Origin of the sequence: Mycobacterium sp. IS-1556 (genome assembly GCF_001499985.1) — a bacterium.
Taxonomy (GTDB): domain Bacteria; phylum Actinomycetota; class Actinomycetes; order Mycobacteriales; family Mycobacteriaceae; genus Mycobacterium.
Genome location: NZ_LQIM01000005.1, coordinates 1 through 57,671, shown reverse-complemented (window position 1 = coordinate 57,671; position 57,671 = coordinate 1). Strand labels below are relative to the sequence as shown.

The 57,671-nt window shown below is 66.1% G+C and carries 41 protein-coding genes, 2 pseudogenes and 1 riboswitch (1 of these 44 running past the window's edge); of the genes and pseudogenes, 21 read left to right on the top strand and 22 right to left on the bottom strand.

Annotation, left to right across the window (positions count from 1 at the left end):
* The 9 genes and pseudogenes from AU187_RS05925 to AU187_RS05895 form a co-directional block, all read right to left on the bottom strand.
* Positions 1-14,453, bottom strand: the 5' portion of a protein-coding gene (locus AU187_RS05925; protein ID WP_502687739.1) for an amino acid adenylation domain-containing protein. It extends 643 nt beyond the left edge of the window; the window shows 14,453 of its 15,096 coding nt (coding positions 1-14,453); the start codon lies at positions 14,451-14,453; its stop codon lies beyond the left edge, outside the window.
* Positions 14,427-17,639: pseudogene (locus AU187_RS26190) on the bottom strand (amino acid adenylation domain-containing protein); the annotation flags it as partial. The pseudogene AU187_RS26190 and the gene AU187_RS05925, both read right to left, overlap by 27 nt.
* 3 nt (positions 17,640-17,642) lie before the next feature.
* Positions 17,643-18,893 (bottom strand): annotated as a pseudogene (locus tag AU187_RS26185) (condensation domain-containing protein); the annotation flags it as partial.
* A gap of 48 nt (positions 18,894-18,941) precedes the next feature.
* Positions 18,942-19,166, bottom strand: a complete 225-nt coding sequence (locus tag AU187_RS05920) for an MbtH family protein (protein ID WP_059098234.1) — start codon at positions 19,164-19,166, stop codon at positions 18,942-18,944.
* 663 nt (positions 19,167-19,829) lie between these two features.
* Complete coding sequence (locus tag AU187_RS05915; RefSeq protein WP_172800172.1) at positions 19,830-20,168, bottom strand: hemophore-related protein; 339 nt, start codon at positions 20,166-20,168, stop codon at positions 19,830-19,832.
* Positions 20,169-20,306: 138 nt separating this feature from the next.
* On the bottom strand, positions 20,307-23,189 hold the full coding sequence (locus tag AU187_RS05910) for an MMPL/RND family transporter (RefSeq protein ID WP_059098235.1): 2,883 nt from the start codon (positions 23,187-23,189) through the stop codon (positions 20,307-20,309).
* 87 nt (positions 23,190-23,276) lie between these two features.
* Positions 23,277-26,156 (bottom strand): MMPL/RND family transporter, encoded by a 2,880-nt coding sequence (locus AU187_RS05905; RefSeq protein WP_059098236.1) that lies wholly within the window; start codon positions 26,154-26,156, stop codon positions 23,277-23,279.
* Positions 26,153-26,581, bottom strand: coding sequence for an MmpS family transport accessory protein (locus AU187_RS05900; protein WP_059098237.1), 429 nt, complete (start codon positions 26,579-26,581; stop codon positions 26,153-26,155). The genes AU187_RS05905 and AU187_RS05900 overlap by 4 nt, the downstream gene beginning before the upstream one ends.
* A 464-nt stretch (positions 26,582-27,045) precedes the next feature.
* Positions 27,046-27,843, bottom strand: coding sequence for an alpha/beta fold hydrolase (locus tag AU187_RS05895; RefSeq protein ID WP_059098456.1), 798 nt, complete (start codon positions 27,841-27,843; stop codon positions 27,046-27,048).
* A 120-nt stretch (positions 27,844-27,963) separates the two neighbouring features.
* Between AU187_RS05895 and AU187_RS05890 the strand changes: the two genes are divergently transcribed.
* From AU187_RS05890 to AU187_RS05865, 6 genes are all read left to right on the top strand, one after another.
* Positions 27,964-29,283, top strand: a complete 1,320-nt coding sequence (locus AU187_RS05890) for a sensor histidine kinase (RefSeq protein ID WP_059098238.1) — start codon at positions 27,964-27,966, stop codon at positions 29,281-29,283.
* Positions 29,271-29,915: a response regulator transcription factor gene (locus AU187_RS05885; RefSeq protein ID WP_059098239.1), complete on the top strand. Its 645-nt coding sequence runs from the start codon at positions 29,271-29,273 to the stop codon at positions 29,913-29,915. Before AU187_RS05890 ends, AU187_RS05885 begins: the two co-directional genes overlap by 13 nt.
* Before the next feature lie 22 nt (positions 29,916-29,937).
* A complete protein-coding gene (locus tag AU187_RS05880) occupies positions 29,938-30,405 on the top strand; it encodes a DUF6197 family protein (RefSeq protein ID WP_059098240.1) in 468 nt (155 codons plus the stop codon).
* An 88-nt stretch (positions 30,406-30,493) separates the two neighbouring features.
* Positions 30,494-31,309, top strand: coding sequence for a DUF4097 family beta strand repeat-containing protein (locus tag AU187_RS05875; RefSeq protein ID WP_082691755.1), 816 nt, complete (start codon positions 30,494-30,496; stop codon positions 31,307-31,309).
* 117 nt (positions 31,310-31,426) lie between these two features.
* On the top strand, positions 31,427-32,137 hold the full coding sequence (prrA, locus tag AU187_RS05870) for a two-component system response regulator PrrA (RefSeq protein WP_172799383.1): 711 nt from the start codon (positions 31,427-31,429) through the stop codon (positions 32,135-32,137).
* A 65-nt stretch (positions 32,138-32,202) separates the two neighbouring features.
* The gene (locus tag AU187_RS05865) at positions 32,203-33,546 is read left to right on the top strand and encodes a sensor histidine kinase (RefSeq protein ID WP_059098242.1); all 1,344 of its coding nucleotides are present in this window, start codon (positions 32,203-32,205) and stop codon (positions 33,544-33,546) included.
* Positions 33,547-33,602: 56 nt separating this feature from the next.
* Here AU187_RS05865 and AU187_RS05860 read toward each other — a convergent pair whose 3' ends face one another.
* Entirely contained in the window at positions 33,603-33,986 is a 384-nt protein-coding gene (locus AU187_RS05860) for an FKBP-type peptidyl-prolyl cis-trans isomerase (protein WP_172799364.1), read from the bottom strand.
* A 22-nt stretch (positions 33,987-34,008) separates the two neighbouring features.
* Here AU187_RS05860 and AU187_RS05855 point away from each other — a divergent pair, with 22 nt between their 5' ends.
* Together AU187_RS05855 and AU187_RS05850 are read left to right on the top strand one after the other, a co-directional pair.
* Positions 34,009-34,269 carry a DUF2630 family protein gene (locus tag AU187_RS05855; protein ID WP_059098243.1) on the top strand — a complete coding sequence of 87 codons (261 nt, stop codon included), beginning with the start codon at positions 34,009-34,011 and terminating at the stop codon, positions 34,267-34,269.
* A 47-nt stretch (positions 34,270-34,316) separates the two neighbouring features.
* Entirely contained in the window at positions 34,317-35,816 is a 1,500-nt protein-coding gene (locus AU187_RS05850) for a phytoene desaturase family protein (protein ID WP_502687737.1), read from the top strand.
* Here AU187_RS05850 and AU187_RS05845 read toward each other — a convergent pair.
* The 4 genes from AU187_RS05845 to pdxH all read right to left on the bottom strand — a co-directional run bounded on the left by AU187_RS05845 (position 35,809) and on the right by pdxH (position 40,134).
* Positions 35,809-37,221 (bottom strand): MFS transporter, encoded by a 1,413-nt coding sequence (locus AU187_RS05845; RefSeq protein ID WP_059166378.1) that lies wholly within the window; start codon positions 37,219-37,221, stop codon positions 35,809-35,811. The two genes, AU187_RS05850 and AU187_RS05845, sit on opposite strands and share 8 nt — an antisense overlap.
* A 106-nt stretch (positions 37,222-37,327) precedes the next feature.
* Positions 37,328-38,635: a citrate synthase gene (locus AU187_RS05840; protein WP_082684017.1), complete on the bottom strand. Its 1,308-nt coding sequence runs from the start codon at positions 38,633-38,635 to the stop codon at positions 37,328-37,330.
* A 96-nt stretch (positions 38,636-38,731) separates the two neighbouring features.
* Positions 38,732-39,382: a TetR/AcrR family transcriptional regulator gene (locus tag AU187_RS05835; protein ID WP_059166362.1), complete on the bottom strand. Its 651-nt coding sequence runs from the start codon at positions 39,380-39,382 to the stop codon at positions 38,732-38,734.
* 122 nt (positions 39,383-39,504) lie between these two features.
* On the bottom strand, positions 39,505-40,134 hold the full coding sequence (gene pdxH / locus AU187_RS05830) for a pyridoxamine 5'-phosphate oxidase (RefSeq protein WP_059166361.1): 630 nt from the start codon (positions 40,132-40,134) through the stop codon (positions 39,505-39,507).
* Positions 40,135-40,248: 114 nt separating this feature from the next.
* Here pdxH and AU187_RS05825 point away from each other — a divergent pair, with 114 nt between their 5' ends.
* The 3 genes from AU187_RS05825 to AU187_RS05815 all read left to right on the top strand — a co-directional run bounded on the left by AU187_RS05825 (position 40,249) and on the right by AU187_RS05815 (position 42,560).
* Positions 40,249-41,367, top strand: coding sequence for a citrate synthase 2 (locus AU187_RS05825; RefSeq protein ID WP_059166360.1), 1,119 nt, complete (start codon positions 40,249-40,251; stop codon positions 41,365-41,367).
* A complete protein-coding gene (locus AU187_RS05820) occupies positions 41,364-41,972 on the top strand; it encodes a maleylpyruvate isomerase family mycothiol-dependent enzyme (protein ID WP_286131865.1) in 609 nt (202 codons plus the stop codon). Before AU187_RS05825 ends, AU187_RS05820 begins: the two co-directional genes overlap by 4 nt.
* A gap of 132 nt (positions 41,973-42,104) precedes the next feature.
* Positions 42,105-42,560 carry a VOC family protein gene (locus tag AU187_RS05815; RefSeq protein WP_059098247.1) on the top strand — a complete coding sequence of 152 codons (456 nt, stop codon included), beginning with the start codon at positions 42,105-42,107 and terminating at the stop codon, positions 42,558-42,560.
* A 6-nt stretch (positions 42,561-42,566) separates the two neighbouring features.
* On the opposite strand, the gene AU187_RS05810 is transcribed toward AU187_RS05815, so the two are convergent.
* From AU187_RS05810 to AU187_RS05800, 3 genes are all read right to left on the bottom strand, one after another.
* Positions 42,567-44,255 (bottom strand): FAD-dependent oxidoreductase, encoded by a 1,689-nt coding sequence (locus AU187_RS05810; RefSeq protein WP_059166358.1) that lies wholly within the window; start codon positions 44,253-44,255, stop codon positions 42,567-42,569.
* A gap of 8 nt (positions 44,256-44,263) precedes the next feature.
* Positions 44,264-45,286 (bottom strand): AurF N-oxygenase family protein, encoded by a 1,023-nt coding sequence (locus tag AU187_RS05805; RefSeq protein WP_059098249.1) that lies wholly within the window; start codon positions 45,284-45,286, stop codon positions 44,264-44,266.
* A 186-nt stretch (positions 45,287-45,472) separates the two neighbouring features.
* On the bottom strand, positions 45,473-45,952 hold the full coding sequence (locus AU187_RS05800) for a CAP domain-containing protein (RefSeq protein ID WP_059098250.1): 480 nt from the start codon (positions 45,950-45,952) through the stop codon (positions 45,473-45,475).
* Between the two features lie 153 nt (positions 45,953-46,105).
* Here AU187_RS05800 and serC point away from each other — a divergent pair, with 153 nt between their 5' ends.
* Together serC and sepH are read left to right on the top strand one after the other, a co-directional pair.
* Positions 46,106-47,218, top strand: a complete 1,113-nt coding sequence (gene serC, locus AU187_RS05795; protein ID WP_059166357.1) for a phosphoserine transaminase — start codon at positions 46,106-46,108, stop codon at positions 47,216-47,218.
* Between the two features lie 115 nt (positions 47,219-47,333).
* Complete coding sequence (gene sepH, locus AU187_RS05790; RefSeq protein WP_059166356.1) at positions 47,334-48,149, top strand: septation protein SepH; 816 nt, start codon at positions 47,334-47,336, stop codon at positions 48,147-48,149.
* A gap of 73 nt (positions 48,150-48,222) precedes the next feature.
* Here sepH and AU187_RS05785 read toward each other — a convergent pair whose 3' ends face one another.
* A complete protein-coding gene (locus AU187_RS05785) occupies positions 48,223-48,495 on the bottom strand; it encodes a DUF2537 domain-containing protein (RefSeq protein WP_059166355.1) in 273 nt (90 codons plus the stop codon).
* On the bottom strand, positions 48,492-49,322 hold the full coding sequence (locus tag AU187_RS05780; protein ID WP_286131864.1) for a TrmH family RNA methyltransferase: 831 nt from the start codon (positions 49,320-49,322) through the stop codon (positions 48,492-48,494). Before AU187_RS05780 ends, AU187_RS05785 begins: the two co-directional genes overlap by 4 nt.
* Positions 49,323-49,373: 51 nt before the next feature.
* Between AU187_RS05780 and AU187_RS05775 the strand changes: the two genes are divergently transcribed.
* Both AU187_RS05775 and AU187_RS05770 read left to right on the top strand, forming a co-directional pair.
* Complete coding sequence (locus tag AU187_RS05775) at positions 49,374-49,613, top strand: DUF2530 domain-containing protein (protein WP_059098258.1); 240 nt, start codon at positions 49,374-49,376, stop codon at positions 49,611-49,613.
* A 20-nt stretch (positions 49,614-49,633) separates the two neighbouring features.
* A complete protein-coding gene (locus tag AU187_RS05770) occupies positions 49,634-50,086 on the top strand; it encodes an SRPBCC family protein (protein WP_059098259.1) in 453 nt (150 codons plus the stop codon).
* Between the two features lie 57 nt (positions 50,087-50,143).
* Here the strand turns inward: AU187_RS05770 and AU187_RS05765 are convergent, their stop codons facing one another.
* Entirely contained in the window at positions 50,144-50,941 is a 798-nt protein-coding gene (locus tag AU187_RS05765; RefSeq protein ID WP_059098260.1) for a DUF3027 domain-containing protein, read from the bottom strand.
* Positions 50,942-51,125: 184 nt separating this feature from the next.
* On the opposite strand from AU187_RS05765, the gene AU187_RS05760 reads away from it, so the two are divergent.
* Together AU187_RS05760 and AU187_RS05755 are read left to right on the top strand one after the other, a co-directional pair.
* Positions 51,126-52,709 carry an MFS transporter gene (locus tag AU187_RS05760; protein ID WP_172800175.1) on the top strand — a complete coding sequence of 528 codons (1,584 nt, stop codon included), beginning with the start codon at positions 51,126-51,128 and terminating at the stop codon, positions 52,707-52,709.
* Positions 52,706-53,185: a DUF2771 domain-containing protein gene (locus AU187_RS05755; protein WP_059166353.1), complete on the top strand. Its 480-nt coding sequence runs from the start codon at positions 52,706-52,708 to the stop codon at positions 53,183-53,185. Before AU187_RS05760 ends, AU187_RS05755 begins: the two co-directional genes overlap by 4 nt.
* 181 nt (positions 53,186-53,366) lie before the next feature.
* Here the strand turns inward: AU187_RS05755 and AU187_RS05750 are convergent, their stop codons facing one another.
* Both AU187_RS05750 and AU187_RS05745 read right to left on the bottom strand, forming a co-directional pair.
* Positions 53,367-54,383 carry a glutathione S-transferase family protein gene (locus AU187_RS05750; RefSeq protein ID WP_059166352.1) on the bottom strand — a complete coding sequence of 339 codons (1,017 nt, stop codon included), beginning with the start codon at positions 54,381-54,383 and terminating at the stop codon, positions 53,367-53,369.
* Positions 54,384-54,468: 85 nt separating this feature from the next.
* The gene (locus tag AU187_RS05745) at positions 54,469-54,879 is read right to left on the bottom strand and encodes a cold-shock protein (RefSeq protein ID WP_059098264.1); all 411 of its coding nucleotides are present in this window, start codon (positions 54,877-54,879) and stop codon (positions 54,469-54,471) included.
* A 166-nt stretch (positions 54,880-55,045) separates the two neighbouring features.
* Here AU187_RS05745 and AU187_RS05740 point away from each other — a divergent pair, with 166 nt between their 5' ends.
* The 4 genes from AU187_RS05740 to AU187_RS05725 all read left to right on the top strand — a co-directional run.
* Positions 55,046-55,450, top strand: coding sequence for a YccF domain-containing protein (locus AU187_RS05740; RefSeq protein WP_059098265.1), 405 nt, complete (start codon positions 55,046-55,048; stop codon positions 55,448-55,450).
* Positions 55,447-56,493, top strand: a complete 1,047-nt coding sequence (moaA, locus tag AU187_RS05735; protein WP_059166351.1) for a GTP 3',8-cyclase MoaA — start codon at positions 55,447-55,449, stop codon at positions 56,491-56,493. Before AU187_RS05740 ends, moaA begins: the two co-directional genes overlap by 4 nt.
* Before the next feature lie 12 nt (positions 56,494-56,505).
* Positions 56,506-56,772: a MoaD/ThiS family protein gene (locus AU187_RS05730; protein WP_059166377.1), complete on the top strand. Its 267-nt coding sequence runs from the start codon at positions 56,506-56,508 to the stop codon at positions 56,770-56,772.
* Positions 56,773-57,022: 250 nt separating this feature from the next.
* Positions 57,023-57,202: riboswitch (cyclic di-AMP (ydaO/yuaA leader) on the top strand.
* A gap of 9 nt (positions 57,203-57,211) precedes the next feature.
* Positions 57,212-57,671, top strand: a 460-nt coding sequence (locus AU187_RS05725) for a transglycosylase family protein (protein ID WP_172800171.1), incomplete at its 3' end; no start/stop codon positions are given.

Here is a 57,671-nt window from a genome sequence, read left to right as displayed (position 1 = left end):
GGCCAGTCCACCTCCACGCTGGCGCCGCGGTAATCGGCCACCGGCGGATAAGGCCGATCAGTGGGCAGCTGCAAGAGCTCGGGCAGCCCGGCCAGGGCGTCCTCCCAGTAGGCGAGCTGCGCGGCAATCGGACTGTCGTCGTCGTGGAGGTCGCCGAGGTGCTCGCGCTGCCACAACGTGTAGTCGACATACTGCACCGGCAATGGCGACCAGTCGGGAGTCCTGCCCGCACACCGATTGGCGTACGCCACCCCGAGATCGCTCACCAGCGGACGGACCGACCAGCCGTCGGCGGCGATATGGTGCACCACCGCCACCAGCACGTGCTGTTCGTCGGCAACACGGAAAAGCTTGGCGCGCAACGGGATCTCGTGCCGCAGGTCGAAACTGTGACGCGCCACCTCGACAACGGCTTCCTCCAGCTGCGATGCCGACCAACCTTCGGCATCGACGATGTCCCAACCGAAGTCCGCGTTCTCCACCGGCACCACGAGTTGATGGGGCAGTCCGTCGACCGACGGGAACAGCGTGCGCAGGCTCTCTTGGCGGGTCACCACATCGGCCAGCGCCGCACCCAATGCCGAGGCGTCCAGCGGTCCGCTCATCCGCAATGCGACCGGCATGTTGTACACCGGAGACGGCCCCTGCAGCTGTTCGAAGAACCACAACCGCTGCTGGGCATATGACAACGGCACTCGCTCCGGGCGTGGCATCGATTGCAGCGCCGGACGGCCGGCACCGCCACCGTGTCGGTGCAGATAGGCGGCCAGACCGCGGACGGTCGCCGCATCGAACAGGCACCGCACTGGAACTTCCCGGCCGAGGGTCAACTGAAGCCGCGCAGTTACCCGGGTAGCAACCAACGAATCCCCGCCGAGCGCGAAAAAGTCATCATCAAGGCCTACTCGGTCCACACCCAACACCTCAGCGAAGGTGTCGGCGACGATCTTTTCGGTCTGGGTCTGCGGGGCGCGGAAGGCCGTGGCCGCGAATACTGGTTCGGGTAGGGCTTTACGGTCGACCTTGCCCGAGCGAGTCAGCGGCAATTCCTCGAGGACCAGAATCTGGCTCGGCACCATGTACTCGGGTAACCGCGCGCTCATCCACTGACGCACCGCGCTGATCTTCGTGTTGGTGTCGGGATCATTCGCATAGATGCTGCGCTGATCGGCTGCGGCCGGGGCTTGATACAGATCGGTCAACGCGGGGCCGCGGGCACCGTTGCTGACAGCGATGAAGACCGCATCGAGGGTGCCGGGTACCGCGCCCCAGGTGACCACAGCGCGGTATCCCGTGTTTTCGCCGAGGCGGTACAACTGTTCGGGAACAACAGCTTGCGAGGGCGCCACGGCCTTCGTGCGCGCCTTGGCGGCGGTAAGCCCGGCGGCCAGAGCTTGTTCGACCTGCACGTCGCTGATCACGCCGGCACGCGGAATGGCGCTGACTCGCACCGCATCCATACGCTTCGCCGTCAACTGGGCTTTCAGCCCCTCTAGCCCGCCGCTTGCGTTCCACTCCCAGGTCGGCACCTCGGCCAGCGACCTGACTTCTGTCGGGTTCTTGTGGACGATCACGTCGTAGCGGTACCGGCTCAGCTCGTTGTCGGCCACGCCGCGTTTGACTTCGATGTCGAGGCCGGCCACCGACGAGCGCCCCCCAGCCCATGTCGTGAAAAACTCCGGCGCGAGCAACAATTCAGGCTCGCCAAGCAGCGCGCGCTCAACCCTCTGGCGGATCTCAGCGGCATCGTCGGTGCTGGTTCGTGCAAATGCAACCGCGGTTTGAAAGGCCCGCTGCAAGCTGTGGTTGCGCACATCCCCAATGAACAGGGCACCGCCGGGGGCCAACAAATCCAGCGCGGCGTCAATGACATCGGCCAGATACCCGGCGTTGGGGAAATACTGGATGACCGAGTTGAAGATGATGGTGTCGAAGAAACCACTCGGCAGGCGGTCGGTCACATGCGCTGGTTGAGTCAGTAACTGAACGCGATCACGCCACGGAATCTGCAACCGCTCCAGCGAGCGCGCAAGGTTGTCGACAGCCGCCGCCGACATATCGGTGCCGACGTAGCGTTCACAGTTCGGAGCGACCTGCGACAGAATCAGTCCCGAGCCCGCGCCGATCTCCAACACCCGCCGCGGCCGAAGCGCCAAGATCCGATCCACGGTGGCGCTCCGCCACTCCTGCATCTCCGCGAGGGGAATCGGATCACCGGTGTAACTGCTGTTCCAGCCGCGGAAATCCATTCCGAAGTCCGGCAACTCGACCTCAGCGCCGTACCACTCGTCATACATGTGTTGCCACTGATCGACGATCTCGACGTCATGATCGACGCTGCTGGCATGCTCCAGGGCGACGTAGGCGATCAGATGATCCGCTCCGGTGTCGCTGTGATGCACGGTGGCCGCCGCCTGGGTGACCTGCGGGCAGCCCAGCAGAGTGTTTTCGATCTCGCCCAACTCGATGCGCTGCCCGCGCAGTTTGATCTGTGCGTCGGCACGCCCGAGATACTGCAACGTGCCAGCCGGGGTCCAGCGCACGAGATCCCCGGTGCGATACATCCGTTCCCCGGCTCCCCCATATGGGTTGGCCAAGAACCGCTCCGCAGTCAATGCCAGCCGACCCACGTAGCCGCGTGCCAGCGCCGTCCCGGTCAGGTACAGCTCCCCGACCACTCCGACCGGGGCTGGGTTCAATCGCGAATCCAAGACCAGCGCACAGACGCCGGGGATCGGCGCGCCGATGTCGACGGGCTGCCCAGCCGACAGCGGTGCGGTGCCGGTCGCCCAGATCGTGTTCTCGGTGGGGCCGTAAGCGTTGAACATCTGCCGGCTAGGCGCCCAAGCGGCCACCAATTCCTCCGGGCAAGCCTCTCCGGCAGTGACCAGCGTGGCGAGCCCATCGAGCCGGCTTCGATCCAGCGATGCCAACACTGACGGCGTCAGGACGGCCGCGCTGACTTGCTGACCGTGCAGGACCGCGGTCAACGCCTCCCCGGCATAGGCCTGCGGCGAGGCCACCACCAACGCCGCTTGCGCGCCGGCCGCCCACAACATCTCGAAGACCGACGCATCGAACGTCGGCGCAGCCACCATCAACACCCGCGACCCGGTGGTCAACCCGTACGCCTCGTGTTCCGCCGCGACGAGCCCCAGCAGACCGGCGTGGCTGACGGCCACCCCTTTGGGAACGCCGGTGGATCCCGACGTGAAGATCACATAGGCGGCGTTCTCCACCGTCAGTGCAGCCAGCCGATCAGCGTCGGTGATCGCCTCGGCGCTGCGCCCCGACAGGTCCAGATCGTCGATCCGCAGCACTGAGCGTGATCCCGCCCCCGCCGGCATGTCGTCGCCACATGTCAACACGCACACCGCATCGACGGCGTCCAGCACAGTGGCGATGCGCTCTACCGGATGAGCGCGATCCACCGGCACATACACGCCGCCGGCCTTGGCGATCGCCCACCACGCCACCACCAATTCCGCGCAGCGGTCCATCGCCACGCCCACCGCGCGTTCGGGGCCGACCCCCGCCTCGATCAGCACCCGCGCCAGCCGCGTCGACCATTCATCGAGATCGCGATACGAGAGCTGCCGCTCACCATCGATCACGGCCGCCGTCTCCGGTCCGGCGGCCACAGCCGCTGCCAGCACCTGCGAGGTCAACCCAACCGGCGCGGCCACCCCGGCACCCGACCACTGCGACACCAGCAGGTCGCGCTCGCTGCGATCCAACAACGCCACGTCGCCGATCACCACCGAGGCATCGGCCACCACCGCTTCGACGATCCGGTCAAACCAACCCACCAACCGCTCGATCGAGGACCGGTCGAACAAATCCGTCGCATAAGTCACCACCCCGGTCGCCATCGGCGCCGCAGGGTCCTCGGTCGCAAGCTCCCTCAGATCGAAATCGAGGTCGAATTTGGCGGTGCGGGTAACCACCTCGACCGGTGCGACGTCGACTCCATCGAGCGCCACATCGGGCCGCACATTGTTCTGAAAGGCCAACGCTACCTGGAATAGTGGGTGATGCGACGTGGAGCGAACCGGGTTGAGTTGCTCGACCAGCCGCTCGAACGGCACATCCTGATTACTGTAGGCATCCAATGCCTTTTGCCGTACCTGCCCGAGCACGTCGCTGAACCGCTGCCCGGATTCCACGCCCACCCGCAGCACCCAGCTGTTGACGAAGAATCCGACCAATTCGTTCAACGCCTGATCTGACCGTCCGGCGATCGGGGCGCCCAGCGCGATGTCTTCGCCCATCCCGGCCCGGTGCAACACGACGGCCAGGACGGCCTGCATGACCATCGAGGCCGTGGCGTTGTGGGCCGCTGCCACCGCCTTGATCCCCGCCCACAGCTGCGGGTCGATGCGCAGTTCCACTCCGTCACCACGGTAACTAGGCACCGGCGGCCGGGGCCGATCCGTAACCAGCGAAACCACCTCGGGCAGATCGGCCAACTCCTTCTGCCAGTACGCCAACTGCCCAGCGATCACGCTGTGGGGATCGGTCTCGACTCCGAGCCACTCCTGTTGCCACAGTGTGTAATCCACGTATTGCACCGGTAGCGGCGCCCAACTCGGGGCCATGCCTTGGCGCCGCGCCCGGTACGCCTCCCCGACATCGCGGACCATCGGCGCCATCGACCAGCCGTCGAAAGCGATGTGGTGCAACACAATTCCCACCACATATTGCTCCTGCCCGACCGCATAGATCTGCGCACGAATCGGAATCTCGCCGGCCAGGTCGAACCGGTATCCGGCAAGTGTCGCCAACTCCGTGACCACGTCCTGCTCGGACACCGACTCCACCGCCGCGCCTCCGCGCCGCCACATTCCGGCTTCCGCGGGCAGCACCTGCTGCGACGGCACCCCGCTGACGTCCGGAAAGACCGTGCGCAGCGATTCATGGCGGGCAAGCACGTCATCGAGGGCCGCCTCGAGCGCCTCGACGTCGAGCGGACCGTTGATCCGGAAGGCGATCGGCATGTTGTAGGTCGCCACCCCGCCCTCGAACCGGTTGAGGAACCACAACCGGCTCTGGGCATACGACAACGGCACCACGGCCGGCCGGTTCATCGGAACCAACGGCTGGCGGCGACCCGAACCCTCGCCGATATGCGGGGCCAACTTGGACACCGTCGGAGCGTCGAACAAGGTGCGCACTCCGAGGTCGACGTCAAGGCCCGTGTTGATCGCGGCGACCAGTCGCATCGCCGACACCGAATCCCCACCCAGATCGAAGAAGGAGTCATCGACGCCGACCCGCTCCAAGCCGAGCACTTGTGCGTAGATGCCGGCCAGGATCTCCTCGACCGCGGTGTTGGGGGCGCGGTAGCCGTCTACCTCGCAGTAGTCGGGCGCCGGCAGCGCGCGCTTGTCGAGTTTTCCGTTGACGGTGACCGGCAGCACGTCGATGACCACCACCGCGGCCGGCACCATGTAGCCCGGCAGCCGCTCGGCCAGCGCCGCGCGCGCCTCGGCCGGATCGGCGGTGCCGGTGATGTAACCGACCAGGCGCTTGTCGCCGGGGCGGTCCTCGCGGGCGATGACGACGGCCTGCTCCACTCCGTCCAAAGCGCTTAGCGCGGCTTGGATTTCGCCGAGCTCGATGCGGTAGCCCCGGATCTTGACTTGCTCGTCGGCGCGGCCGAAGTACTGCAGCTGGCCGTCAGGACCCCAGCACACCAGGTCGCCGGTGCGGTACATGCGCGCGCCCGGCGTCTCGAACGGGCACGCCACAAACCGCGACGCGGTCAGCCCGGCCCGGCGCCAATAGCCAACCCCGACGCCACGGCCAGCCAGGTACAGCTCGCCGATCACGCCGGCCGGAACCGGACGCATCCACTTGTCCATCACGAAGAAGGCAGCACCGGTCACCGGCGAGCCGATGGGCGGCGCCCCCGACCCCGGCGCCAGCGGCGCACTCTTGGACGCCCACATCGTGGTTTCGGTCGGGCCGTAAACGTTGACCATCACCCGGCCGGGCGCCCACCGGTCCACCAGCTCAGCCGGACACGGCTCGGCGCCGATCACCAACGCCGCCGAATTCAGACCTTCCGGTGAGAGGAGGCCCACCGCAGACGGGGTCTGGGTGAGCACGCTGACCTTTTCGGTGACCAACAGAGCGTGGAAGTCCTCGGGGGATCGCGCCACCGAATCGGGGACCACGACCAGCCGGCCGCCGTGCAGCAGCGCACCCCAGATCTCCCACACCGAGAAGTCGAAGGCATAGGAATGGAACTGCGTCCACACCTGCCCCGGCGCCAATTCGAAACCGACGTCGAGCGCATCGAACAGCTGGGTGACGTTGTGTTGAGTGACCGCCACCCCCTTCGGTGTGCCGGTGGTACCCGAGGTGTAGATGATGTGAGCGACGTCGTCGGTGGCCGGCGCCGGCAACGGCGTGCACGGGTACTCCTCGATGCACGGATCGTCCACGTCGATCACCACCACGTCGAATCCGTCGAGCCGCTCGGCGAATTCAGCGGTGGTGACGGCGGCCCTCGGCGCGGCGTCGGAGACCATGAACTCGATTCGGGCCGCCGGCACCGCCGGATCGATCGGCAGATAGGCCGCCCCGGTCTTGAGCACACCCAGGATCGCCACGATTGCCTCGGCCGAGCGGGGGAACATGAGCGCCACCGACTCGCCGGATCCCACGCCCTGCTCGGCCAGCAGATGCGCCAGCCGGTTCGACGACTCGTCGAGAGCGCGATAGGTCCACGAGCCGTCTCCGCACACCAGCGCCACCACCTCGGGCGCGCGCGCCACTTGTGCGGCGAACAACTCCGCAATCGACACCGGCGTCGCAGGCTGCGCCAACACCGCACGGTTGCCCCACCGGTCCAGCTGCGCCCGCTCGTCGGCGTCCAGCACGTCGACCGAAGACAACGGGCGTGCGGGGTCGGCGGTCATCGCCGCTAACACCCGGCGCAGCCGGCCGACCAGTGTCTCGATGCTGGCGGTGTCGAACACATCGGTGCGGAACTCCACCGTGCCGCTGATCCCGGCGGGCTCGCCGGCCTCGGTCCAGCATTCGGCCAGCGAGAACGCCAAATCCACTCGGGCCGTGCGGGTGTCGACCGGAACCGGAGCGACCTGTACGTCACCCAAGGCGAGATCGGCCACGGGATCACCGGCGAAGTTCTGCCACGCCAACATCACCTGCACCAGCGGGTGATGGTTGAGGCTGCGGGTGGGGTTGAGCCGCTCGACGAGCACCTCGAAGGGCACGTCCTGGTGCTCGTAGGCGCCCAGGGCGCGCTGTTGCACCTGTGCCAAGAGCTCGGAGACGGTGGGGTCCCCGGCCAAGTCGACCCGCAACACCAGGGTGTTGACGAAGAAACCCACCAGCGGGTCGAGTGCCGGGTCGCGCCGTCCGGCGATCGGGAAGCCCACGGCCACATCGGAACTCGCGCTGATCTCGGCCAGCAGCACCGCCAGGGCGGCCTGCACCACCATGAAGCTGGTCGCGTTGTGCTCGCGGGCCACGCGAGCCACCTGCTGCTGCACGTCGGCCGGCCAGTCCACGGCCACGGTGGCTCCGCGGAAATCGGCCACCGGCGGATAAGGCCGGTCGGTGGGTAGCTCCAGCCGCTCGGGCAGCCCCGCCAGCGCCTGTTCCCAATACGCGAGCTGCACGGCGATGGGGCTCTCGGCATCCTCGAGATCACCCAGATGCTGGCGCTGCCACAGCGTGTAATCGACGTACTGCACCGCCAACGGCGCCCAATCCGGGCGTTGCCCGGCACACCGGCTGGCGTACGCGACCCCCAGATCAGCCACCAGCGGGCTGATCGACGAGCCGTCGGCGGCGACGTGATGCACCACCGCCGCCAGCACATGCTCTTCGGCGGCGACGCGGAAAAGCGTTGCCCGTAGCGGAATTTCGGTGGTCAGGTCGAACGCGTAGAACGCCACCTCATCGATGGCCTGATTCAGCCTGTCCGCCGACCAGTCTCGCGCATCAACGACGTCCCAACCGAAGTCCGCCCGTTCGGGAGGCACCAACAACTGCTGAGGCACACCGTCGACCACCGCGAACACCGTGCGCAGCGTCTCCTGGCGTTCCACCACATCGGCCAGCGCAGCGCCCAGCGCGTCGGCGTCAAGCTGTCCGGCCAGCCGCAACGCCACAGGCATGTTGTAAACCGTTGAGGGCCCCTGCAACTGCTCGAGGAACCACAAGCGCTGCTGAGCGAACGACAATGGCACGGTGGCCGGCCGCTCGACGGCGAACAGGGGCGGAAGCCCGGCTGAACCTTCCTCGATACGCGGCGCCAGATGAGCCACGGTGGGCGCGTCGAACAGAGTGCGCACGGCAACGTCGACGTCCAGCGCGGTGTTGATCGCGGCGATGACCCGCATCGCTGACAGTGAGTCCCCGCCGAGGTCGAAGAACGAATCGTCGACACCGACGCGCTCGAGCCCGAGCACCTGGGCGTAGATGCCGGTCAGTATTTCCTCGACTGCAGTGGCCGGGGCACGGAAGCCATCGACATCGCTGTAGTCGGGTGCCGGCAGCGCGCGCTTGTCGAGTTTGCCGTTGACGGTCAGCGGCAGCGTCTCGATCACCATCACCGTCGCCGGCACCATGTAGGCCGGGAGCCGCTCGGAGAGCTCGGTGCGGAGAAGCGCGGGGTCGGCGGTGCCCGTCACGTAGCCGACCAAGCGCTTGTCGCCCGGACGGTCTTCGCGGGCAATGACGACGGCCTGTTCTACCCCGCTCAGCCCGGCCAAGACGGCCTGGATTTCACCGAGCTCGATGCGGTAGCCGCGGATCTTGACCTGTTCGTCGGCGCGGCCCAGATAGCGCAGCTGTCCGTCGGCGCCCCATCGCACCAGGTCCCCGGTGCGATACATCCTTTGCCCTGGGGCGCCCGCGCCTCCGAACGGGCACGCCACGAACCGCGACGCGGTCAACCCGGCCCGGCGCACGTACCCGACACCCACGCCGCGACCGGCCACATACAACTCGCCGACCACCCCGGCCGGCACTGGCCGCAATCTGGCGTCGAGCACGAACAACGCCGCGCCGGGCACCGGGAGACCGATCGGCACGTCGCCCGACCCCGCGACCATCGGAGCGCTGATCGTGGCATACACCGTGGTCTCGGTGGGGCCGTAGCCGTTGATCATCACCCGGCCGGGCGCCCAACGATCCACCACCTCAGCCGGGCACGGTTCGGCGGCGATCATCAATGCCGCCGAATCCAGTCCCTGCGGGGACAACATTCCGACCGCCGAGGGCGTTTGACTCAGCACGGTCACCTGTTCGGCGACCAGCACTGCATGCAGATCCTGCGGCGAGCGGGTCACCTCCTCTGGTATCACGACCAGCCGCCCGCCGTGCAGCAGCGCACCCCAGATCTCCCACACCGAGTAGTCGAAAGCATAGGAGTGACACTGGGTCCAGACCTGCTTTGGGCCCATGTCGACACCGACATTGAGCCCGTCGAACAGCCGGGTCACGTTGTGGTGGGTGACCGCCACCCCCTTCGGCGTGCCGGTGGTACCCGAGGTGTAGATGACGTGAGCGACGTCCTCGGCAGCCGGCGCAGGCAGACCCGTCGACGGATAGCTGTCGATGCGGGGATCCTCGACATCGACCACCGTCAGACCAAAACCCTCCAGGCGCTGGGCCAAGCCCGTGGAGGTGACCGCGGCCACCGGCGCCGCATCGCCGAGCATGAAACGCATCCGCGCGTCCGGCACAGCCGGATCGATCGGCTGATACGCCGCCCCGGTTTTCAGCACACCCAGAATCGCCACGATCGCCGCCGCCGAGCGGTGAAACAGCACCGCCACACACTCACCCGGGCCGGCCCCCTCACCAACGAGCAAATGCGCCAACCGATTCGACGCCTCGTCAAGATCGCGATACGTCAGTGACACCTGGCCACAGCGCAGCGCCACCGCCTCCGGGGCGCGGGCCACCTGCTCAGCGAACAACACCGGAATCGACACTTCGGTCGCCGGCCGGGCCAACACCGCCCGGTGACCGATCTCGTCCAACAACGCGTGCTCTGCGGCATCGAGCACATCCACCGACGACAACGACCGGTTCGGGTCGGCGGTGATCGCCGCCAGCACCCGCTCCAATCGGTCGACGAGCTCCTCAATGCTGTCGGTGTCGAACACGTCGGTGCGGAACTCCACCATCCCCGAGATCCCGGCGGGCTCACCAGCCTCGGTCCAACGTTCGGCCAACGAAAACACCAAATCCATACGAGCGGTATGCGTGTCCACCGGCAGCGGGAACGCCTGCACATCACCCAAACTGAGATCGGCCGCGGAACCGCTTGTGTTCCAGGGAAGGTTCTGCCAGGTCAACATCACTTGCACCAACGGGTGATGGGTCAAGCTGCGGGCGGGATTGAGCCGATCCACCAGCACCTCGAACGGCACATCCCGGTGCTCGTAGGCGGACAGGCCACGCTGACGGACCTGCGCCAGTAATTCGGAGACGGTCGGGTCTCCGGCCAGATCGACCCGCAGCACCAGTGTGTTGACGAAGAACCCCACCAGCTCATCGAGCGCCCGATCACCACGACCGGCGACCGCGATTCCCACGGCCACATCAGAACTCGCGCTGATCTCAGCCAGCAGCACCGCCAAGGCGGCCTGCACAACCATGAAGCTGGTCGCGTTGTGCTCGCGAGCCACCCGGGCGACCTGCTGCTGCAACGCGGCCGGCCAGTCCACCGACACACTGGCCCCGCGGTAATCGGCCACCGGCGGGTAGGGCCGGTCAGTGGGTAACTCCAGCCGCTCAGGCAGCCCCGCCAACGCCTGTTCCCAATACTCGACCTGCGCTGCGATGGGGCTCTCGGCATCCTCGAGATCACCCAGTTGCTCACGCTGCCACAGCGTGTAATCGACGTACTGCACCGCCAACGGCGCCCAATCCGGGCGTTGCCCAGCACACCGGCTGGCATACGCGACCCCCAGATCAGCCACCAGCGGAGCGATCGACCAGCCGTCCGCAGCGATATGGTGCACCACCGCCACCAACACATGCTCATCCTCAGCAACGCGGAAAAGCCTTGCCCGCAACGGAATCTCAATGGTGAGATCGAAGCTGTGGCGGGCTACCGCGCCGACCGCCTCGCGCAGCCGGGCCTTCGACCAGTCACCCGCATCGACGACCTGCCAGCCGAAATCGGCCTGCTCGGGGGACAACACCACTTGCGCAGGTATGCCCTCGTCCGCCGCGAACACGGTGCGCAGGCTTTCGTGCCGGCCCACCACATCGGCCAGCGCCGCCCCCAGCGCGTCGACGTCGAGTTGTCCGGCCAGCTGCAACGCCACCGCCATGTTGTAAATCGGCGACGGCCCCTGCAACTGGTCCAGGAACCACAATCGGCTCTGGGCGAACGACAACGGCACCCGCTGCGGGCGCGGCATCGCCTGCAACGGCGCGCGAACGGTGCCGCTGGGCTGCCGGTGTAGACGGTCGGCCAGGTCTTCGACGGTGGGCGCATCGAAGAGGGTGCGCACCGGCACTTCCCTGCCCAACGCCGATGACAGGCGAGCGCTGACCCGAATGGCGACCAGCGAATCACCACCCAAGGCGAAGAAGTCGTCGTCCAGCCCCACTTGGTCCACGCCCAAGACCTCGGCGAAGGTGGCAGCGACGATCTCCTCGGTCTCGGTCTGCGGAGCCCGGAAAGGTGATGCGGCAATGAGCGGTTCGGGCAGCGCCTTACGGTCGATCTTGCCCGACGAGGTCATGGGAAATTCGTCGAGCACCACCAACTGGCTCGGCACCATGTAATCGGGCAAGCGCGCGCTCACCCATTGGCGCACCGCGCTGATCTTGGTGTTGGTGTGGGGGTCGTTGGCATAGGTGCTGGGGTGGCCGACTCGCGGAGGGGGCAGGTACACACCCGTCAACACGGCGGTTTGTCCGGCCGCAGGGGGGATGGCGAAGACGGCGTCGAGGGTGCCGGGTTGCGCACCCCAGGTGACCACGACGTGGTATCCGGTGGTCTCCCCGAGACGGTAGAGCTGCTCGGGGACAACAGCCTCGGCGGTGCTGCTTTGGGCCACGGCATCGGCTACGGACAAGCCGTCGGCCAAGGCTCGTTCGATCAGAACGTCGCTGATCAGGCCGGCGCGCGGAATCGCGTTGATCCGCACCGTGTCTGGGCGCTGCGACATCAGTGCGGCGTGCAGCCCGCTCAGGCCTTCGTAAGCGGTCCACTCCCAGGTGGGTGCGTCGGCCACCGACCGCACTGAGGTGGGAGTCTTGTGTACGACGACGTCGTAGCGGTAGCGAGTCAACTCGTTGTCGGCTGATCCGGCTTTGACTTGAATGTCGAGCCCCGCCACCGAGGCGTGTTCGGCGGCCCAGCTGACGAAAAACTCTGGAGACAACAGCAATTCAGGCTCGCCCAGCATCGCTCGGGCAACCCGTTGGCGGAGCTCGGCGGTATCGGCGTTCGCGGCGTTGGGAGTGTGGGCCAGCACGACGCCGGTTTGGAACGCGCTCTGCAAGCTGTAATTGCGGACGTCACCGATGAACAACACCCCGCCCGGGGCCAGCAGATCTACCGCGGTGTCGATGACCTGGGCCAGGTATCCGGCGCTGGGGAAGTACTGGATGACCGAGTTGATGACGATCGTGTCGAAATAACCCTGCGGCAGTGCCCCGGTGAGGTGAGCGGGCTGGGTCAGCAGCGTGACCCGATCACCCCATGGCTGCCCCGCCACCGCCGCTTGCAGCTTGCGGATCGTCGGCGCGGAAAAGTCTGTGCCCCAATACTCCTCACACGCCAGGGCGATCTGGGACAACACCAGACCCGAACCGGTGCCGATCTCCAGCACCCGCCGCGGCGCCAACGCCATGACCCGGTCTACGGTGCCCGATTGCCACTGCTCCATCTCCGCGAGCGGTATCGGTTCGTCGGTGTAGCTGCTGTTCCAGCCGCGGAAATCGCTGCCGAACTCCGACACCTCGATCTGCGCGTCGTACAGCTCGTCGTAGATGTGCTGCCACTGGTCGACCGTCTCGGTCTCGTCATCGGCGGCAGTAGCCTGGTCGAGGCTCACGTAGGCCACCAAGTGCGAGCCGTTGTCGCCGTGGTGCAAGCTCACCGCCGCCCGAGTCACCTGGGGGCAGGCCAGCAAAGTGTTCTCGATCTCGCCGAGCTCCAACCGCTGCCCGCGCAACTTGACCTGGGTGTCGGCGCGGCCAAGGTAATCCAGCGCGCCAGTCTCCGTCCAGCGCACCAGATCCCCGGTGCGATACATCCGCTCCCCTGCCGGTCCGTAGGCGTTGGCGACGAACCGTTCCGCGGTCAACCCCGCCCGGCCCACATAGCCGCGTGCGACTGCCGGCCCGCCGAGATACAACTCGCCGACCACCCCGACGGGTGCCGGGTTGAGCCGTGCATCGAGCACCAGCGCGCACACTCCGGGGATCGGCGCGCCGATGCGCACCGGTTGTCCCGCCGACAGCGCAGCGTAGGTGGCCCAGATGGTCGCCTCCGTCGGGCCGTAAGCGTTGAACATGCGGCGCCCGGGCGCCCAGGCGGCGACCGTTTCGGACGGGCAGGCCTCCCCGCCGGTGACCAACGTGTCCAGTCCACCGATACGGGCCGGATCGAGCGTCGCCAGGACGGTCGGAGTCAGCAATGCCGCATCGACCCGCTGAGCCGACAGCACCGCGGTCAACGCTTCTCCGGCATAGGCGTCGCGACCGGCCACCACCAACGTCGCCCGCGACCCCACCGCCCACAACCACTCGAACATCGAGGCGTCGAAAGTCGGTGCGGCGACCATCAGCACCCGCTCGCCGACGCCCACTTTGAACAGCTCGCGATGGGCTGCTGCCACGATCGGCAGACCGGCGTGACGCACCGCCACCCCCTTCGGCACCCCGGTCGAGCCCGACGTGAAGATCACGTAAGCGGCGTTGTCGATGTGCAGCCCAGCCAGTCGATCGGCGTCGGTGATCGGCTCCGCGCTGTGTCGCGAGAGGTCCAGAGCGTCCACCCGCAGCACTGGGCGCGGTCCGGCCCCGGCCAAAGTGTCCGTCCCACAAGTCAACACGCACAGCGCGTCCACAGCGTCCAGCACCGTCGCGATGCGCTCCACCGGATGGGCGGTATCCACAGGCACATACACGCCGCCGGCCTTGAGCACCGCCCACCACGCCACGACCATTTCCGCACACCGGTCCATCGCCACGCCCACGGCGCGCTCCGGGCCCACCCCCGCCTCGATCAACTCCCGCGCCAACCGGGTCGACCATCCATCCAGCTCGCGATACGACAGCTCCCGCGCACCGTCGATGACGGCCAACGTGTCCGGGGCGGCGGCCACCGCCGTGGTCAACAGCTGCGTCGTCATCTCCGCCGGTGCGTCCACCTGGCCGCCCGACCACTCCGTCAGCACCCGGTCACGTTCACCGCGATCAAGCAACGCCACGTCGCCGATCACGACCGAGGAGTCGACGACCACCGCCTCGATCACCCGGCCGAACCAGCCGACCATCCGCTCGATCGTGGCCCGGTCGTACAGGTCGGTGGCATAGGTGACAACCCCGGCGGCCATCGGCGCACGTGGATCATCGCCGGCCACCTCACTGATTTGGATGTCGAGGTCGAACTTGGCGGTGCGGGTATCGAGGCCGGCCGGCTCAACGCTGACCCCGTCGAGCGCCATCTCGGGCAGCACGTTGTTCTGGAAGGCCATAGCGACTTGGAACAGCGGATGATGCGAGGCGGAGCGCACCGGGTTGAGTTGCTCGACCAGCAACTCGAACGGCACATCCTGGTTGCTGTAGGCATCGAGTGCTTTGTGGCGCACCCGCGCCAGGACCTCATCGAAGTGATCTTGAGGGGCCATCCCGACCCGCAACACCCACGTGTTGACGAAGAAGCCGACCAGATCATGAAGCGCGGCGTCGGACCGTCCGGCGATCGGGGTACCCAACACCAGGTCGTCGCCGGCCCCGACTCGGTGCAACACCACCGCCATGACCGCCTGCAACACCATCGAGGGTGTCGCATTGTGTGCTGCCGCAACCGCCTTGACGCCCGCCCACAGCTGCGGTTGGATGGCCAACTCCACGCCGTCACCGCGGTAACTGGGCACCGGCGGGCGAGGCCGATCCGCCGGCAGCGTTACCACCTCGGGCAGATCGGCGAGTTCCTGGCGCCAGTAGGCCAACTGCGCGACGATCACACTGTCCGGATCGGCCTCGTCACCGAGCCAATCCTGTTGCCAGAGCGTGTAATCGGCATATTGAACGGCAAGCGGCGGCCAGCCGGCGGCCCGGCCCTGCCTGCGCGCCCGATACGCCTCGGCCACATCCCGCACCATCGGAGCCAGCGACCAACCGTCAAAAGCAATGTGGTGCACCACAATTCCGAGGACATACTGCTCGCGGCCCGTCGCATAGAGCTGCGCACGAATCGGGATCTCCGCGGCCAGATCGAAGCGGTATCCCGCCAACGCCGCCAACTCGACGGCCACCTGCGACTCCGGCAGCGACACCACCGCCGGTCCCCCGCGCCGCCACGACCCCGCTTCGGCAGGCAGCACCCGCTGGAACGGCTCACCGTCGACATCGGGGAAGACGGTGCGCAGCGCTTCATGCCGCGAAATCACGTCATCAAGCGCGGCGTCCAGCGCCTCCACGTCAAGCGCTCCACTGATCCGCAACGCCGTGGGCATGTTGTAGGTCGCTGCCCCACCCTCGAAGCGGTTGAGAAACCACAACCGGCTCTGCGCATAGGACAACGGCACCACTGACGGTCGCTCGACCGGCACCAGCGGCTCACGCCGGTCGCCTTCCTCGGTTACCCGAAGAGCCAGCTGTGCCACTGTCGGCGCGTCGAACACTGCGCGCACCCCGAGGTGCGCACCCAGGCCGGTGTTGATCCTGGCAACCAGGCGCATTGCCAGAATGCTGTCCCCACCCAGGTCGAAGAATGACTGGTCGACCCCGACGCGCTCCAGCCCCAGTACCTCGCCGTAGATGCCGACCAGGATTTCCTCGGTCGGGGTCGCCGGGGCTCGGTACTCACCGGCGGTCCACTCCGGTGCCGGCAGCGCACGCCTGTCGAGTTTGCCGTTGACCGTCAACGGCAGCACGTCGAGAACAACGATGGCCGCGGGCACCATGTAAGCCGGCAGCCGCTCGCCCAACACGGCGCGGATCTGGCCAGGATCGACTGTGCCATCCGATGTTTCAGTGACATATCCGACTAGACGTTTGTCACCGGGACGATCCTCGCGCACGACGACCACCGCTTGCGCCACCCCGCCTAGCCCCGCCAAAACTGCCTGAATTTCGCCGAGTTCGATGCGGTAGCCGCGGATCTTGACCTGCTCATCGGCGCGGCCCAGGTATTGCAGTTGCCCGTCAGTGCCCCAACGCACCAGATCGCCGGTGCGATACATCCGTTGTCCTGGCGTTCCCTCTCCTACGAACGGGCACGCGACAAACCGCGACCCCGTCAAACCTGGACGGCGCACATACCCAACCCCCACGCCACGGCCGGCCACGTACAACTCACCAACCACCCCGACCGGCACCGGACGCAACCACGCATCGAGCACAAACAACGCCGCTCCGGGCACAGGGGCGCCGATCGGCACCGCTCCTGGTCCCGCAGTCAACGGCACACTGATCGCCGAATACACCGTGGCCTCGGTAGGGCCGTAGGCGTTGATCATCACCCTGCCTGGCGCCCAGCGATCCACCAACTCTGCTGGGCAGGCCTCCCCCGCCACCACCAGGGCCGCCGATTCCAACCCCTCCGGCGATAACATTCCCACCGCAGATGGGGTCTGACACAGCACACTGACCTTCTCGGTCACCAACAACGCGTGGAAGTCGTCCGGCGAACTCGCCACCGACTCGGGCACCACAACCAGCCTCCCGCCGCCCAGCAGGGCGCCCCAGATCTCCCAGCCCGACACGTCGAAGGCGTACGAATGCCACTGCGACCACACCTGATCCGGTGCCACCAGCGCCCGATCCGCTGAGTGAAGCAACTGGGTGACGTTGTGGTGGGTGACCGCCACCCCCTTCGGGACACCGGTCGTGCCCGAGGTGTAGATCAGATACGCCACATCATCGGCCGAGGGCGCCGCCAACATGGCCGCCCCGCACCTGGCAAGGCGGGGATCGTCGACACGGACAACCGGCACCGTAAAACCATCCAGCCGCCCCGCCAAGCCCGCGGTCGTCACCGCCGCCACCGGCGCGGCATCGCCGAGCATGAACGCGATCCGCGCATCAGGGTGGCCCGGATCGATCGGCAGATAAGCGGCCCCGGTTTTCAATACCCCCAAGATCGCGATGATCGCCTCCGCACACCGCGAAAACAGCAGTGCCACACATTCACCCGGAGCCGCACCCAACCCGGCCAGCACATGCGCCAATCGATCCGCAGCCTCATCCAGTTCCTGATATGTCCAGGACCGCTCCCCACACACCAGCGCCACCACCTCAGGCGTGTGGGCCACCTGCGCAGAAAACAGCTCCGGAATAGAAACCCTGGCCACCGATTCGGCCAGCACCGCGCGATTCCCCCACCCATCCACCAAGACCTTTTCGGCGGTATCCAGCAGGTTGATCGACGAGAGCCGTCGCGTCGGTTCGGCGGTCATCGCCACCAACACCCGCTGCAGTTGCGCCGCAAGATCGGAGACGTCGAGATCGGCAAGCATTTGAGCGGCGCCCATCGTGCTCAGGAACAGCTCTTCACCGGCGCTGGAGAAGACCAACGCCAAACCGCCCACCACACCGGCATTGATCAGTGACGCCGATGCCGCGGCACCACCGAAGTCCAACGTGAACGAGGAGGGCAGGAAGTTGACGCTGACACTCTCGGCGAGCTGACCTGCGCCGCGGGAGTGCGTTCTGCGCTCGAGTGCTTGCGCTGGAAACCGCTGATGCTGCAACGCTTCCCTGATGCGCGCGTCGACATGCTCGCAGAGAACGGCGACGGAGGACTCCGGCGACACCGTCAACACCAGCGGCACAACGCCGGCCATCATCCCGGGAAGCGTCTTCGACTGCGGGCTCACCCGCCTGCTGACCGGAAAGTCGAGCACCACCTCTGAGCTCTCGGCACACCACGCACGCACCAGCAGCGCACACGCCGCGGTGATAACCGCTGTCTGAGGCACATCCCACGAGTCCGACAACTGTCGAACTCTGCGAAGGATCGCGGGGTCCAACCGCACGGGCGCGGACGGCCAATACGAACCATCGGTCGCGCCTTGGGACAACCGGTAGCTCGGTCCTGCTTCCTGCGGAAGGTTCTTGCTCCAGTAAGCGTGGTCTAGTTGGTAGTCGTTGGACGCTTCGTATTCCGACTCGCACTCGACGAGATCCGCCAAGGAGCCGAACAGCGCAGAAGGAATGGGGGCGCCGGAGACAACTGCGGAGTAGACGGACGCGATCCGTTGGCCGACCAGCGCGATACCGGACCCGTCAAGGACGATGTGGTGGCAGCACCCAAAGAAGTAATACTCATTGGGCCGGGTCTTGAATAACGCGAATTTGAAGAGTGGCCCATTGAACGACATGGGGGTGGACTGAATCGAAGATGCGAGCTTGTGCGCTTCCTGCGCAGGTTGCGCTGAGTCGCTTAGGTCGTGGAAAGCCAGTTCGACGTCCGGGTAGTCGATCGGTTTTTGGAAAACCTGGCCGTCGACTTCAAAGAATGCCGCTCTCAGAGGCTCCGCTTCGCGCACCACCAAGCGGATCGCCCATTCGAGGGCATCGTGTTCTACCGCCCCCTCGATTCGAACGAATAGCCCAAGTTGCCACTCCGCACCGAAGTGAGCCGTTTCGTGCCCGAGCCAAATATCTAACTGCCCGCGCGTTATCGGCAGCAACCGGTCATCAAGCTCCATCGGACCCCCATAGCCGCGGGTTTCTAACCATCACCCCCCGAGCTTTTATTACTCCCCGCGATCTTTCGCCAACCTGTCGCGCAGACTCTTCGGCCGTATATCAGGCCAGTTCTGTTCGATATAGTCCAGACAGGCAGCGCGGTCCGCTTCGCCATAAACCACCCGCCAGCCGGCCGGAACATCGGCAAAGGTCGGCCAAAGGCTGTGTTGCTCCTCATCGTTGATCAAAACGAAAAAGGTGCCATTGTCGTCATCGAACGGATTGATGCTCACCGTACTCCTCACCGTCTTGTCGACATCGTCTCGTCGACGGAAGTTCACCTCCCCAACGATAGATCAGGCCAACAGTGGCGGGCGGGCTTTCGGAAAGTTCCTAGCGAACTACCGAAATCGATAACGCCGGGCTCAGCAATCAGTCCGCGAACCCTGGATCAGGCGCCGGCAGCTCGGACGCCATGACCAGCAGAGATAGATTTTTTCCTGTGCAGTAGCGCCGCAGGGGAGGCACGCAGCTCGTCAGAACGACGAATCCGTCATGGCCGTCGACGCTGCGAGCGAACTCGACGTCGCCGCCGGATCATCGCCCAGCAAAGCCCGCCAAGCCTCTATGAGCTGCCCGCGCCTGCAGCGCCAAGAGATCACCGAACGGCTGCCCCGGAGACGTCCGCATGCTTTGTGTGCGCGCTACGAACCGTTGCAAACCGCCGGCACCTCACTCGAGAACACCAGAAGCGAGTCTAGCCATTCGACATTGCTACGAAACGGTCTCCGAAATACGAACACGAAGGGCACCGATTCCCGGGAAAATATTGTTCCGAGCGGAAATTTCTAGGCCGAATTCAACCCAGGGCGAGACGGTAAGACACTTCGTCCGGCGCCGAGCCACTGCACTCAACCTTTCAAGCACGAAAGCGCGAGAATGTCCTGCTCGCCCGCTCAGTAGTTGCTGCAGGTGTTCGCGACCTGTTGTATGAGCCCAAAATATTGCTCATTGCCTGGCGTGCCGGCGACCATCTGGGCCATCTGCTCGCGCTGATCCCGCGGTGCAGCTAGGAACTGCTGCACACCGGACACCGACATCGGATTGGCTTTGAATTGCGCGGCAGCGGCTGGATCTGCCGCCTCCAGTGCCGAAATCACCTGCGGGTAACTGCACGTTGTGTTGATGATCGGGCCTAGATCAGGAGTTGCAGACGCGACCCCTGCCCCAGCGATCAACGTCAGTGCCAAACCACCAGCTGCGGCGGCCAGTCTTGTCAACGACTTTTCGAGCAATTGCGACTCCCTCCCATTGAAAACTCAAGTATCCGACTCTAACCGTAAAGCTCGAACGTTGCCCGCGCTTTTGAGACCGCGCTGACCCCTCGATGAGGAACGAAATAGGCCGGAAGTCTTACGCCGTTACAGGCGAATCTAGGATGAGCGGTCGTCCGGGAGCAGATAGGACCGTACCAACGGACGGGGTCCTGACGAACGAAGCATCGAGCTGGCGGGGCGGGGACGCACTCGTTGCGGCCACCAGAACCAGCGGCCCAGCAGCGCAGCGATCGAAGGCGTCAAGAATGCGCGCACCACCAGGGTGTCGAACAACAACCCCAGCCCGATAGTCGAACCAACCTGGCCGATGATGCGCAGGTCGCTGACGACCATCGACAACATGGTGAACGCGAATACCAGGCCCGCGGCCGTAACAACCTTGCCGGTGCCGCCCATCGCCCGGATGATGCCGGTATTCAGCCCAGCGCCTATTTCCTCCCTCATTCGAGATACGAGCAGAAGGTTGTAGTCCGACCCCACGCCCAAAAGAATGATCACCGACATCGCAAGCACGAGCCAGTGCAAATGAATTCCCAGAATATGTTGCCAGATGAGGACTGAGAGACCGAACGCCGCACCCAAAGACAACGCCACCGTGCCGACAATGACCAGGGCAGCGATAAGGCTCCGCGTAATGATCAGCATGATGATGAAGACCAGACAGAGCGCCGCGACCCCCGCGATCAAAAGGTCATAGGTCGAGCCGTCGCGCATGTCTTTGTACGTCGCGGTGGTCCCAACGACATGTATTTTTGCGTTCTCCAAGGGGCTCACTTTGAGCGCTTCTTCGGCCGCAGTCCTTATCTTGTCTACCCGCGCCAAGGACTCGGGCGACCCCGGATCGTCCCGATGCGAGATGATCAAGCGCATCGCCTTGCCATCCGGCGAAAAGAACAGGTTCAGGGCGCGCTTGAAATCCTCGTTCTCGAAGACTTCGGGCGGTAGGAAGAAAGTGTCGTCGTTGTGGGCGGCGTCGAACACCCTGCCTATTGCGGTGGCGTTCTCCGATCCCTCCTCCATTTGCTCGAACATTCCTGACATGGTGCTGTGCATTGTCAGCATCGAATGCCGCATTTTGTCTATGGTCGCGATCATCTGCGGGAAATTTTCGATCATCTGCGGCATGAGCGCATCTAGCTTGTCAATGCCCTCCACCAGGATGTCCAACTGGGAGCTGATCTTATCGATACCGTCCAGCGTCTCGAATACGGATCTCATCGACGAGCAGATAGGAATGTTGTAGCAGTGCGGCTCCCAATAGAAATAGTTGCGGATGGGTCTAAAGAAATCATCGAAATCGGCAATGCTGTCTCGCACATCGTAAACGCTGTCTTCCAATTCGTGCATTTTGCCGGTCATGCGATGAGTTGTGTCGGCGAGCTGGAGCATCAAGTCGTACATGCGGTTCATCTGCGCTGACATATCTGCCATTGCGTCGGCCTGCTTGAGCATGACATCCATGCTCCCTTGCATGAAGGGCAACATTTGCACCATGCCGGCGGACTGCAGGCTGATCATGAAAGGGATCGAAGTGTGTTCAAGGGGGGTCCCCTCGGGCCGTGTTATGCCCTGCACCCTGGAGATCCCAGGAACCGCAAAGACTTTCTTGGCCAGCTTGTGCAAGGTCAGAAAATCCGTTGGATTGCGCATGTCGTGATCGGCCTCGATCCAGACGATGTCCGGCATCACTCGCGACTGGGGAAAATGCCGCTCTGCCGCCGCGAACCCCACATTGGCTGGAATGTCCTGCGGCATGTACAGCCGATCGTTGTAGCTGGTTTCGTATGCAGGAAGGGCTAACAACCCGATGAGCGCGAACACGCTGGCCGCAGCGAGAATGGGCGCGGGCCATCGGACGATCGCGGTCCCTAGTCGCCGCCATCGACGAACCGCAATCTTTCGCTTGGGATCGAACAATCCGAGTCGGCTCCCCGCGGCGATGCTCGCCGGGATGAGCGTGACGGCGACCGCAACAACAATGATCATGCCCAGCGCGCCCGGGATTCCGATGGTCTGGAAGTAGGGAAGCCTGGTAAAGCTGAGGCAGAAGATCGCAGCCGCGATGGTCGTGCCGGACGCCAAGACCACCTTGGCAACGCTGCGAAAGGTGGTATAGAACGCTGTCGCCGGGTCTTCGCCGGCCTGACGCGCCTCGTGATAGCGCCCGAAAAAGAAGATCGCGTAATCGGTTCCGGCCGCTATTCCGAGCGACACCAGCAAGTTGACAGCAAAAATCGAGAGTTCGAAGACCTGGTGATCGCCGAGGAACGCTACGAGCCCTCGAGCTACCTGTACCTGGACACCCACCATGATCGCGACGCCGATCACGGTGACGATCGAGCGGTAGACGAACAGCAGCATGATCAAGATCACCGCGACGGTGACGATCGTGATCGTGAGGATGGATTCGTCACCGCTGACGTTCATGTCCGTCACCAGCGGTGCCGGACCCGTGACGTAAGCCTTTACCCCCGGCGGCGGAGGAAGTCGCTCAACGATGTCTCGGACCGCCTCGACGGACCGATTCGCTTTCGCCTCGCCTTGGTCACCGACCAGATTCACCTGGACATACACGGCTTTGCCGTCGGCGCTTTCGGCGCCGGGAGCCGTCAGCGGATCCCCCCAGAAATCCTGCACGTGATGGACATGATCGGTGTCGGCTCTGAGCTGACGAACCAACTCGTCGTAGTACGTGTGCGCGTTGTGGCCGAGCGGCTGCTCACCCTCCAAGACGATCATCGCGAAGCTGTCGGACTCCGATTCTTTGAAGACCTCGCCCATGCGCTTCATCGCCTGCAACGACGGCGCGTCCTCCGGCACCTGCGAGACCGACTGCTCCCTGCCGACCTGTTCCAGCGACGGAAGCGCGAAGAAAGTGACAGCGGCGATCGCCACCCAGCCGACGATGATGAACACCGAAAGCCCACGAACCGCCCGCGCGATGAAAGGCGGGCGCTTATCGAGTCGGTGGTCGCTCATGCCGCCTTCAACAGGCAAGCATCGAATCGACCGATGCGGCAACGGACGCTGACACAGTTGCTCTGCACGACAAGGTCACTCACGAATTCAGCGTTCTGGGTTGAGCAGAAGGGAACGGACCAGCGGACGGGGTCCTGTCGACCGAAGCATCGAGCTGGCGGGGCGGGGGCGCACTAGTTGCGGCCACCAGAACCAGCGGCCCAGCAGCGCAGCGATCGAAGGCGTCATGAACGCGCGCACGACCAACGTGTCGAACAACAAACCCAAGCCGATCGTCGTGCCCAGTTGACCAACGGTGCGCAAGTCGCTGACCACCATCGACAACATGGTGAAGCTGAATACCAGGCCCGCGGCCGTCACGACCCGGCCCGTACCGGCCATCGCCCGGATGATGCCCGTGTTGATCCCGGCGCTTACTTCTTCCTTCATCCGGGACACCAGAAGCAGGTTGTAGTCAGAGCCCACGGCTAGGAGGCAGATGACGGCCATGACGAGCACAGCCCAGTGGATTTGGATGCCAAGAATGTGTTGCCAGACGAGCACCGAGAGCCCGAACGCCGCGCCCAACGAAAGCGCCACCGTGCCCACAATGACCATGGCGGCAATCAAGCTTCGCGTCATGATCAACATGATGATGAAAATGAGGCAGAGCGCTGAGATCGCCGCGATCAACAGGTCGTATGTGGAACCGTCGACAATGTCTTTGACCATCGCCGCACTGCCCGTGAGATATACGTTGGCATTCTCCAGTGGAGTTCCTTTGAGCGCCTCCTCGGCCGCGGTATATATGGGATCGACGAGCGCGATGCTCTCGGGCGACGCAGGTTCGCTGCGCTGGGAAATGAGGAGACGTGCCGCCTTGCCGTCGGGCGATATGAACACATCCAACACCCGCTTGAAGTCTTCGTTCTCGAAGATCTCCTCGGGGATGTAGAAAGAGTCATCATTCAGGGAAGCATCGAACGCCTTACCCATTGCAGTGGCATTGGTGCTTGCTTCGTCCATCTGGGCCAGCATCCCGGACATCGTGCTGTGCATCGTCAGCATCATCGTCCGCGTGTTTTCCATCGTCTGGATCATGGGCGGAAACTGGGCGATCATCTGCGGCATCAGCGCATCGAGAGTGTCGAGATCACCCATTAGTTCGTCCATCTGTGCGCTAATACTGTCCACACCATCGAGCGTGTCGAATATGGATCGCAGCGACCAACATATAGGGATATTGAAGCAGTGCGGTTCCCAGTAGAAGTAATTGCGAATTGGCCGAAAGAAATCGTCGAAATTCGATACGTGGTCCCGCAACTCGTTCGTGGTTTCCTCGAGCTCGTGCGTTTTCTCGACCATGCTGTGAGTCGTCGCCGCGAGCTCCTGCATCAAGCCGTACATGCGTTTCATGAGCGCTATCGTCTCGGCCATATCCTCGGCCTGCACGAGCATGTCCTCCATACGTGCTCGCTGGAATGGCAGCATTTGCATTTGACTGGCTTGGCTCATGCTGATCATGTATGGAATCGAGGTGTGCTTGAGCGGGGTTCCAGCGGGCCGGGTCGGGCCCTGCACCGAGGCGACGCCCGGGACGGAGAGGACGCCTTTGGCCAATTTGTTCAGGACCAGAAAATCGGTTGGATTACGCAAATCGTGGTCGGCCTCGATAAAAAGGATATCTGGTGCGGCCATTTGCGAGGCGGGGAAATGTCGCTGCGCGGCCTGCAATCCCTGAGCCGCGGGAATATCTTTGGGGATCGACTCCTGATCGTTGTAGCTGGGTTGATAGCCCGGCAGCGCCAACAGACCGATCATCGCGACCGCAAGCGAGGCGGCGAGGATTGGCGCCGGCCACCGGACGATCGCCGTGCCCACCCGTCGCCATCGAGGGACCTTGATCTTGCGCTTGGGCTCGAACCACTTGAAGCGGCCGCCTAGGGCGATAATGGCCGGAACCAGCGTGAGCGCCACCACGACTGCAGTGACCACACCTATCGCGGTAGGCAGGCCAAGGACCTTGAACGAGGGCAGGCGGGTGAAACTCAGACACAGAAGTGCGCCGGCAATGGTCAAACCGGAACCCAACACCACCTTGGCAGTGCCTCGGAACGTGGAGTAGAAGGCGGTTTCGCGATCCTCACCTGCCTCGAGCGCCTCGTGATAGCGACCGAAGAAGAAGATCCCGTAATCCGTTCCGGCCGCAATCAGCAGAGCCACCAGAAGGTTGACGACGAACGTCGAAAGTCCAAAGGCGCCGTTGTCACCGAGGAATGCGACGAACCCTCTGGCCACCTGCAGCTGGATGCCGACCGTCAGCATCACGACCAATACGGTCGCAATCGAGCGGAAGAAGAGGAGGAGCATGACCACGATCACGGCCAGGCTGACCAACGTGATCAGCATGACCGTCTCGTTGCCGGTCTCACCCATCTGCGCAACGAACGGCGCCGGCCCGGTGAGATAAGCCTGGATACCCGGCGGCGGCGGCATCCGCTCGAGGATCTGCCGAACGGCCTCCACGGATTCGTTCGCCGAAGCTTGGCCGACATTGCCGTTGAGGGTCACTTGGACATAGGCAGCCTTGCCATCGGCGCTTTCCGCGGCGGCGGCCGTGAGCGGGTCCCCCCAGAAATTCCGAATGTATTTCACATGCTTGGTGTCGGCTTCCAATCGACGAATCAGTTCGTCGTAGTACGCGTGCGCTTCGTCACCAAGCGGCTGCTCGCCCTCCAAGACGATCATCGCCAGCGCATCGGAAGTGGATTCACCGAAAAGCTCACCCATGCGCTCCTGCGCCTGAATCGACGGCGCATCGACGGGAGTTTCGGATACGGCCCGCTCTCTTTCGACCTGTTCCAGTTGGGGAACCGCGGTATTGAGGACGAACGCGACGGCCAACCACCCAAGGATGATCGGCAATGCCAGTCGGCGGATCCACCGCGCGATGAACGGCGGCTTGTGGCGCACTTCGTGGTTGCTCATGCTGCCTTCAGCATGCAAGAGGTGAACGCGTTGACTCCCTGGCGGATCTTCTCCGCTTTCACTTCGCCGTCGACGATGATGCGGCAGCCGATGCTGTTACTGTTGCCGGCCTGCGCGATGATGTTTCCGATGCCCGCCGCTTCGGTGATCTCGAATTTGGACGACCACGGCAGGCTGACGCCCTCGACGAACCGCGGTTCGGCATCCACGTCGAAATAGCTGATGTCTGCCACCGTCCCCGGCGGACCGAACACCTCGTAGGTCAGATACTTCGGATCGTAGGTCTGTTGATCGGCAACCTGCGTGTCGGTGTCGGAATAGGAGGGACGTTTATCGTTGCCGAACATGCCGTGCAGACGCGACACAGTGAAACCGCCAGCAATCACCACGGCAAAAATGAGCAGCGGAATCCAGACCCGCCTCAGAATCCTGAAAATCGCGAATTCCCTCCGTCCGTTTCCACGCCCGTCGACATGTCAGCCGCTCGAACATGCAACTACACATCGGCCGTGACACGCCAGACGGCGACGCCTCGGATGCGGTAAGCATCCGAGGCCAGCCGCGCGGGGGTCACCGCAAACGTGCAGCGCCTCGGGGAGCAAAACCCGATCTTGACGAGTAAAGCATGCCGTCGGCCTCCACAATTTTCCCGTTCCCAACGCGATACGGGATCGTAATGCACCCCACTGCGTTGAGGCACGGTATCTAAGTCAAGCTCTTACCGACAACTCAGGTCCCACACTTGGCCCCGGGCGGCTGAGGGAGTTTACCGTCGGTGGTTTCCATATGGAAGACACGGATCATCAAGGTCTGGTGACGATTCAACTGCGCTCGCCGGCTATCGAATTGAACCGATCGGTGTTCGTGATCGGTTGCAAGGATTGACTATTCAGCTCCCACCATCAGCAGCGCCGCCGGCGAAGAACTCGAGGATCGCCGAGTTCACTACCTGTGGTCGCTCGAGGAAGCCCAGGTGACCGGTGTCGGCGATTTCGCGGTACCGCCCGTTCGGGAGGGCAGCCGCCACCTCGGCGCCGAGGTGTGGCGGCATCACGAGGTCATCCGCGAACCCGATAACCAGCACCGGGGTGGCAATCACCTGGTAGACGCGCAGTCGATTGCTTTCCGGCGCGACCCCGTACTGGGCGCGGGTCCCGGGAGTCGACTTTGTCGGCCACATCGTGAAGGTGTCGATCCAGTCCTGAACGGTCCGGTCATCGTTCAAGGTCTTCGGTGAAAAGTTCTCGAGTAAGCGCAGTTTCGCTTCGTACGTGGGTGGCAGTTCGACGTCGGCATCGACGAAATCCCGTTCGGCTGTGGCGAAGAAGTCACGCGCACGGTCGTGGCGTCCCCGGGTGGCCATCAGCGCCGCCTGGCTCACCAACTGGGGCCGGGACAGCATCAGTTCCTGCGCGATGTATGACCCCATCGAGGTGGCCACGATTCGAACGGGCGCAGCATCGAGCTTCTCGATCAACTCGGCCGTGTCAGCCACCATCGTGGCCGTGGTGAAACCGTCGGCATCCGCCGTGGCGCCGACCCCTCTGTTGTCGAACGTGATGACGCGGTAACCGGCGGCACGGAACGCCGGCACCTGGTGGACATGCCAGGTGCGTCCGACACCGCCCTGGCCGGCGATGAACAGCACCGGATCTCCGTCTCCACGGTCGTCGTAGGCCAGGCTCACCACGGTAGGACGGTACTACGGTTGCGCTGGTACAACGGGTGCGTATGGGGGGGATAACCCCCACAAATCAGTCCGGTAAACGGCATGTTGTCCCGCTGGGCCGTTCCGTACGTTGAGATTATGGTTGCCGCCACGGGTCACGAGGTCAAGCCGGACACGGCTGACCCGACGAGGGCTGCGATGGTTCGGTACATCGGCTTGGTTCCCAGCGCTTCGATGATCGTCGGCGCGATCGCCGCCACCGTCTGGCTCTGGCTTTATCTCATCATCGTGATCCTTGGGATCTGGCTGGTCCCATCAGTGATCGGGTTCGGGCTTGCCCTGCTCTTGTTCGTGTATCTGACGCGCGGCGCAGAGTGGCTCGAGCGTCGGCGTAGCGAAGCCGTGTTCGGTATGAACATCCCGGTACCGCCCCGAAAGATGTCTCACTACAGCGGATTTCATGGGTGGTTCAACCAGCTCGGGTTGGACATCACCAGCGCCCGGTTCTGGAAGGGCTGCGCGCACCACTTCCTTCGGATGGTCTACGACCTCGTCGCCGCCGGTTTCGCACTGTTTCTGCTGGCGTTCGCGTTTCTTGCGCCGGCAGCCGCGATCGCCGTGAGCCGCAGCGACGGCGACGCCGGCCTGTCGTTCATCCCGTCTTACATTCCGCCCGCTCTGGCCTGGCCGCTGGCCATCGTCGCATTGCTTGCGGCCGTCGCAATCGTGGTGTTCGCGCCGATCATCGACGCCAAGATCGACCTTTGGCTGCTCTCCCCCTCGCCGGCCGCGATGTTTCAACAGGAACTGAACGCCCTGGACGACGCCCGGCTGGGCGCGATGTCATCCGCACACGCCGAGCGCCACCGCATCGAACGCGACCTGCACGACAGCGTGCAGTCTCGCCTCGTCTCGCTGGCAATGTCCATCGGCCTCGCCCAAACCAAATTCGACGCGGACCCGGCTGCCGCGAAGGCGCTGATCGCCGAGGCCCATCAGGACGCGAAGACCGCTTTGGTCGAACTACGGAACGTGGTGCGCGGCATCGCGCCGACGATCCTGTCCGACCGCGGCCTGGACGCCGCGCTCTCATCGGTGGTCCAGCGCGCCCAGAACACCGGGGTCTCGACGACACTGAACATCGACCTTCCCCGGCGTATCCCTGCGGAGACCGAATCGGTCGCGTACTTCGTGGTGGCCGAGGCACTCACCAATGTCGCCAAACACGCACGCGCGTCGCGTGCCGTCGTGACGGTGCGACTCGACCAAGCCCAAAACACGCTGCACGTCTCGGTATTCGACGACGGCCGCGGCGGCGCGCAGATCAGCGACAGCGCGACCGCCACCGGCCTGCGCGGTCTGGCCGACCGGGTGCGCGCCGCCCGCGGGACGTTCACGGTGACCAGCCCGGCAAGCGGACCCACAACTGTCACGGCGGTGCTGCCATGCGCATCGTGATCGCCGAAGACTCGGCCCTGTTGCGCGCGGGGGTTGAACGCCTCCTCGTCGACGCCGGCCACGAGGTCGTCGCGGGCGTGGCCGACGCCTCGAACCTGCTGGCCCTGGTCGACGAAACCAAACCCGACCTCGTGATCGTCGACGTGCGCATGCCACCGACGTTCACCGACGAGGGGATCCGCGCTGCCGCCCTGCTACGGAGCGAGAACCCCGAGTCGCCGGTACTGGTTTTGTCGCACTACGTCGAAGAGCGCTACGCCTCCGACCTGATCACGGCCGACACCCGCGGCTTCGGCTACCTGCTCAAGGACCGCGTGGCCGACGTGCCGGCGTTCCTGGACGCGGTCGCCGTCGTCGGTGGCGGTGGGACTGTGCTCGACCCTGAGGTCGTCTCCCAGATCCTCGCGCGTTCGAATCGTCGCAGCGCGCTGGATCAGCTCACCCCCCGCGAACGCGACGTACTCCAGTTGATGGCCGAAGGAAGGACCAACTCGGCGATCGCCGCGACGCTGCACATGTCGACCGGTTCGGCCGAAAAGCATGTCGCCTCCATCTTCACCAAATTGGGGTTGGCGCCCGATGACACCGAAAACCGCCGTGTCCTCGCCGTTTTGCGCTACCTCGAGTCGTAATCGAGAGAAGGGACTACAAGTCATGAGGACTAAGACGAAGACCGACCGAGAGGTGCTCGAGGATGCGTTGACGCTCATCGAGGGTGACGACGGATGGATCCAGGGCACCTACTGCCGCGACGCCGACGGCGTTGAGGTGCGCCCCGTCGCCGGCTCCCCAGGCGAATGGGTCCGGGTCCGCACCCAGCACGTCGGTGGGGGCGGCTACGTGGTGCACACCGAATCCGGGGCCACGCCATGCAGCTTCTGCCTGGGCGGGGCGCTGCGCGCGGCGGCCGGCTACTGGAGCGATGCGCAGCCCTACGTGGCACTCGACCAGGTCGAGCGGCTGGAGTGGCTGCTGCTGCGGCTGGCCAATTCCGTCGCCGCGCCGGCGTGGCCGAGCCTGCAGGCGTACAACGACGACGCATACACCACCAAGGCCGACGCGGTGCTGTTGCTCAAGCGCGCTGCGGCGCACCTTGATGCGCAGGATGATAGGGAGCCGTGATCCTCACCGACATGGCTGCCAGGTGCCGCCCCAGATCCCGGCAGAGGAGCTGCCAGATCCCCCAACTGCAGCTCCTCTGCCGCCCTTAGTGTCCGGCGGCCGACGCACCGCGGTGCGCGCCGCGCTCGTCGCCATCGCGGGATTGGTTTCGCTCGCCACGCTGGCCGGGCTCGGCGTTTTCGCGTTCGGGCTGGCCGGCAGCCGCATCGTCACCAACACGCAGGTGCTGCCGGCTGATATGCAGCGGCTGAGTATCGACACTGGCGACGTTCCGGTGGCCGTTCGGATCACCACCGATGGCAGCGCCGACGAGCCCCGCGTCGACCTGCGAATGGTGACCAGGGCGGACGGTCAGCAGCCGACCGTCGTCACCGACAACGGCAGCAGCCGCGTGACTCTCGGCGACGCCGCTTCCGGGTTCCCGTGGTACATCGGCACCGGAGAACTCACGGTCGTCCTACCGCCCGATGTCGCAAGGGGTTTGAGCGTGACAGTCGACCGCCGGGCCGGCTCGCTCACCACCGACGCCGGCCTCGATGAGCTGGTCGCGAATATCGACGACGGCGCCGTGACGCTCGGCGGCTCGGCCCGCGTGATCGACGTTGCGGTGCGCCGCGGTGACATCAGCACCGACACCAGGATCGCGGTGTCCGAATCGTTCAGGGCGACAGCCGAAACCGGCAGCATCTCGGTGGAATTCCGTGCGGCGCCGCGCACTACCGAAGCGATCGCCGATGGCGATGTGACGGTGGGCCTGCCCGGCTCTGAGCCATACCGGGTGCGCGCCCAGTCCGAACTGCCGAACGGCGAGACGGTGACCGTACCGGAGACCCCCGACCCGAGCGCCCCCGTCGTGACAGCTCACTCGAAAAGCGGCAGCGTGAAGGTCACCGAAATCCGCTGAGGCGGGCCCGTGCAGCAAACGTTCGAGTGGCACCTGGCAAACCATTCGGCGGTCCTCGGCCCGGTGCGCCGCCCCGTCCGCCCACCCTCCCGCCGATACGCCCTTCCTTCAGGCAAGATTGACGGCATGAACAGTGGTGCAGCCTCGCCCCGGGTTCTCGTGGTCGACGACGACCCCGACGTCCTGGCCTCTCTCGAACGTGGGCTGCGGCTGTCCGGGTTCGACGTGGCCACCGCCGTGGACGGCGCCGAAGCCCTGCGTAGCGCGACCGAAACCCGGCCCGACGCGATCGTCCTGGACATCAACATGCCCGTGCTCGACGGCGTCAGCGTGGTCACCGCCCTGCGCGCGATGGACAACGACGTGCCCGTCTGCGTGCTGTCGGCGCGCAGTTCGGTCGATGACCGGGTCGCCGGTCTGGAAGCCGGCGCCGACGACTACCTGGTCAAACCGTTCGTGCTTCAGGAGTTGGTGGCGCGGGTGAAGGCGTTGCTGCGCCGCCGCGGGTCCACCGCGACGTTCTCGTCGGAGACCATCCAGGTCGGCCCGCTCGAGGTCGACATCCCGGGCCGCCGCGCGCGGGTCAACGGCGTCGACGTCGACCTGACCAAGCGCGAGTTCGACCTGCTCGCGGTGCTGGCCGAGCACAAGACCGCCGTGCTGTCGCGCGCGCAGCTGCTCGAGCTCGTCTGGGGCTACGACTTCGCCGCGGACACCAACGTCGTCGATGTCTTCATCGGCTACCTGCGCCGCAAGCTCGAAGCCGGCGGCGCACCCCGCCTGCTGCACACGGTGCGCGGAGTGGGATTCGTGCTGAGGACTCAGTGATGTGGGGGCACCGCCCGCCCGCAGGGCAGGGGGACGCTTGCGCGAAGAACCGACAGCAGTGAGCCATGAACCTGCTGTCGCGGATTTTCCGCCGAACTCCCTCACTGCGCACCCGCGTCGCGCTGGCCACCGCGATCGGCGCGGCGATCGTCGTCGTCATCGTCGGGACGGTCGTCTGGGTGGGCATCACCAACGACCGCAAAGAGCGCCTCGACCGTCGACTCGATGAGGCCGCGGGCTTCGCGATCCCGTTCCTGCCGCGTGGCCTGGACGAGATCCCGAAATCGCCGAACAACCAGGACGCCGTCATCACCGTGCACCGCGGCGGCGAGGTGACGTCCAACTCCAACGTCGTGCTGCCCCAGATGGAACCCGGTTACGCCGACACTTATGTCGACGGCGTGCGCTACCGGGTGCGCACAGTCGACATCCCCTACTACCCGGGGCCGATGTCGGTGGCCGTCGGCGCCACCTACGACGCCACGATCGCCGACACCAACAACCTGCACCGGCGGGTGATCGTCATCTGCGTGTTCGCCGTCGGTGCGGCGTCGGTCTTCGGTTGGGTGCTGGCCGCGTTCGCGGTGCGCCCCCTCAAGAGCCTCGCTCAGCAGACCCGCCAGATCGACGCCGGCGACGAGGACCCGGACGTCGAGGTGCGCGGCGCCACCGAGGCCGTCGAGATCGCCGAAGCGGTCAAAGGCCTGGTCGAACGCGTCTGGAAGGAACAGGACCGGACCAAGGCCGCGCTGGCGTCGGCGCGCGACTTCGCGTCGGTGTCCGCCCACGAACTGCGCACTCCGCTGACAGCGATGCGGACCAACCTCGAGGTGCTGGCCACCCTCGATATGCCTGAGGAGCAGCGCAAGGAGGTGGTCAACGACGTCATCCGGACACAGTCGCGCATCGAGGCCACGCTCAGCGCGCTGGAACGCCTGGCCCAGGGTGAGTTGTCGACCGCCGACGACCATGTGCCCGTCGACATCACCGAGCTGCTGGACCGCGCCGCGCACGACGCGATGCGGGTCTATCCGGATCTGGACGTGTCGTTGGTGCCCGCGCCGACGGTGATCATCGTGGGCCTGCCCGCGGGACTGCGGTTGGCGGTCGACAACGCGATCGCCAACGCCGTGAAGCACGGCGGTGCGACGCGGGTGCAGCTGTCGGCGGTCAGTTCACGCGCGGGTGTGGAGATCGCCATCGACGACGACGGCGTCGGCATTCCCGAGGAGGAGCGCTCGATCGTGTTCGAGCGGTTCTCCCGCGGGTCGACGGCGTCGCACTCCGGCTCCGGACTCGGCCTGGCGCTCGTCGCGCAGCAAGCCGAATTGCACGGCGGCACCGCCACTCTGGAGGAGAGCCCACTGGGCGGCGCACGCCTGCTGCTGCGGCTGCCGGGCGTGCGCTGATACTGCCGAGCAGACGTAAAGTGCCCCAGAACGGCGCCTTGCTCGCGGAGGAAAAGCTAACGCGTGGCGAGCAGGTCGATCACGAAGATCAGCGTCTTGCCCGACAGCCGGTGCCCGCCGCCAGCCGGACCGTAGGCCTGCTCCGGCGGGATCACCAACTGGCGGCGGCCCCCGACCTTCATCCCGGGGATGCCGTCCTGCCAACCCTGGATGAGCCCGCGCAGCGGGAACTCGATCGACTCACCGCGGTTCCACGAGCTGTCGAACTCCTCGCCGGTGTCGTACTCGACGCCGACGTAGTGCACCTCGACATTGCCGCCGGGCACCGCCTCGGCGCCGTCGCCGACGACCAGATCGGTGATCACCAACTCGCTGGGTGGCGGGCCGTCGGGGAATTCGATTTCGGGCTTCTGCCCGGAACTTGAAGTCACCGCACTCACGGTAGTCGGGCAGACTGAGTTGATGGCCAAAGACTTCAACACCGACGCTGACATTCTCGGTCAGGTCAACAAACTCGTCGCCGAGGAGCAGGAGCTGCGCGCCAAGCTTCAGAATCGCGAGATCGAGGAGTCAGAAGAGCATCAACGGCTGAAGACCGTCGAGGTGCAACTCGACCAGTGCTGGGACCTGCTGCGCCAGCGCCGGGCCCTGCGGGAAACCGGCGGCGATCCTCGCGAAGCGGAGGTGCGTCCGCCGGACGAGGTCGAGGGCTACCTCAGCTGAACCCCAGCTACGACGTCATCGTCGTCGGAGGCGGCCACAACGGCCTCGTGGCGGCCGCCTATCTGGCCAAGGCCGGTCGTCGCGTGCGGGTGCTCGAACGACTCGACCATGTCGGCGGTGCGGCGGTTTCCTCGCATGTGTTCGACGGCGTCGACGCGCGACTGTCGCGCTACTCCTATCTGGTCAGCCTGCTGCCGCGGCGGATCATCGACGACCTCGGCGCGCGCGTGCGCCTGCAGCGCCGCCGCTACTCCTCGTATACGCCGGACCCGTCGACCGGCGGTCGCACCGGCCTGCTGATCGGTCCGACGTCGACGTTCGCGGCGATCGGCGCGGGCTCCGATGAGGCCGCGTTCGCCGATTTCTACCGCCGCTGCGGTGGCGTCGCCGCGCGGTTGTGGCCGACGCTGTTACAACCGTTGCGCGGTCGCAGCGAGGCTCGCGGTCTCGTCGACGATGCCTCCGCGTGGCGGCTGATGGTCGAGGAGCCGATCGGGCACGCGATCACCGCGGCCGTCGGCGATGACGTGGTGCGCGGGGTGATCGCCACCGATGCGTTGATCGGCACGTTCGCCCGCCTCGACGACCCGTCGCTGATTCAGAACGTGTGCTTCCTGTACCACCTGCTCGGCGGCGGCACCGGCGACTGGGACGTGCCGATCGGTGGGATGGGGGCGGTCAGCGGTGCGCTGGCGGCGGCCGCCGCCGGTTATGGCGCCGAATTGACCTGTGGTGCCGACGTTTACGCGATCGATCCGGACGGCGCGGTGCGATTCCGCCACGACGGCGCCGACCGCTCCGCGCACGCCGATGTGGTGCTGGCCAACGTGACGCCGACCGTGCTGGCCGAATTGCTGGGCGAGCCGGCGCCGGAGTCGACGCCCGGCGCGCAGGTCAAGGTGAACCTGTTGCTGCGGCGGTTGCCGCGACTACGCGACGACACCGTCACGGTCGAGCAGGCGTTCGGGGGGACGTTTCACGTCAACGAGTCCTACAGCCAACTGGACCGGGCGTATGTGCAGGCCGACCACGGCGTCGTTCCCGATCCGCTGCCGTGCGAGATCTACTGTCATTCATTGACCGATCCGTCGATCCTGTCCGATGAACTGCGTGCGGCCGGTGCGCAGACTCTGACGGTGTTCGGCTTGCACACCCCGCATCGGCTGGCTTCCTCCGGTGACCCCGACCGGATGCGCGATACGTTGACCTCGGCGGTACTCAACTCACTGAATTCCGTTCTCGCCGAACCGATTCACGATGTGTTGATGGAGGATTCGGCGGGTCGGCTGTGCATCGAGACGAAGACGACCGTCGACCTCGAGCATTCGCTGGGCATGACCGGCGGACATATCTTTCATGGCGGGTTGTCGTGGCCGTTCGTCGAGGACGACGAACCGCTGGAAACGTCGGCGCAGCGTTGGGGCGTGGCGACCGCGCACGATCGGATCCTGTTGTGCGGCTCGGGGTCTCGCCGCGGAGGCGCGGTGTCGGGGATCGGCGGGCACAACGCGGCGATGGCGGTGTTGGAAAGCCAAGCGCTCAAGTGATATCGGGGGTCACCAGCGGAGCGAGTCGATCGGCCGAGCGCAACGCCTTCGCTGAGGTCGAGTAGAAGCCGAGCACGATGATCACCACGCCGAGCGCGGCGCAGATCAGCCACAGCGGTCGGGAGGCCACCGCGAAGTCCGGGCCCGTCGCCGCCAGTGCGCCACCGCCGACCGAACCGCACAGCGCCACACCGATACTCACGCCGACCTGCCTGCTGGTCGAGGCGATCGCCGACGCGGCGCCCGCTCGGTCGGTCGGCATGCCGCTGACCGCCGCGTTGGTCACCGGCGCGTTGACCATCGAGAAGCCGATGCCGAAGACCGCGAAGACGACGAGCAGCTCCCACACCGGTGTCGTCGCCGACAGCTCCGCCAGCATCAACGTCGCCGCCGTGATCAGCGCACCCGCAATCAACAGCGACGGCCGCGCGCCGAAGCGGCCCACCATCCGTCCCGACAACGGCGAGAACACCAGTGCGCCAATGGCTATCGGTAGATAGATCAGCCCGGTGTGCATGGCCGAGAAGCCGCGCTCGTCCTGCAGGTACAGCGACATCATGAACAGGAAGGCGCCCCACGAGGCGAACGCGCACACCGCGATCATCGTCGCCGACGCGAACGGGATGCTGCGGAAGAACCTCAGGTCGATGAACGGGTCGTGCCGACGAGCCTCGTAGGCGAGGAAGGCGGCCAACGCCACCGCTGCAGTCACCCCGACAGCGACGGTTCGCGGGTCGGTCCAGCCCATGACCGGGCCTTCGATGAGCATGAAGACGACGCCGAACAGGAACGCCATGCCGAGCCCCTGCCCGACCGGGTCGACGTCGCGCATGGTCGCCGACTTGGACTCCGGCACGAAGATCGCCGTCAGCACGATGGCCAGCGCGCAGATCGGCAGGTTGATCCAGAACACCGCACGCCAGTTGATCAATTCGATGAGCGCGCCGCCGACGATCGGCCCGGCGGCCATCGAGATGCCGACGACGCCGCCCCACACGCCGATAGCACGGGCTCGTTCCACCCGGCCCGTGAACACCTGGGTGATGATCGACATCGCAACGGGGTTCAGCATCGACCCGCCGATCGCCTGTAAGAGTCGCGCGGCGATCAGGGTTTCGATGTTCGGCGCCAGGCTGCACAGCAGCGACGCCACCGCGAACACCACGAGCCCGAGTTGAAAAGTGCCCCGACGGCCGAACCGGTCGGCGGCGGCTCCGGACAGCAGGAGCAACGACGCCAACACCAGCGTGTATATGTCGATCACCCACTGCAGCTGGGAGCCCGTCGCGTTCAGGTCGGCGCGGATGTTCGGGATCGCGACATTGACGATCGTCGCGTCCATCGACACGATCAGCAGGCTCAGGCAGCAGGACACCAGCACGATGGCCTTGCGCCGAGCGCTCATGACGCCGTTCAATGCGCGCTCATACGGCGCGAGCGACCACTCTTGCACACGCGAACTCGGCGTGTCGCTGTACAAACACGGTCACTCGCGGAAAAGAGCAGATTGCCTAGCGGCTGTTGACGTCCTTGTAGTCGCGTTCGGTGTAGCCGGTGTAGATCTGGCGCGGACGGCCGATCTTGCCGCTGCCCTCGTCGTGCATCTCACGCCAGTGCGCGATCCACCCGGGCAGCCGGCCGAGCGCGAACAGCACGGTGAACATCCGCGTCGGAAAGCCCATCGCCCGGTAGATCACGCCGGTGTAGAAGTCGACGTTCGGGTAGAGCTTGCGCTCGATGAAGAAGTCGTCGGTGAGCGCGGCTTCCTCGAGCGTCCGGGCGATGTCCAGCATCTCGTCGTCGCCGCCGAGCTTGCCGAGGATCTTGTCGGCCTGCTCCTTGACGATGCGGGCGCGTGGGTCGTAGTTCTTGTAGACCCGGTGCCCGAAGCCCATCAGCTTCACGCCGTCCTCGCGGTTCTTGACCTTCTTGATGAACTCGTGGACGTCGAAGTCGGCCTGCCGGATCTTCTCCAGCATCTCCAGCACCGCTTGGTTGGCCCCGCCGTGCAGCGGACCCCACAGCGCGTTGATGCCGCCGGAGATCGAGGTGAACAGGTTGGCCTGCGAGGAACCGACCAACCGCACCGTCGACGTCGAGCAGTTCTGCTCGTGGTCGGCGTGCAGGATGAACAACATGTCCAGCGCGCGGACGATCTCCGGATCGACCTCGTAGGGTTCGGCCGGGAATCCGAACGTCATCCGCAGGAAGTTCTCGACCAGCGTCAGCGAGTTGTCCGGGTACAGGAACGGCTGGCCCGCCGACTTCTTGTAGGCGTACGCCGCGATGGTCGGCAACTTGGCCAGCAGCCGGATCGTCGACAGCTCGACCTGGTTGTCGTCGAACGGGTCGAGCGAGTCCTCGTAGTACGTCGACAGCGCGTTGACCGCGCTGGACAGCACCGGCATCGGGTGCGCGTTGGCCGGGAAACCGTCGAAGAACCGCTTCAGGTCCTCGTGCAGCAGCGTGTGCCGCTGGATCCGGGTGGTGAACTCCGCCAGCTGCTCCTTGGAGGGCAGCTCGCCGTAGATCAGCAGGTAGCTGACCTCGATGAAGTTCGACTTCTCCGCGAGCTGCTCGATGGGATAGCCGCGGTAGCGCAGGATGCCGGCGTCGCCGTCGATGTAGGTGATCGCGCTCTTGGTCGAAGCGGTGTTGACGAAGCCCTCGTCGAACGTGGTGTAGCCGGTCTTGGACAGCAGCGAACCCAGCGCGATGCCATCGGCGCCTTCGGAGGCGGAAACGATGTCAAGGTCAAGCGTGCCACCGGGGTACGAGAGGGTGGCTTGCCCTTCCCCACTCTTCGCGTTATCGGCCACGAGGATCCCTTCGTCGCTGCTGGGCGTAATCGAACATTGCTCTACAAAAGGTAGTCCCATTCCGGCGGGCGTGCCCCGCCGGGGGCGCTCAGTTGCTCAGACGACCTGCCGGAGGGTTCCCGTCAGGTCGGCGAACTCCGCGAAGACCGCCTCCAGGTGCTCGATCAGGTCATCTATGGACACCTTCGACGGATCCCCACTGACCTGCACCGCATCGTTGAGCGCCGTCACAATCACCGCACCCCATGTCACGGATGCCAATCGGACCCGCCGGTCGTCCAGCGCGACCCCCATCCGCTTGGCCAACGCGGCTTCGATCGCGTTGCCGCGGAACTCGACGGTGACCTGGCGCAGCGCCGGCGACGACAAGACGATTCGCGTGATGCACAAGATCCGCTCAGCCGTCAGCTCGCCGGGCCCGGCCTGCTTGGAAGCCTTGGCCATCGTGATGTAGGCGCGCAGGATCGCCTCGAAGTGGTTCAGCTCGGCAGGTTGGCGAGCCAATTCGACGGCGGTCTGGTCGATGATCTCGTCGACCAGCGCCAGCGCGATGGCGTCCTTGGTGGGGAAGTACCGGCTGAAGGTGCGCGGCGAGACATCGGCGATCGCGGCGATCTGCTCGACAGTCGTGTTGTCGAAACCTTGTCCGTTGCAGAGCTCCACGGCCGCGTCGATGAGGGTGGCCCGGGTGCGCTGCTTCTTGCGCTCGCGCAGGCCGACAGCCTGCACCCCCGTACCGTCAGACACGAAGGGAATCCTAACGGCCGAACATATGAGAGAGCTAAGAATTTGACCCACTGTAAAGCTGGCCGACGTCACGGTTCTCTCGGTGAGGCGCGCGGTAGCGAAGGAGTTCGGGGCTACCGGCGCTACGGCTGTAACCGTTCGATGCGGTCGCCTTGGACGCGAATCCTGTTGTGTATCCGATCCTCTCGGCCCTGCCAGAACTCCACGACTTCGGCGGCGATCAGGTAGCCGCCCCAGTTCGGTGGCACTGGAACTGCGTCGTGTGCGGCGAATCGCTTTGTCACGTCGGCGAGCTGCTCCAGCAGCGCCGCACGCGAGGCGATCGGCTTCGATTGGTACGACGCCCACGCACCGAGTTGGGAACCCCGCGGCCGCTTGGACCAGTAGTCGGCGGTCTCCTCCGCGGACACCTTGGTCACCGGTCCGCGGATGTGGACCTGGCGTCCCAGCGGGTACCAGGGGAAGGTGGCCGACGCGTACGGCGTCGCGGCCAGTTGTGCGCCCTTGTCGGAGTCGTAGTTGGTGTAGAACGTGATGCCCGCCTCGGCCACGCTCTTGCACAACACCGAGCGCGTTACGGGCCTGCCCTGCGGGTCGACGGTGCCGATCACCATGGCGTTCGGTTCTGCGACGCCCGCGCGTTCGGCTTCGGCTAACCACTTGAGCAACAACGCAGCCCAGCCGTCAGCCAGCCAGTCGGCGTCCAGGTCGGGACTACCGTCTTTCTCCGCTGAGCCGTATTCCACCCGCATCCTCGCCAAGTGCTCTCGATCTTCCGGGCCTACCGCCGCCACGCGACAACGCTACGCGGCGGTGTCCGATCAACCGGTAGTTACCACCCGAAACGCGAGTGCGAGAATCTGGCCATGAGTGCGGTGCCTGAAGACTTCGTACCCGGCCTCGAAGGCGTCGTCGCCTTCACCTCCGAAATCGCCGAACCCGACAAGGACGGCGGCGCGCTCCGGTACCGCGGCGTCGACATCGAGGACCTGGTCAACCAAAAGGTGACCTTCGGCGACGTGTGGGCGCTGCTGGTCGACGGGAAATTCGGCGACGGTCTGCCGCCCGCCGAACCGTTTCCGCTGCCCATCCACAGCGGCGATGTCCGAGTCGACGTGCAGGCTGGCCTGGCGATGCTGGCCCCGATCTGGGGCTATCCCCCGCTGCTCGACATCGACGATGCGACGGCCCGCGGCCACCTCGCCCGCGCGTCGGTGATGGCGCTGTCCTACGTCGCGCAATCCGCCCGCGGAATTCACCAACCAGCAGTCCCGCAACGCACCATCGACGAATGTTCAACCGTCACCGAGCGCTTCATGACCCGCTGGCAAGGCGAGCCCGATCCCAGGCATGTCGAGGCCATCGACGCGTACTGGGTGAGCGCCGCCGAGCACGGCATGAACGCCTCCACATTCACCGCCCGGGTGATCGCGTCGACCGGCGCCGACGTGGCGGCCGCGCTCTCGGGTGCGATCGGCGCGATGAGCGGACCGCTGCACGGTGGCGCCCCGGCGCGGGTGATCCCAATGATCGAGGAGGTCGAGCAGACCGGCGATGCCCGCGCGGTCGTCAAGGGGATCCTCGACCGCAACGAGAAGCTGATGGGCTTCGGGCACCGGGTGTACCGAGCCGAGGATCCGCGGGCCCGGGTGCTGCGCGCGACCGCCAAGCGGCTGGAGGCGCCACGCTATGAGGTGGCCGCGGCGCTCGAGCAGGCCGCGCTGAGCGAGCTGCGGGAGCGGCGACCCGATCGTGCCATCGAGACCAACGTCGAGTTCTGGGCAGCGGTGATCCTCGACTTCGCGCAGGTGCCGACCAGGATGATGCCCGCGATGTTCACCTGCGGCCGCACCGCCGGGTGGTGCGCGCACATCCTCGAGCAGAAGCGGCTCGGCAAGCTGGTGCGCCCGTCGGCGATCTACGTGGGGCCGGGGCCGCGCAGCCCGGAGTCGGTCGAGGGATGGGACCGAGTCGTCCGGCCGTGACGACGGCGGCGTTCGCCTCGGCGGCAGACACGTTCGCGGGCCTGGTCCGGCGGATTCCCATCGACGCGTGGTCCGGCCCGGGCCTCGGGGAGTGGGACCTGCGCTCGCTGGTCGGTCACACGTCGCGGTCGTTGACCACGGTGATCAGTTACCTCGAGAAGCCCGCCGAGCGCGAGGACATTGCGACACCGCAGGAGTACTACGCGCGGGTGAACCCCGCGGCGTTGGGCATGGACCCCGCCGACGTCGCCGAGCGGGGCAGGCAGGCGGGCCGGGATCTCGGTGACAATCCGGCCGGTGCCGTTGCGGCGCTGGTTTCGCGCGCACTGAGCCGACTGGATGCCGTCGACGACGACCCGCTGATGACCGTGCTCGGTGGGCTGGGCATCCGGCTGCAGACCTATCTGCCGACGCGGACGTTCGAGCTGGCCGTGCACAGCTTGGATATCGCCCGTGCCCTTGGCATTTCGTTCGCCTTGCCATCTGCGGTGCTCGAGGAGGCGTTGGTTTTGGCGGCGCGCATCGCGGCCGGGCAGGGCGGCGACACGGTGCTGCTGGCGCTCACCGGGCGCGATGCACTGCCGCCGTCGTACTCGGTCGTGTGAGGCACCGGTTTCTGTCGGAGGGTCGTGGTTGCATGGCTCACGTACCCCAAATGGCGATGAATTGAGCGCAATCGCATGGTCGGTACTGCAAGCCCCCTGTGGGGAAGACCGAGAATCGAAAGGAACTTCCGAATGGCCATCGAGGTTCAGCCCGACGTATCCCCCATGCTCACGGTCAGCGACGGTGCCGCGGCGATCGACTTCTATGTCAAAGCCTTCGACGCCGAGGAGCTCGGCCGCGTCCCGGGGCCCGACGGCAAGAAGTTGTTTCACGCCGCGTTGCGGATCAACGGCAAGCTGGTGATGCTCAACGACGATTTTCCCGAGATGAACGACGGCAAGTCGGTGACGCCGGAAGCGCTCGGCGGCTCACCGGTGACCATCCACTTGACCGTCAATGACGTCGACGCCAAGTTCCAGAAGGCCGTCGACGCGGGCGCGACGGTCGTGATGCCGCTCGACGACATGTTCTGGGGCGACCGCTACGGCGAGCTGCGTGACCCCTTCGGACATTTGTGGTCGATGGGCCAGCCGGTGCGCGAGGTCAGCCAGGAGGAGATCGACAAGGCGGTCAAGCAGCACCAGTAGCGGGCGCTACCGGCGTAGCCCCGCGAGCAGACGCCGACCGAGTGGCGGTGCGGGGGCGTCTGCCGCCGCGGCGAGCATGTCGGCGACGGTGGTGAGCTTGACGCGGGGCCGGTCATCTCCGCCGCGGGCGATCTCGGCGGCGTCGATCGCCTTCCACCCCCGGGCGTCGACGAGGTCGGGCCGCCGGCTGCGCACGAGCCTCTCGAGCGCGGCCGGCTTGGCCCGAGCCCTGTCGGGGTCGCGCAGCAGGCCGTCGTTGTAGTCGGCGACGAGGTTGCGCACGGTCTCCGCCGCGCAGGACTTGTTGGTGCCGATGAACCCGGTTGGGCCACGCTTGATCCAGCCCGCGACGTAGCTGCCGACGACCGGTGCGCCCGTTTGCGGGTCGAAGACGCGACCGCCATCGCTGGGCACCACCGCCGCGGCTTCGTCGAACGGAAGCCCGCGAACCGGTCTGCCGCGGTAGCCGATCGAGGTCAGCACCAGCCCGGTGTCCAGTCGATGCGCTTCGTCGGTTCCGGTGACCGTGAACTCGATCGCTTCGGCGCGCACACCGCCGACGACCCGCTTCGGCGTCACGTTGTACGCCAACCGGATGCGGGGCCGCGTCACCGGCGCCGAAGCGTCGCCGAGCTTGCTCAACAGCTCCAGCTTGTTGCGCGTCAGCGGATCCTGCGCGGCGGCAAGGTCGCGACTGACCAGATCGTGGTCGGCGGCCGAGAGGACCACCTCGCTCGTCGACGTCAGCCCGATCAACTCGGGCAACGTGAACGCCGAGTTCGCCGGTCCGCGCCGAGCGGCGATCACCACCTCGGTCACCTTGGAGTCGCGCAGGGCGGCGAGCGCATGATCGGAGATGTCCGTGCGCGCCAGCGCGTCGGGATCGGCGGTCAGGATGCGCGCGACATCGAGTGCGACGTTGCCGTTGCCGATCAGGACCACTCGCTCGGAGCTGAGATCGACTGGCAATCCGGTGAATTCGGGATGGCCGTTGTACCAGGCCACGAACTCGGTGGCGGTGCCGGTACCCGGAAGGTCCATGCCCTCGATGTCGAGGCGGCGGTCGTTGGGCGCGCCGACCGCGTACAGCACGGCGTGATGGTGCGCGAGCAACTCGTCGTGCGTCAGGTCCGAGCCGACCTCGACGTTGAGGTAGAACGTGAAGCCGGGCTCGCGGGTGACCCTGTCGAACAACCGGGTGACGCCCTTGGTGCTCTGATGGTCGGGAGCAACACCCGCGCGGACCAGGCCGTAGGGCGTGGGCAGCCGTTCGAAGACGTTGACCCGCACGCCTTTCTGGGTGAGCAGCTCGTCGGCGGCATACATCGCCGCCGGCCCCGAACCGACGATCGCCACGGTGAGCGGGCCGGTGGGCCGCGGGTACACCATCGGCGCCTCGATGACCGGCGCCAGTTTCGACGTCGGCGGTAGCTTGCCCTCGCGCTCGGGATAGAACGCGGCGTTCAGCGCGACGAACGGCAGTTGCTTTGGCTCCAGCCGGGTGTCAGGCGCGATGGCTCCGACCGGGCAGGCCGACACGCACGCGCCGCAGTCCACGCACGCGACCGGGTCGATGTAGAGCATCTCGGCGGTGGCGAAGCCCGGCTCGTCGGGCGACGGGTGGATGCAGTTCACCGGACACGCGTAGACACAGGACCCGTCGCTGCAACACGACTGGGTGATCACATGCGGCACAAAGCCCCCTAGGCGGCGACCACGTGCTGGCGCGCCGGCTCGCTGCGGTACCGGCTTGGCTTTCCGTCGATCTTGCAGATCCGCCAGATGAGCTTGGCGATCGGGTTGATCAGGCCGGTGTCGTGGCACAGCATCCGGACGTCGCCGAACATGTCGCGCAGCATCTGCTTGGACTCGGGCGAGCGGAAGAAGACCTCTTTGCGCACCGAACGCGGGATATCGAATTCCTTCCAGAACGCCCGCGGCGGAACGATGATCGCCGAACACAGGATCCGCATGGTCAGCGGGACGTAGAGCGACAACCAGAACCGCTTGCGTCGCGGCAGATGCGGAACCCGCTTGCGCAGGTACTCGTGGGCGAACGAGATGTGGCGGGCCTCCTCGGCCACATGGATCGCCATCACCTTTTCCATGATCGGATGCAGCGACTTCCCTTCGCGCAGCACGTTCTTCTGCGTGTGGTCGATCGGCTCTTCGCCGGCGAGGATGCCGAACCAGAACGGGATGGGCAACGGCCCGGCCACCAGCGGGATCAACGGCTGAATCCACTTCAGCAGCCGCGGCATACCGGGAACGTCGGCCCCGATGCGGTTGACCATCTCCTGGAACATCAACGTGTGGTTGCACTCTTCGACCGCCTCGTGCAGGCAGTACCGGTACTCCGGTGAACCGTTCGGCGTCCAGAACGCGTACTCCATCAGGCCACGGATGAGGATCGACTCGAAGTGCAGACCGACTTTGGCGACGTTGGCCTGACGCCACATGCCGATCTCGATCTGCCGCTCGAGCGGCTGCGCCTGGTACCAGGGATGGCGGCCCAGCGGGTCGGTCGCCGGCAGAACCCAGCGCGGGTCGTTCGGCACGACCGCGAACTCCGGCGAATCCCAGTCGATGTCGGTGTACGGGTTGAAGTTGCGCCGCACCGACCCCTCGGACAGCGTGGTGAGCGTGTCGACGTAGTCCCGGTCTTCTGGGCCGTCGCCTATTTCCATGTTGCGACGCCAACGCCTGACCATACGAGTCCGGGCCATCTTCAGACCTCCCCTGTGAGGTTTACATCTGCGCCTTTAATGTCCAGCAACGGTACCGCAGGTATCGCCTACTGAACATACCCCGTTGCGCGATGTGTCACACCGGCGGTTGGTGGCTGCGATGTGACGGAGGCCACAGCTGGCGACAGACGTCCAGGTACAGGCCATCCGGTCGAATGGCGCTGCTTATTTCTCGCCGAACTCCCCGACCGCGGCTGCCCTGTTGCCGTTGCGCAGCACCGAGAAACCGGCCTCGGTCATGCCGCAGTCGGTGATGATCGCGCGGTGGCCGGGGCTGTTCATCCACCAGTTGACCGCCGCAGCTGGGACGGCGTTAACGCCGGTGCTCCAGAAGATGATCTCGCCGACATTGGCATACGACGTGTAGCCGGCGTCCGTGATGCGCTTGACGACGGAGGAACCGTCCGAGCCGGTGTGGTTGACCACGCCGTTGGCCAGCATGTCGTTGGCCTGGCGCGACGCGGCCGCGGAGAGCTGCGGGTTGGCCGCCACGGGACCGCAGCCGTTGGCGGCGCGCGTGGCGTTGATCTCGTTCAGCAACGCGCCGCCCTCGTCGGCGTGGGCTGGAGCCGCGAGCAGCGGGCTGAAAAGCGTCACCGCCGCCGCGCAGAGCGTTGTCAGCGTCGAAGTTCTCGCAAGACTCATCACGTGCCCCCCTGGGCTCGAGCTGCAGTCCCCGACAGGTCACAGTATGGACACAGCGAGGTCTCTATATCGGCCGTTTACCCACATTCCCCGGATTTTTTGTCCGCCCCTCCCCGCGGCCGGTGCGCAAGCGCGGTCACTATCGTTGACCGCATGGCCGACCTGACGATCCCCGCCGACCTCAAACCGCGCGACGGCCGCTTCGGCTGCGGGCCTTCCAAGGTCCGGCCGGAACAGCTGGCCGCGCTCGCCGCCGCCGGCGACCTGTTCGGCACGTCGCATCGCCAGGCGCCGGTCAAGAACCTGGTGGGCCGGGTGCGCGACGGGCTGCGTCAGCTGTTCTCGCTGCCCGACGGCTACGAGGTGATCCTCGGCAACGGCGGCACCACCGCATTCTGGGACGCGGCGGCGTTCGGTCTCATCGACAAACGCTCACTGCACCTGACCTACGGCGAATTCAGTTCGAAGTTCGCTTCGGCGGTGGCCAAGAACCCGTTCGTCGGTGACCCCGTCGTCATCAAGGCCGACCCCGGCAGCGCGCCGAAGCCGCAGTCGGACCCGTCGGTCGACCTGATCGGCTGGGCGCACAACGAGACGTCGACGGGCGTCGCCGTGCCCGTGCAACGCCCGGACGGATCCGGTGATGCGCTGATCGCGATCGACGCCACCTCCGCGGCCGGCGGCCTGCCCGTCGACATCACCGAATCCGACGTCTACTACTTCGCACCGCAGAAGAACTTCGCCAGCGACGGCGGGCTGTGGGTGGCGATCCTCTCGCCCGCCGCGCTCGCCCGGGTCGAGGCGATCGCAGGCTCGGGCCGCTGGGTGCCGGAGTTCCTCTCGCTGCCGATCGCGATCGACAACAGCAGCAAGAACCAGACCTACAACACCCCGGCCATCGGCACGCTGCTGCTGTTTGCCGAGCAGCTGGACTGGATGTTGGCCAACGGCGGCCTTGACTGGGCGGTCAAGCGCACGGCGGACTCCTCGCAGCGGCTGTACGGCTGGGCGGAGGCGGCACCCTTCGCGACGCCGTTCGTCACCGATGCGGAGTTGCGCTCACAGGTCGTCGGCACGGTGGACTTCAGCGACGACGTCGATGCCGGAGCCGTTGCCAAGACACTGCGGGCGAACGGCATCGTCGACACCGAGCCGTACCGCAAGCTCGGCCGCAACCAGTTGCGGGTCGGGATGTTCCCGGCCGTCGACCCCGACGACGTCAGCGCGCTCACCGCGTGCATCGACTGGGTCGTCGAGCGGCTCTAGCCGCGACCGACAGGCGGGGGGCGGCGTCCTCTCCCCGCGTGTCCTACCAGGTAACAAGCCGATAACGCAGTACTGTCCGGGGAACGGGCTTGGCGCTAGCCCGGAGGAGGTCGCCATGCGGGAACTCAAAGTCGTCGGACTCGACGTTGACGGCAAACGAATCATCTGCGAGGCCGCTGGCTCCGGTGACAAGTTCATCCTGCGGCCCGACGAACGTTTGCGGGCCGCCCTTCGTGGCGACCAGCTGGGCTCGAGCCAGACACGCAATGAGACCGAGGTGCAAAACGTGCTGCGCCCCAAGGAGATTCAGGCCAGAATCAGGGCCGGTGCGTCCGTCGCGCAGGTCGCAGAGGCGTCGGGCGTCGACGTGGCCCGTGTCGAGCGGTTTGCCCATCCGGTGTTGCTGGAGCGCTCCCGAGCGGCGGAACTAGCAACGGCCGCCCATCCGGTCCTTCCCGACGGCCCGTCCGTGTTGACGCTGCTGGAAACGGTCACGACGGCGTTGATCGCGCGCGGTCTCGACCCGGACGCCCCCACGTGGGACGCATGGCGCAACGAGGACGGCCGTTGGACCGTGCAGTTGGCGTGGAAGGCGGGAATGTCCGACAACGTCGCACACTTCCGGTTCACCCCCGGCGCCCACGGCGGCACCGTGACGGCGTTCGACGACGCAGCATCCGAGCTGATCGACCCGAGCTTCGCGCGTCCGCTGCGTCCGGTGGCAGCGCTGCGCGAGCCGGAGGTCCAGGTCGAGGAGCCGACGCTGCCGATCGACCCGCCGCTGCAGGCCACCGCCGCGCCCGAAGCGCCAGAAACACCGTCCGAGACTGTCGCACCGCAGCAGCCGAAGCCCCGCAGGGGTAAGGCGAAGCCGGCGGTGCCGGCCTGGGAGGACGTCCTGCTGGGTGTGCGCTCCAGCGGCCAGCGCTAACTCTTTCCACCGCGAACAGTCGGAAAGTGCTCCTTTTTCGGGGGCGCTTTGCGTCTGCTCGGCAGGGATCAGGTCACCCGCCGATGGCGATCGCGAGCACCACCAGCCACGCGATCGCCACACCGACTCCGAAGCCCAGCACGAACCACCGCCACACCGGCCGGTTGCGCCACCCCCACACCGTCGGGGCAAGACCGCCGACCGCGACCAGGTTGAGCCCGAGCGCCAACAGCGAATGCACCCGAAGTAGCCCGATACTGAGCACGACGATCGCGGCCGCGGTGACAGCCGCGACGAAGGCCGCCACCGTCAACCCCATCGCCCACGGCGTCGAGTCGTCGGTCATGGCGCCAATCTAATCCGCTCGTAGAACGCCAGCGCTGCGGCGGTTGCGACGTTGAGCGAGTCGGTGCCCCGCGACATCGGGACGCGCACCCGCAGATCCGCGGCCCGCATCGTGCGCTCGGTCAGTCCCGGCCCTTCGGCGCCGACGAGGATCGCCACCTTGTCGTCGACGACGGCCGACATGGCGTCGGCCAGGGTGCGCGCCGCCGGCGCAGGGGTCATCGCCAGCAATCGAAAGCCATTGTCGCGCAACTGTTCGAGGTCTGCCGGCCACGACTGCGCCCACGCATACGGCACCAGCAACGCGTGGCCCATCGACACCCGCACGGCGCGCCGGTACAGCGGATCGGCGCACCCGGTGCCGAAGACGACCGCGTCGACGCCGAGGCCGGCCGCGTTGCGGAAGATCGAGCCGAGGTTCTCGTGGTCGTTGACGCCTTCGAGGACCGCGACCGTGCGGGCGTCGTCCAGCACCTCGGCGATCGACGGTTCGCGTGGCCGCGACGCCGAGGCCAGCACGCCGCGGTTGAGGTGAAAGCCGACCACCTCGGCCATCACGTCGGCCGGGACCCGGTAATAGGGCGCCGAGACGCCGGGCAGGTCGGCCGCGAGTTCCTGCATGCGGCGGTCGGTGCCCATCATCGCGCGGGGCCGGAACCGCGACGCCAGCATGCGCTGCACGACCAGCACACCCTCGGCGATCACCAGACCCTTACCGGTGGGCAGGTCGGGTCTGCGGTCGACGCTGTTGAGGTCACGGAAGTCGTCCAGCCGTGGGTCGGACGGATCGGCGACGTCGATTACGTTGACGCTCACCGACGTCCGCAATCCGGGTCGTCTGACCGATGAGCCGGCCGCGATCGGCTAGGTTTCATAGCGATGACCCCGCATCCGCCCCCGCTGCCCGACATCCTGTTGCGGCCACTGCCGGTCATCGTCGCGATCGCGGCCGGTTGGGTCGTCGCTGCGATCCTGGCGTTCACGGTGACCGGTCTACACGAATGGCGGCCCTACACGGTGGCCGGCCTGGGCGTCGGCGCCCTTGGCACAGCGATCTGGTTGTGGCAACGTCGCGCCGTGCGCCATGGGTCGCGCGGGGCGCAGAGCGGACTCACGTGACGACAAGACAGGAGAAGGCGATGGCAGCACCGCTGTTGCAGGCCGAAACCACGATCAACGCCCCGGTGGCGAAGGTCTGGGAACTGGTCTCCGACCTCAAGAACATGCCGCGCTGGAGCCCGCAGTGCCGAATGATGAAAACCTTCGGTCCGCTGCGGCGCGGGGCGAAGACGGTCAATCTCAATCGGCGAAAGTTCCTGGTGTGGCCAACCACAAGCCAGATCACCGAGTTGATTCCGGAGAAGAAGCTCGCGTTTCGGGTGAATCAGAACGGCACGGTGTGGAGCTACGAGCTAGAACCCACCGAGACCGGCACCCGGTTGGTGGAGACGCGGCATGCCGAAAACGGTGTGAAACCGATCTCCAACATGACGGTCAACGCGTTGATGGGCGGTGTGCCCAGCTTCGAGCGTGAGCTCGTCGAGGGTATGAACGAGTCGCTCGCGCGGATCAAGGCCGCGGCCGAGCGCTAGTCGGATGACGATCAAGCGGCGAGGAACGAGCCGCGATGAGGAGTCCGACCAAAAACGCTAGTCGGCCGGCTCGGTCAGATCGAGCACGCCGTCGTCGTACGGGTCATACAACGGAGAGCCGCCACCGGCCGGTTGCGGCGTGTCCGAGTGTGCGCCGCACCCGTATTCGGCGTCGACCACGTGACCGTCGGCGGAGAACTCGTTCGCGCAGACGCCGAACATCGTGCCCAGCGTCCCGGTGAGTGGCAGATAGAACCCGCAGTCGCGGCACACACGCCGCGTCGAACGCGCCATCGGCGAACCCGGACCGTAATCCCCGTCGTGCCAACGTTGCGCCGCGTCCATCCGGCCCCACGGGCTGAGCACCTGCCGACGGCCCAAACCCACTTCGGCGGCGACCTCGTCGACCTCCGGATCGCCGGTCGCCATGTAGCCGGGAACCAGACGGGGGTCGTCTGCGGACGGAGCCAGGAGGTCACCGGGGCCCAGGTCGCCCGGCCGGACGCGGTCTTGCCAGGGCACCCACTTGGGCGCCAGCAACGCCGTCGGTCCGGGTACCAGCACGACCTCGCTGATCGTGGCGTGGTCGGCGCCCGGCCACGCCGCGACGACAACGGCCCACTGCCAGCCGCGATAGCCCGGCATGACGGCGAGGAACCGGTGCGTGGCCGCGGTCGGGTCGTCGAAGCTCGCCCCCAGGTACTCGCCGACGGTGTCCTCGCCGCTGAACTCGACGATCGCCGCGCGGGCGTCGTCGACGGCGCCCAAGAGTACGGCCTCCAGGTCCGGGCGCCCGGCGGCGTTCTCACCGGAAGCGTCGGCGCCGTGCTCGGCGGATTCGGTCACACTGTCCATCGCCTCCAATAGTGCCTGACCGGCGAACCGGTAGCCACACCGGTTGGCTGCACACCCGTGGCCGCTTCGATGGTGGAGAATCGTCCTCGTGACCGGACCGCGTCGTGACCCACGAGACTCCCCGGGCCGGCGCGACCCCCGCTATTACCCTCCGCGCCCGCCCGAGGATGCCGAACATCCCGGGATGGCGAACTACCCGAGCGATGGGAGCTACCGTCGTCCCCGCCGGAGTGGGCCGACCCCGAGCGCCAACCGATGGCTACCACCGCTCGACGAGCCGACCCGCGAGTTCAGTTCCGAGCCTCCGCCGCACAGCGTGGGCAGCGCGGCGGGCGAAAGGGTCACCGTCACAAGGGTGGCCGCGCAACGCAGCCGCGAGATGGGCTCCAAGATGTACGGCCTGGTGCACCGGGCCGCCACCGCCGACGGCGCCGACAAGTCCGGGCTGACCGCGCTGACGTGGCCGGTGGTCGCGAACTTCGCCGTCGACGCTGCGATGGCCGTCGCGCTGGCCAACACGCTGTTCTTCGCCGCGGCCTCCGGCGAGAGCAAGAGCAGAGTCGCGCTGTACCTGTTGATCACCATTGCGCCGTTCGCCGTCATCGCGCCGCTTATCGGACCCGCATTGGACCGGCTGCAGCACGGCCGCCGCGTCGCGCTGGCCACGTCGTTCGCGCTGCGCACGGTGCTGGCCGTGGTGTTGATCGCCAACTACGACAGCGCCACCGGCAACTTCCCGTCGTGGGTGCTCTACCCCTGCGCGCTGGGAATGATGGTGCTGTCCAAGTCATTCAGCGTGTTGCGCAGTGCGGTGACACCGCGCGTGCTGCCGCCGAGCATCGACCTGGTGCGGGTGAACTCGCGGTTGACTACCTTCGGTCTGCTCGGCGGCACGATGGTCGGGGGCGCGGTCGCCGCGGGCGCGGAGTACCTGTTCCAGCTTGTCCAGCTCCCTGGTGCGCTGTACGTGATCGTCGCGGTGTCGGTGGCCGGCGCGGTGCTGGCGATGCGGATCCCGAAGTGGGTCGAGGTCACCGAGGGTGAGGTTCCCGCAACGCTGAGCTACCACGGTCGCACGGGCGAACTCCGGCGCCGCCTCGAGCAGCCGCCGACGAAGCCGGCGCGGCAGCCGTTGGGCCGCAACACCATCACGGCGCTGTGGGGCAACTGCACCATCAAGGTGATGGTCGGCTTCCTGTTCCTCTACCCGGCCTTCGTGGCCAAGTCACACGACGCGAGCGGCTGGGAGCAGCTGCGCATACTCGGCTTGATCGGCGCGGCCGCGGCCATCGGCAACTTCGCGGGCAACTTCACCAGCGCGCGCCTGAAGCTCGGCCATCCGGCGCAGGTCGTGGTGCGCTGCACGGTTGTCGTCACGCTGGCCGCGCTGGCCGCCGCGCTGACCGGCGAACTGCTGGTCGCCGCGATCGCCACCCTGCTCACCTCCGGGGCGAGCGCGATTGGCAAGGCGTCGCTGGATGCGTCGCTGCAAGATGACCTGCCCGAGGAGTCGCGCGCGTCGGCCTTCGGCCGTTCGGAGTCGGTGCTGCAGTTGGCCTGGGTGGCGGGCGGAGCCGTCGGCGTGCTGGTGTACACCGAATTGTGGGTGGGCTTCACCGCGATCACGTCGGGGCTGATTCTGGGCCTGGCGCAGACCGTGGTCAGCTACCGCGGCGAATCGTTGATTCCCGGCCTGGGCGGCAACCGGCCGGTGCTCGCCGAACCGGAGGGCGGCCGTCCGGACACCGCGGCGGTGGCGCACGAGTGAAACGCATGCTCGCCGCGCTCGCGGCAGTGGTGGTTCTCGCGTCGGCGGGTACGGGTGTGCTCATCTGGCGGCTCAGCGCTCACGACTCACCGAAATACCCTGAGATCAGCGCATTTTCGCATGGACACCTGGTCCGCGTCGGGCCCTACCGGTACTGCGAGGTGCTCAACCCCACGAAGTGCGAGGTTTTCGCCGAGCAGGGCGAGCTGCCGGTCACCGAACGCGATGCCGTGCAGTTGTCGGTGCCGCCGGCGATCGCGCGCGCGCCGTGGGTGCTGTTGCGGCAGTACGAGGGTGGCGACGTCATCGAGGAGTTCCGGCCCGAGACACGCTTGGCGGTGACCATTCCCACGGTCGATCCGCGGCGCGGCAAGCTCACCGGTTTCGCCGTGCTGCTGCCGACGCTGATCCGCATCGACGGTGAAGAGGTGCCCGCCCCGCACGCAGAGTGGTCGGTGCGAACGGTGTGGTCCTAGTCGGGCGACGATCAAGCGACGAGGGACGAGTCGCGCTGAGGAGCCCGACAATTGATCTAGGCCGAGTGGCAGCCACGGCAGGCACAGGCCTCACTCCGTGCGACGTTTTGCGACGGTGCACTCGAACTCTTGCGACAGAACGTCACCCGCTGAGACTCGCGTGACACCTGTGGCGCATCCGCTAACCGGCGCCGTGTCCGTCGGGCATCCGCTCGCCGTCGCGCACTGGCCCTGGCGGTGTTCCCTCGCCAAAAGGCTTGCCGCCCAACGCCTCCCGGCAGTGCGCCGTGAGCCAGTTGGACAGGTCCGGACCCTTCGGCACAACCTGCGTCGGGTTGATGTCGGTATGCACGAGGTAGTAGTGCTGCTTGATCTGGACGAAGTCGATGGTGTCGCCGAAACCGGGCGTCTGGAACAGGTCGCGGGCATACGCCCACAGCACCGGCATCTCGGCGAGCTTGCAGCGGTTGGTTTTGAAGTGGCCGTGGTAGACGGGGTCGAAACGGGCCAACGTGGTGAACAACCGAACGTCGGCTTCGGTGATCGTGTCGCCGACGAGGTAGCGCTGGTCGCGTAGTCGCTCCTCGAGCCAGTCGAGCGCGGTGAACAACCTGTCGTAGGCCTTGTTGTAGGCGTCCTGCGACCCGGCGAACCCGCATCGGTACACGCCGTTGTTGACCTCCGTGTAGATCCGCTGGGCCACCTCGTCGATCTCGTCGCGCAGCCGGTCGGGATACAGGTCGGGCGCGCCGTCGCGGTGATACTTCGTCCACTCGGTGGAGAAGTCCAGCGTGATCTGCGGGAAGTCGTTGGTGACGACCTCGCCGGTCGGCACGTCGACGATCGCGGGCACCGTGATGCCCTTGTCGTAATCGGGGAAGCGCTTCAGGTAGGCGTCCTTGAGCCGGGGAATTCCCAGCACCGGGTCGACGCCGTCTGGATCGAGGTCGAACGTCCAGCTGTCCTCGTCATGGGTAGGCCCGCAAAAGCCAATGGACAGCGCGTCTTCCAGGCCGAGCAGCCTGCGGACGATGATCGTGCGGTTGGCCCACGGGCAGGCCCGCGCCACGACGAGCCGATACCGGCCGGGCTCGACGGGGTAGCCGTCGCGGCCGTCTGCCGTGATGCGCGTGGAGATGTACTTGGTGTCGCGGTTGAACTCGCCACCTGAGTCGGACTTGTCGGCGACATATGCCATGCAGTCAGCATGCCCGCCGAGTGTCGGGTTGACGCACGCAATTCGGCGTCAGGTGTCGATCAACCCGACACTCGCCGCGGAATGCCTAGGACTCGAGCTCGCGCGCGACCGCCCGGACCACCTCGGACACTCGGCGGGCGACCTTGCGGTCCGGATAGCGGCCCTTACGCAGCTCCGGCTGCACCGCGCTCTCGAGCAGCGTGATCATGTCCTCGATCATGCCGTGCAATTCGTCGGGCGAGTGCTTGCGCTCGGCGGCCGCCGCCTCCCGACGCGTACGCGACAGGCTGGGCGGCGGATCGATGACCTTCAGCGTCAACGCCTGCGGACCGCGACGCCCCGCGGCGATGCCGAACTCGACGCGCTGCCCGGCCTTGAGCGTCTCGACACCAGAGGGCAGCGCCGAGGACCGGACGTAGACGTCCTCACCGTCCTCCTGCGACAGAAAGCCGAAGCCCTTCTCGGCGTCGTACCACTTCACCCTGCCGGTCGGCACTGGTCTCACCCGCTTGTCTTGACGTCAATGTAGGAAACATGGGAAACACACGAAAGCGCCCCGAATGCGCCGGGACGCGTGTTGCGATCCTACTCTGACCTCAACCTCGCCAGCACCCCCTTATCGGTAGGCTGGAGCCACCGCTGAAGGAGAAGAAGCGCCCGCTATGCGATTGATCCTGAATGTCATCTGGTTGATCTTCGGCGGCCTCTGGCTGGCGTTGGGCTACCTGCTGGCAGCGCTGATCTCCTTCGTGCTGATCATCACGATTCCGTTCGGGTTCGCAGCTCTGCGCATCGCGGTTTTCGCGCTGTGGCCGTTCGGCAACACCGTCGTCGACAAACCCGGGCCGCGGCCCGGAGCTCTCATCGGCAACATCATCTGGATCATCCTGTTCGGCATCTGGCTCGCGATCGGCCATGTGATCACCGCCGTGGCGATGGCGATCACGATCATCGGCATCCCGCTCGCGCTGGCCAACCTCAAGCTCATCCCGGTATCGCTGATGCCGCTGGGCAAGGAGATCGTGCCGGTCGACTCGGTCACCAACCCGGAGCGGGCGTTCGCATGACCGTCGTCGGCCTCGGCCTGCCCACCGTCGCACCGGCCACCCCGGCTCCGGCCGACGGTCCGCTCATCGACACCTTCGGCCGCATCGCCACGGATCTGCGGGTGTCGCTGACCGACCGGTGCAACCTGCGCTGCACCTATTGCATGCCCGCCGACGGGCTGGACTGGCTGCCGACGGAGCGCCTGCTGCGGCCCGACGAGCTGACCCGCCTGCTGCGCATCGCCGTGACGCGGCTCGGCATCACTAGCGTGCGCTTCACCGGCGGCGAGCCGCTGGTGGCCCGCGGTCTCGAGGACGTCATCGCCGCGACGGCAGCGCTGCGGCCGAGGCCGGAGATCACGTTGACCACCAACGGGATCGGCCTCGCCGGCCGGGCCGATCGGCTGAAGCGGGCCGGACTCGACCGCATCAACGTCTCACTGGACACCGTCGACGCCGTGCGTTTCGCCGCCATCACCCGGCGCGACCGACTCGACGATGTGCTCGCCGGGCTGCGGGCGGCGAAGGCCGCGGGCCTCGACCCCGTGAAGGTCAACGCGGTTCTCGACCCGGTCACCGGCCTCGATGATGCGGTCGCGCTGCTGCGGTTCTGTCTCGACCACGGCTACCAGCTGCGCATCATCGAGCAGATGCCGCTGGACGCGGGCCATGAATGGCAGCGCGGCAAGGCGATCGGCGCCGACGAGGTGCTCGCCGCCCTGCAGCAGCATTTCCACCTCACCCCCGACAGCGCGCCGCGCGGTTCGGCGCCGGCCGAGTTGTGGCGGGTCGACGGCGGCGGCGTGGTCGGCATCATCGCCTCGGTCTCGCACGCGTTCTGCGCCGCCTGCGACCGCACCCGGCTCACCGCCGACGGCCAGGTCCGCAACTGCCTGTTCGCCCAGCAGGAGACCGATCTGCGCCAGCTGATGCGCGCCGGCGCGGACGACGAAGCCGTCGAAGCCGCGTGGCGCTCTGCGATGTGGGCGAAGGCGGCCGGGCATGGCATCAACGATCCCGACTTCGTGCAACCCGATCGGCCGATGAGCGCGATCGGCGGATGACCCGTGGGTGAGATGACGACGACGGCCACGATCGCGGTGACGGTGCGCTACTTCGCGGCCGCGCGCGCCGCGGCCGGTAACGATGAGGAGACGGTTCGGCTTCGGCCGGAAACGACGCTCGCCGAACTGGTCGTCCGATTGGGCGAGCGCGACGAGAATCTCGCGAAAGTGTTGAAACGCTGCTCTTTTCTGTGCGACGGCATCGCGGTCCGCGATGACAGCGCGGCGCTGAGCGACTCTCAAACCGTCGATGTTCTTCCCCCTTTCGCGGGCGGTTAGCCGTGATTTCTGTCACATAACGGAATGGTCACAGCCTGGCTACGGCGCGGTGGAGCTGGTCTCGGACCTGCGTAAACGCCGGAAACTGCTGGGCATTTAGAGGATTTTTAGAATTTGCCGGCGTCGGAAACGCCGTTACCGGCAGAAGATGACGCGACCACAGCGAGCCGTTACGGTTCAGTCCCAAGCCGGTCGACCTCAAACCGTCCGGCCCGCCGTGCCCAACCGCGCCGAGCTCCATCCGTTGGTGCACGGGATACCGACGAACAACTTGGATGGAGGCGGGGGACCCACCGGTCCGCCGAGTCAAAACGGACCTGGAGCCATCGGCTCCTTGGGGTGAAGCCGGATCGCGTAGTGCGACACGGCCGGGCATACCTCTCCAGCCCGAACCCGACAGCTGACCTCGTAGGCGCCGAAGAGAGGACCGAGCGCACCTATGAGTGGACGGCATCGCAAGCCCACTGCATCAGCTGTAAGCGTCGCGAAAGTCGCCTTCACCGGCGCAGTTATCGGAACCGGAAGCCTCGCCCTCGCCGGCCAAGCCAACGCCGCCACCGACGGCGAATGGGACCAGGTCGCCAGCTGCGAGTCGGGCGGCAACTGGGCCATCAACACCGGCAACGGCTATCAGGGCGGCCTTCAGTTCTCGCCGAGCACCTGGAGCGGCCACGGCGGCGGAGAGTACGCACCCGCAGCGCACCTGGCCACCAAGGAAGAGCAGATCGCCGTCGCCGAGCGGGTGCTCGCAAGCCAGGGCAAGGGTGCCTGGCCGTCATGCGGTGGTCCACTGTCGGGCGCCACGCCGCGCAACGTCGTCGACGACGCGGTGGAAGCAGGAGCTGCCCTGGACCTACTGCGTGAAGTCGAGGTTGTTCTCGAAACCCTGGGGGCCACAC

Excerpts from the sequence above, each read along its gene's own strand:
- AU187_RS05805 (WP_059098249.1), bottom strand. The coding sequence starts at position 45,286 with ATGGCCCGGACTCGTATGGTCAGGCGTTGGCGTCGCAACATGGAAATA.
- sepH (WP_059166356.1), top strand. The coding sequence starts at position 47,334 with ATGCGGGAACTCAAAGTCGTCGGACTCGACGTTGACGGCAAACGAATC.
- AU187_RS05785 (WP_059166355.1), bottom strand. The coding sequence starts at position 48,495 with ATGACCGACGACTCGACGCCGTGGGCGATGGGGTTGACGGTGGCGGCC.
- serC (WP_059166357.1), top strand. The coding sequence starts at position 46,106 with ATGGCCGACCTGACGATCCCCGCCGACCTCAAACCGCGCGACGGCCGC.
- AU187_RS05825 (WP_059166360.1), top strand. The coding sequence starts at position 40,249 with ATGAGTGCGGTGCCTGAAGACTTCGTACCCGGCCTCGAAGGCGTCGTC.
- AU187_RS05910 (WP_059098235.1), bottom strand. The coding sequence starts at position 23,189 with ATGAGCGACCACCGACTCGATAAGCGCCCGCCTTTCATCGCGCGGGCG.
- AU187_RS05760 (WP_172800175.1), top strand. The coding sequence starts at position 51,126 with ATGGCGAACTACCCGAGCGATGGGAGCTACCGTCGTCCCCGCCGGAGT.
- pdxH (WP_059166361.1), bottom strand. The coding sequence starts at position 40,134 with ATGCGGGTGGAATACGGCTCAGCGGAGAAAGACGGTAGTCCCGACCTG.
- AU187_RS05770 (WP_059098259.1), top strand. The coding sequence starts at position 49,634 with ATGGCAGCACCGCTGTTGCAGGCCGAAACCACGATCAACGCCCCGGTG.
- AU187_RS05855 (WP_059098243.1), top strand. The coding sequence starts at position 34,009 with ATGGCCAAAGACTTCAACACCGACGCTGACATTCTCGGTCAGGTCAAC.
- AU187_RS05880 (WP_059098240.1), top strand. The coding sequence starts at position 29,938 with ATGAGGACTAAGACGAAGACCGACCGAGAGGTGCTCGAGGATGCGTTG.
- AU187_RS05885 (WP_059098239.1), top strand. The coding sequence starts at position 29,271 with ATGCGCATCGTGATCGCCGAAGACTCGGCCCTGTTGCGCGCGGGGGTT.
- AU187_RS05890 (WP_059098238.1), top strand. The coding sequence starts at position 27,964 with ATGGTTGCCGCCACGGGTCACGAGGTCAAGCCGGACACGGCTGACCCG.
- AU187_RS05815 (WP_059098247.1), top strand. The coding sequence starts at position 42,105 with ATGGCCATCGAGGTTCAGCCCGACGTATCCCCCATGCTCACGGTCAGC.
- AU187_RS05730 (WP_059166377.1), top strand. The coding sequence starts at position 56,506 with ATGACGACGACGGCCACGATCGCGGTGACGGTGCGCTACTTCGCGGCC.
- AU187_RS05775 (WP_059098258.1), top strand. The coding sequence starts at position 49,374 with ATGACCCCGCATCCGCCCCCGCTGCCCGACATCCTGTTGCGGCCACTG.
- AU187_RS05800 (WP_059098250.1), bottom strand. The coding sequence starts at position 45,952 with ATGAGTCTTGCGAGAACTTCGACGCTGACAACGCTCTGCGCGGCGGCG.
- AU187_RS05740 (WP_059098265.1), top strand. The coding sequence starts at position 55,046 with ATGCGATTGATCCTGAATGTCATCTGGTTGATCTTCGGCGGCCTCTGG.
- AU187_RS05905 (WP_059098236.1), bottom strand. The coding sequence starts at position 26,156 with ATGAGCAACCACGAAGTGCGCCACAAGCCGCCGTTCATCGCGCGGTGG.
- AU187_RS05750 (WP_059166352.1), bottom strand. The coding sequence starts at position 54,383 with ATGGCATATGTCGCCGACAAGTCCGACTCAGGTGGCGAGTTCAACCGC.
- AU187_RS05865 (WP_059098242.1), top strand. The coding sequence starts at position 32,203 with ATGAACCTGCTGTCGCGGATTTTCCGCCGAACTCCCTCACTGCGCACC.
- AU187_RS05765 (WP_059098260.1), bottom strand. The coding sequence starts at position 50,941 with ATGGACAGTGTGACCGAATCCGCCGAGCACGGCGCCGACGCTTCCGGT.
- AU187_RS05845 (WP_059166378.1), bottom strand. The coding sequence starts at position 37,221 with ATGAGCGCTCGGCGCAAGGCCATCGTGCTGGTGTCCTGCTGCCTGAGC.
- moaA (WP_059166351.1), top strand. The coding sequence starts at position 55,447 with ATGACCGTCGTCGGCCTCGGCCTGCCCACCGTCGCACCGGCCACCCCG.